Annotated in this window: 54 protein-coding genes and 1 tRNA gene (1 of these 55 running past the window's edge); 12 read left to right on the top strand and 43 right to left on the bottom strand. The window is 40.4% G+C overall.

Translation table 11 applies throughout. The annotated features are described in order from the left end of the window. The 14 genes from typA to moaC form a co-directional block, all read right to left on the bottom strand. On the bottom strand, positions 1 to 248 hold the 5' portion of the coding sequence (typA, locus tag Q0376_RS03040; RefSeq protein ID WP_298703941.1) for a translational GTPase TypA. 1,564 nt of this gene lie to the left of the window's left edge; only the first 248 of its 1,812 coding nucleotides appear in the window; it begins with the start codon at positions 246 to 248; its stop codon lies off the left edge, out of view. A gap of 331 nt (positions 249 to 579) precedes the next feature. Next, on the bottom strand, positions 580 to 1,023 hold the full coding sequence (locus Q0376_RS03035) for a cupin domain-containing protein (protein WP_298703939.1): 444 nt from the start codon (positions 1,021 to 1,023) through the stop codon (positions 580 to 582). 52 nt (positions 1,024 to 1,075) lie between these two features. Then, positions 1,076 to 1,381 (bottom strand): heavy-metal-associated domain-containing protein, encoded by a 306-nt coding sequence (locus tag Q0376_RS03030; protein WP_298703936.1) that lies wholly within the window; start codon positions 1,379 to 1,381, stop codon positions 1,076 to 1,078. 73 nt (positions 1,382 to 1,454) lie between these two features. Continuing rightward, the gene (gene tatA, locus Q0376_RS03025) at positions 1,455 to 1,694 is read right to left on the bottom strand and encodes a twin-arginine translocase TatA/TatE family subunit (RefSeq protein ID WP_298703934.1); all 240 of its coding nucleotides are present in this window, start codon (positions 1,692 to 1,694) and stop codon (positions 1,455 to 1,457) included. Positions 1,695 to 1,919: 225 nt separating this feature from the next. Then, a complete protein-coding gene (gene pgl, locus Q0376_RS03020) occupies positions 1,920 to 2,669 on the bottom strand; it encodes a 6-phosphogluconolactonase (protein ID WP_298703932.1) in 750 nt (249 codons plus the stop codon). Continuing rightward, entirely contained in the window at positions 2,654 to 4,183 is a 1,530-nt protein-coding gene (gene zwf / locus Q0376_RS03015; protein WP_298703930.1) for a glucose-6-phosphate dehydrogenase, read from the bottom strand. Before zwf ends, pgl begins: the two co-directional genes overlap by 16 nt. Before the next feature lie 240 nt (positions 4,184 to 4,423). Beyond that, positions 4,424 to 5,590: a multidrug effflux MFS transporter gene (locus Q0376_RS03010; protein WP_298703927.1), complete on the bottom strand. Its 1,167-nt coding sequence runs from the start codon at positions 5,588 to 5,590 to the stop codon at positions 4,424 to 4,426. Positions 5,591 to 5,808: 218 nt separating this feature from the next. Next, complete coding sequence (locus Q0376_RS03005) at positions 5,809 to 12,882, bottom strand: ESPR-type extended signal peptide-containing protein (protein WP_298703925.1); 7,074 nt, start codon at positions 12,880 to 12,882, stop codon at positions 5,809 to 5,811. An 888-nt stretch (positions 12,883 to 13,770) separates the two neighbouring features. Next, positions 13,771 to 14,163 (bottom strand): 30S ribosomal protein S9, encoded by a 393-nt coding sequence (rpsI, locus tag Q0376_RS03000; RefSeq protein ID WP_298703922.1) that lies wholly within the window; start codon positions 14,161 to 14,163, stop codon positions 13,771 to 13,773. 23 nt (positions 14,164 to 14,186) lie between these two features. Next, positions 14,187 to 14,627 (bottom strand): 50S ribosomal protein L13, encoded by a 441-nt coding sequence (gene rplM / locus Q0376_RS02995; protein WP_298703919.1) that lies wholly within the window; start codon positions 14,625 to 14,627, stop codon positions 14,187 to 14,189. 267 nt (positions 14,628 to 14,894) lie between these two features. Next, positions 14,895 to 15,830, bottom strand: a complete 936-nt coding sequence (gene murB, locus Q0376_RS02990; RefSeq protein ID WP_298703916.1) for a UDP-N-acetylmuramate dehydrogenase — start codon at positions 15,828 to 15,830, stop codon at positions 14,895 to 14,897. Beyond that, on the bottom strand, positions 15,817 to 16,170 hold the full coding sequence (locus Q0376_RS02985; protein ID WP_298703913.1) for a YlbF family regulator: 354 nt from the start codon (positions 16,168 to 16,170) through the stop codon (positions 15,817 to 15,819). The genes murB and Q0376_RS02985 overlap by 14 nt, the downstream gene beginning before the upstream one ends. Before the next feature lie 82 nt (positions 16,171 to 16,252). Next, positions 16,253 to 16,744, bottom strand: coding sequence for a tRNA (uridine(34)/cytosine(34)/5-carboxymethylaminomethyluridine(34)-2'-O)-methyltransferase TrmL (gene trmL, locus Q0376_RS02980; protein ID WP_298703910.1), 492 nt, complete (start codon positions 16,742 to 16,744; stop codon positions 16,253 to 16,255). A 172-nt stretch (positions 16,745 to 16,916) separates the two neighbouring features. Further along, positions 16,917 to 17,396 carry a cyclic pyranopterin monophosphate synthase MoaC gene (gene moaC, locus Q0376_RS02975; protein WP_298703907.1) on the bottom strand — a complete coding sequence of 160 codons (480 nt, stop codon included), beginning with the start codon at positions 17,394 to 17,396 and terminating at the stop codon, positions 16,917 to 16,919. Between the two features lie 112 nt (positions 17,397 to 17,508). Between moaC and Q0376_RS02970 the strand changes: the two genes are divergently transcribed. After that, positions 17,509 to 18,180, top strand: a complete 672-nt coding sequence (locus Q0376_RS02970; protein ID WP_298703904.1) for a metal-dependent hydrolase — start codon at positions 17,509 to 17,511, stop codon at positions 18,178 to 18,180. A gap of 188 nt (positions 18,181 to 18,368) precedes the next feature. Here Q0376_RS02970 and Q0376_RS02965 read toward each other — a convergent pair whose 3' ends face one another. The 12 genes from Q0376_RS02965 to Q0376_RS02910 form a co-directional block, all read right to left on the bottom strand. Next, positions 18,369 to 18,734, bottom strand: a complete 366-nt coding sequence (locus Q0376_RS02965; RefSeq protein ID WP_298703901.1) for a helix-turn-helix domain-containing protein — start codon at positions 18,732 to 18,734, stop codon at positions 18,369 to 18,371. Positions 18,735 to 18,868: 134 nt separating this feature from the next. Next, positions 18,869 to 20,149: a phosphoribosylamine--glycine ligase gene (gene purD / locus Q0376_RS02960; RefSeq protein ID WP_298703899.1), complete on the bottom strand. Its 1,281-nt coding sequence runs from the start codon at positions 20,147 to 20,149 to the stop codon at positions 18,869 to 18,871. 74 nt (positions 20,150 to 20,223) lie between these two features. After that, complete coding sequence (gene purH, locus Q0376_RS02955; RefSeq protein ID WP_298703896.1) at positions 20,224 to 21,753, bottom strand: bifunctional phosphoribosylaminoimidazolecarboxamide formyltransferase/IMP cyclohydrolase; 1,530 nt, start codon at positions 21,751 to 21,753, stop codon at positions 20,224 to 20,226. Positions 21,754 to 21,819: 66 nt separating this feature from the next. Next, the gene (purN, locus tag Q0376_RS02950) at positions 21,820 to 22,431 is read right to left on the bottom strand and encodes a phosphoribosylglycinamide formyltransferase (RefSeq protein WP_298703989.1); all 612 of its coding nucleotides are present in this window, start codon (positions 22,429 to 22,431) and stop codon (positions 21,820 to 21,822) included. After that, positions 22,421 to 23,485, bottom strand: coding sequence for a phosphoribosylformylglycinamidine cyclo-ligase (gene purM, locus Q0376_RS02945; RefSeq protein ID WP_298703893.1), 1,065 nt, complete (start codon positions 23,483 to 23,485; stop codon positions 22,421 to 22,423). Before purM ends, purN begins: the two co-directional genes overlap by 11 nt. Then, positions 23,472 to 24,893, bottom strand: a complete 1,422-nt coding sequence (gene purF, locus Q0376_RS02940; protein ID WP_298703889.1) for an amidophosphoribosyltransferase — start codon at positions 24,891 to 24,893, stop codon at positions 23,472 to 23,474. Before purF ends, purM begins: the two co-directional genes overlap by 14 nt. 12 nt (positions 24,894 to 24,905) lie before the next feature. Continuing rightward, positions 24,906 to 25,610: a phosphoribosylaminoimidazolesuccinocarboxamide synthase gene (gene purC, locus Q0376_RS02935; RefSeq protein ID WP_298703886.1), complete on the bottom strand. Its 705-nt coding sequence runs from the start codon at positions 25,608 to 25,610 to the stop codon at positions 24,906 to 24,908. 34 nt (positions 25,611 to 25,644) lie between these two features. After that, on the bottom strand, positions 25,645 to 26,136 hold the full coding sequence (purE, locus tag Q0376_RS02930; protein ID WP_298703883.1) for a 5-(carboxyamino)imidazole ribonucleotide mutase: 492 nt from the start codon (positions 26,134 to 26,136) through the stop codon (positions 25,645 to 25,647). 189 nt (positions 26,137 to 26,325) lie between these two features. Further along, positions 26,326 to 27,006, bottom strand: coding sequence for a hypothetical protein (locus Q0376_RS02925; protein ID WP_298703880.1), 681 nt, complete (start codon positions 27,004 to 27,006; stop codon positions 26,326 to 26,328). Positions 27,007 to 27,054: 48 nt separating this feature from the next. Beyond that, entirely contained in the window at positions 27,055 to 27,561 is a 507-nt protein-coding gene (locus Q0376_RS02920; protein WP_298703878.1) for a YbjN domain-containing protein, read from the bottom strand. 232 nt (positions 27,562 to 27,793) lie between these two features. After that, positions 27,794 to 28,369 (bottom strand): xanthine phosphoribosyltransferase, encoded by a 576-nt coding sequence (locus Q0376_RS02915; RefSeq protein ID WP_298703875.1) that lies wholly within the window; start codon positions 28,367 to 28,369, stop codon positions 27,794 to 27,796. A 54-nt stretch (positions 28,370 to 28,423) separates the two neighbouring features. Further along, a complete protein-coding gene (locus Q0376_RS02910; RefSeq protein WP_298703872.1) occupies positions 28,424 to 29,305 on the bottom strand; it encodes a LysR family transcriptional regulator in 882 nt (293 codons plus the stop codon). A 400-nt stretch (positions 29,306 to 29,705) separates the two neighbouring features. On the opposite strand from Q0376_RS02910, the gene Q0376_RS02905 reads away from it, so the two are divergent. Beyond that, positions 29,706 to 33,446 carry a phosphoribosylformylglycinamidine synthase gene (locus tag Q0376_RS02905; protein WP_298703868.1) on the top strand — a complete coding sequence of 1,247 codons (3,741 nt, stop codon included), beginning with the start codon at positions 29,706 to 29,708 and terminating at the stop codon, positions 33,444 to 33,446. A gap of 166 nt (positions 33,447 to 33,612) precedes the next feature. Further along, positions 33,613 to 34,851: an FprA family A-type flavoprotein gene (locus Q0376_RS02900; RefSeq protein WP_298703865.1), complete on the top strand. Its 1,239-nt coding sequence runs from the start codon at positions 33,613 to 33,615 to the stop codon at positions 34,849 to 34,851. Between the two features lie 157 nt (positions 34,852 to 35,008). Here Q0376_RS02900 and Q0376_RS02895 read toward each other — a convergent pair whose 3' ends face one another. Continuing rightward, on the bottom strand, positions 35,009 to 35,344 hold the full coding sequence (locus Q0376_RS02895) for a zinc ribbon domain-containing protein YjdM (RefSeq protein WP_298703862.1): 336 nt from the start codon (positions 35,342 to 35,344) through the stop codon (positions 35,009 to 35,011). A 293-nt stretch (positions 35,345 to 35,637) separates the two neighbouring features. On the opposite strand from Q0376_RS02895, the gene rbsK reads away from it, so the two are divergent. The 7 genes from rbsK (at position 35,638) to Q0376_RS02860 (ending at position 42,498) form a co-directional block, all read left to right on the top strand. Continuing rightward, positions 35,638 to 36,528 (top strand): ribokinase, encoded by an 891-nt coding sequence (gene rbsK / locus Q0376_RS02890; protein ID WP_298703859.1) that lies wholly within the window; start codon positions 35,638 to 35,640, stop codon positions 36,526 to 36,528. Positions 36,529 to 36,530: 2 nt separating this feature from the next. Beyond that, complete coding sequence (gene rbsD / locus Q0376_RS02885; RefSeq protein WP_298703856.1) at positions 36,531 to 36,944, top strand: D-ribose pyranase; 414 nt, start codon at positions 36,531 to 36,533, stop codon at positions 36,942 to 36,944. Between the two features lie 34 nt (positions 36,945 to 36,978). Further along, on the top strand, positions 36,979 to 38,460 hold the full coding sequence (locus Q0376_RS02880; RefSeq protein WP_298703853.1) for a sugar ABC transporter ATP-binding protein: 1,482 nt from the start codon (positions 36,979 to 36,981) through the stop codon (positions 38,458 to 38,460). Further along, the gene (gene rbsC / locus Q0376_RS02875; RefSeq protein ID WP_298703851.1) at positions 38,460 to 39,398 is read left to right on the top strand and encodes an ABC transporter permease subunit; all 939 of its coding nucleotides are present in this window, start codon (positions 38,460 to 38,462) and stop codon (positions 39,396 to 39,398) included. The genes Q0376_RS02880 and rbsC overlap by 1 nt, the downstream gene beginning before the upstream one ends. A 9-nt stretch (positions 39,399 to 39,407) precedes the next feature. Continuing rightward, a complete protein-coding gene (rbsB, locus tag Q0376_RS02870; RefSeq protein ID WP_298703849.1) occupies positions 39,408 to 40,319 on the top strand; it encodes a ribose ABC transporter substrate-binding protein RbsB in 912 nt (303 codons plus the stop codon). A 486-nt stretch (positions 40,320 to 40,805) separates the two neighbouring features. Continuing rightward, positions 40,806 to 41,318 carry an Lrp/AsnC family transcriptional regulator gene (locus Q0376_RS02865; RefSeq protein WP_298703846.1) on the top strand — a complete coding sequence of 171 codons (513 nt, stop codon included), beginning with the start codon at positions 40,806 to 40,808 and terminating at the stop codon, positions 41,316 to 41,318. Continuing rightward, positions 41,311 to 42,498: an aminotransferase class I/II-fold pyridoxal phosphate-dependent enzyme gene (locus Q0376_RS02860; RefSeq protein ID WP_298703844.1), complete on the top strand. Its 1,188-nt coding sequence runs from the start codon at positions 41,311 to 41,313 to the stop codon at positions 42,496 to 42,498. Before Q0376_RS02865 ends, Q0376_RS02860 begins: the two co-directional genes overlap by 8 nt. Positions 42,499 to 42,882: 384 nt before the next feature. On the opposite strand, the gene Q0376_RS02855 is transcribed toward Q0376_RS02860, so the two are convergent. The 14 genes from Q0376_RS02855 to Q0376_RS02790 all read right to left on the bottom strand — a co-directional run bounded on the left by Q0376_RS02855 (position 42,883) and on the right by Q0376_RS02790 (position 55,338). Further along, a complete protein-coding gene (locus tag Q0376_RS02855) occupies positions 42,883 to 44,448 on the bottom strand; it encodes a nitrite/sulfite reductase (protein WP_298703842.1) in 1,566 nt (521 codons plus the stop codon). 295 nt (positions 44,449 to 44,743) lie between these two features. Beyond that, the gene (locus Q0376_RS02850) at positions 44,744 to 45,484 is read right to left on the bottom strand and encodes a hypothetical protein (protein WP_298703839.1); all 741 of its coding nucleotides are present in this window, start codon (positions 45,482 to 45,484) and stop codon (positions 44,744 to 44,746) included. A 12-nt stretch (positions 45,485 to 45,496) separates the two neighbouring features. Further along, positions 45,497 to 46,504 carry a flotillin-like protein FloA gene (gene floA, locus Q0376_RS02845; RefSeq protein WP_298703837.1) on the bottom strand — a complete coding sequence of 336 codons (1,008 nt, stop codon included), beginning with the start codon at positions 46,502 to 46,504 and terminating at the stop codon, positions 45,497 to 45,499. 117 nt (positions 46,505 to 46,621) lie between these two features. Next, a complete protein-coding gene (locus Q0376_RS02840; RefSeq protein WP_298703835.1) occupies positions 46,622 to 47,089 on the bottom strand; it encodes an NfeD family protein in 468 nt (155 codons plus the stop codon). A gap of 104 nt (positions 47,090 to 47,193) precedes the next feature. Further along, positions 47,194 to 47,583 (bottom strand): zinc ribbon domain-containing protein, encoded by a 390-nt coding sequence (locus Q0376_RS02835; RefSeq protein WP_298703833.1) that lies wholly within the window; start codon positions 47,581 to 47,583, stop codon positions 47,194 to 47,196. A gap of 85 nt (positions 47,584 to 47,668) precedes the next feature. Further along, complete coding sequence (locus Q0376_RS02830; RefSeq protein ID WP_298703831.1) at positions 47,669 to 49,228, bottom strand: AAA family ATPase; 1,560 nt, start codon at positions 49,226 to 49,228, stop codon at positions 47,669 to 47,671. Between the two features lie 24 nt (positions 49,229 to 49,252). Next, positions 49,253 to 49,696 carry a hypothetical protein gene (locus tag Q0376_RS02825; protein WP_298703829.1) on the bottom strand — a complete coding sequence of 148 codons (444 nt, stop codon included), beginning with the start codon at positions 49,694 to 49,696 and terminating at the stop codon, positions 49,253 to 49,255. Continuing rightward, complete coding sequence (locus Q0376_RS02820; RefSeq protein WP_298703827.1) at positions 49,693 to 49,941, bottom strand: hypothetical protein; 249 nt, start codon at positions 49,939 to 49,941, stop codon at positions 49,693 to 49,695. Before Q0376_RS02820 ends, Q0376_RS02825 begins: the two co-directional genes overlap by 4 nt. A 74-nt stretch (positions 49,942 to 50,015) precedes the next feature. Then, positions 50,016 to 51,695, bottom strand: coding sequence for a hypothetical protein (locus Q0376_RS02815; RefSeq protein WP_298703825.1), 1,680 nt, complete (start codon positions 51,693 to 51,695; stop codon positions 50,016 to 50,018). Between the two features lie 28 nt (positions 51,696 to 51,723). Further along, on the bottom strand, positions 51,724 to 52,242 hold the full coding sequence (locus Q0376_RS02810; protein ID WP_298703824.1) for a hypothetical protein: 519 nt from the start codon (positions 52,240 to 52,242) through the stop codon (positions 51,724 to 51,726). 160 nt (positions 52,243 to 52,402) lie between these two features. Beyond that, positions 52,403 to 52,927: a hypothetical protein gene (locus Q0376_RS02805; RefSeq protein WP_298703822.1), complete on the bottom strand. Its 525-nt coding sequence runs from the start codon at positions 52,925 to 52,927 to the stop codon at positions 52,403 to 52,405. 155 nt (positions 52,928 to 53,082) lie between these two features. Further along, a tRNA-Ser gene (locus Q0376_RS02800) sits at positions 53,083 to 53,173 on the bottom strand. A 190-nt stretch (positions 53,174 to 53,363) separates the two neighbouring features. After that, on the bottom strand, positions 53,364 to 54,290 hold the full coding sequence (locus Q0376_RS02795) for a hypothetical protein (protein WP_298703820.1): 927 nt from the start codon (positions 54,288 to 54,290) through the stop codon (positions 53,364 to 53,366). A 298-nt stretch (positions 54,291 to 54,588) separates the two neighbouring features. Further along, complete coding sequence (locus Q0376_RS02790) at positions 54,589 to 55,338, bottom strand: helix-turn-helix domain-containing protein (RefSeq protein WP_298703818.1); 750 nt, start codon at positions 55,336 to 55,338, stop codon at positions 54,589 to 54,591. Between the two features lie 247 nt (positions 55,339 to 55,585). Between Q0376_RS02790 and Q0376_RS02785 the strand changes: the two genes are divergently transcribed. Together Q0376_RS02785 and Q0376_RS02780 are read left to right on the top strand one after the other, a co-directional pair. Beyond that, complete coding sequence (locus Q0376_RS02785; protein ID WP_298703816.1) at positions 55,586 to 56,221, top strand: site-2 protease family protein; 636 nt, start codon at positions 55,586 to 55,588, stop codon at positions 56,219 to 56,221. A 189-nt stretch (positions 56,222 to 56,410) separates the two neighbouring features. Continuing rightward, a complete protein-coding gene (locus Q0376_RS02780) occupies positions 56,411 to 56,875 on the top strand; it encodes a low molecular weight protein-tyrosine-phosphatase (protein ID WP_298703814.1) in 465 nt (154 codons plus the stop codon). 185 nt (positions 56,876 to 57,060) lie between these two features. On the opposite strand, the gene Q0376_RS02775 is transcribed toward Q0376_RS02780, so the two are convergent. After that, a complete protein-coding gene (locus Q0376_RS02775) occupies positions 57,061 to 57,336 on the bottom strand; it encodes a GNAT family N-acetyltransferase (protein ID WP_298703812.1) in 276 nt (91 codons plus the stop codon). Positions 57,337 to 57,365: 29 nt separating this feature from the next. Continuing rightward, positions 57,366 to 57,572, bottom strand: coding sequence for a (4Fe-4S)-binding protein (locus Q0376_RS02770; protein ID WP_298703810.1), 207 nt, complete (start codon positions 57,570 to 57,572; stop codon positions 57,366 to 57,368). Positions 57,573 to 57,671: the final 99 nt, after the last annotated feature.

The raw sequence follows: 57,671 nt of genomic DNA, 5'->3' as shown, positions 1-57,671 counted from the left end.
CCAAAGTCAGCATGGCCTGGAGTGTCAACGATATTGATTTTTACGTCGTTATGCATAACAGCCGTATTTTTAGACAAAATAGTAATCCCGCGTTCACGTTCCAAGTCATTGGAATCCATTACGCGTTCTGCCACTTTTTCATTTGCTCTGAAAATATGGCTTTGTTTTAATAGTGCGTCCACCAAAGTTGTTTTACCATGGTCAACGTGTGCAATAATTGCAACATTACGAATATTTTCGCGAATCATGTAAGCCTCCCATATAGCTACTATTTATACATTTTTATGAATACCCGAAATCAAAGGATTTACGGACTATCTTCATTCTCAAAGACAATAGTTAATTATAGCATAAAAACTATATATCGTCTATAGAAAGCCCTCATTTTATCTCGCCACTCATCCTAACTTCTTTCTTAACGCTCTTCCTAACTTTATCCCTAATTGTCTCCTTACCGTTTCCCAGAATTTGCGTCTCAAGCTTCGCCTTAGCCCCCTTAGTTCGCGTCTCTGTTCTAGGGCCACATCGCCTCAGTTAATACGTAAAAACACTGTACGTAAGAGCTTACCAACTCTTCCTTTAACAGCTTTCTAAAAACTCTTTAACCACAGGGTTGGTCTTCAATTCTTCAATCTGCGCCGCATCAGGAATTTTAACCTCATCTCGATCAATATTAACTAAGCACAAAAAGCCTAGATAATCCCCTTTATTAGCGCGGAACTGATGAATCGTGTGGCTTGGAATTTCTATGAAATCCCCTACCTTTACATCTGTCACTGTAGTACCTAACAAGCATTGACCCTGTCCTCTAAAAATCATGACCATATGAGTGTGTTCATGATGCTCTAGCGTAGAGTACCCGCCTGGTTTCACCTCAAAATAGCGAAATTGGCAAGGAATATCAAAGGAACCATTGAATAGAACCTGCCGTGTCACATCCTTAAATGGACTTCCATCTTGTTTATATACCAAAGTATCTACACCCTCCCAGGTGTATTCTTTATCATTAAATTGCTTAATCATCTGTGCCCCCTTATAAATAAAGCCCGCTGCAACGCAACGGGCTTAGTTCATTTTATTTAAATAGACGTTTCAACGTACCTACGAAACCACCATGAGTATGAGCAGCGTCAGATACAGAAGCAACATCAAAACCAGTTGCATCAATAGCCGCTGTAATCGCTTCAGCGGTTACTTTACTAGCGTCATAAGAAATCGTTACATCTTTAGTCTTTAAATCTACATCAGCAGACATAACACCGGGCAATCCAAGCACGGCTGTTTTTACTGTATTTTCACAATTACTGCACATCATACCTGGTACATTAAACACTTGTTGATGTGCATGGCCTGTACTGCCGCAACCACAATCTTTACACATATAATAACCTCCTCAAAAATAGCTCCAAAGGCCCCTCACAAAGTACTGTGGGGGCCTCCTTATAAGCAATTGATTATTCAACCTCTTTATGCTTTTTCTCGTTTACTTCGCCCGCTTCCACATCAATGGTTTCCGTCTTGGCAACATCAGATACTTTTGCATCAGATTTCTTTTTATCAGAACTTACTGCATCTTTAAATTCATTGATGCCCTTGCCGATGGCTTTACCTACTTCTGGTAGCTTTCCTGGGCCAAATACAACTAGTGCTATGATTAACACTAAAATTAATTCCTGCGTGCCGAAATTAAACATATGCTTCACCTCGTTCAGCTACTAAATAACTACAACCATCATCTGTTACTCTTACAGTGTACCACGAATGGAAGCACTATGGCTATAGAATCATAATAGCGAATTCTCAATTCAAATATATTATTTTATCAAAGGGGGTATGTGCACATTAGCGAAGGGGTATATATACAGCAGGCCAAACCTATATCCCCTTTAACAAAGGGATGTATAATTTTGCTTTTATACTTACCCTTTTTTCGCTGCTGTATCAACAAACCACTCTACTTCCTCTTGAGATAACACCGCGCCAGGCAATACATGACCAATTCGTTCCTGCCAAGATTCATCAGCATAATCAAGACGTTGCCGAAGCACGCGAGATAATGCACTAGCCTTAGAGTCCCCCACTACAGTAAACCATACTTTTTTGGCTGAAGCTAAAAATGGGAATGTCATGGTCACGCGCTTCCAAACCTTGCCATCTGTTACAGGCGCAATCTTGCGGTCATCTACATGAAGGGCTTGAGATTTTGAAAACAAAGACGCTGTATGGCCATCATCACCTAGGCCCAATAAAACTAAATCAAGGGTGTCTTTTTCACAAGCACGAAGCACCATATCCACTTCTTTTTCATACGCATCAGCAGCTTCTTCCACTGTACCGTCATTAGTTGGCACTGGGTAAAAATGACAACTTGAACCAATATTGCCAAAAAGTCGTTCCTTAGCTCGACCAAAATTATTATCTGGATCAGTATGCGGTACAAAACGCTCATCTACCCAAAGGAAAAAGATATTTTCCCAATCTAGCTGTGTGCGATATTCGTCAGTATTAAGAAGTTCAAACAAGGTATTCGGAGTCGTGCCACCAGAAATAGCCACTACACAGGACCCAGTTGTTTTAATACAATCATCAGTAAATGCAATAAATGCTTTGGCTACTTCTTCGGCCACCTGCTTTGGTGTGTCAAATACATGAATTAAATCTTGCGCCATGCCAAAGTGCCTCCTTCTAAAATCTCATTTGCTTCCTTAGGACCTTCACTAAAGGCTGGATAGAAACAAAGTGGTACATTATCAAGATTAGCTTCCCACGCATTTAATAAAGGCATGAAAAGCTTCCAAGACGCTTCTACTGTATCATTACGTACGAACAAGGTTTGATCCCCTAATAGGGCATCTAAAATCAAACGTTCATATGCATCCGGAATATCTACACCTTGCATGAAGTCACTGTAGGAGAAATCCATTTCCAATGTATTAACGCAAAGTTTTGAACCTGGAGACTTCACTTCAATGGAAAGGCCCATCCCTTCATGAGGCTGCATGCGTAGCAACAATACATTTTGATTAAAGTCCTTCGGACGAATTGGCTTAAATATGGAATGTGGAATTGGTTTAAACGTAATCGCAATTTCACTCGATTTCTTAGGTAAGCGCTTACCCGTACGCATATAGAATGGTACGCCACGCCAACGCCAATTATCAATAAACAATTTTAATGCCACATAGGTTTCTGTTTGAGACCGAGGTGCTACGCCCTCTTCTTTTCGATACCCTACAACTGGATTCTCTGGGTCAACAGATTCCACGTATTGTCCCCGTACAGCCATATGACCTAAATCTTGGCCATCTAACGGACGGATTGAGGAAATTAATTTTGCAATTTCATCACGATACGCATCAGCTTCAAATACGGCTGGTGGTTCCATAGCAATCAAAGATAGCATTTGAACCATATGATTTTGGAACATATCGCGAAGCGCACCGGCCTTGTCATAATAACCAGCTCGCTTTTCTACACCCAACTCTTCCGCTACCGTGATTTCTACTTTTTCAATGTATGTGTGATTCCATAAAGGTTCGAAAATCGCATTAGCAAAACGAAGCATTAAGATATTTTGTACGGTTTCTTTACCTAGATAATGGTCAATACGATAGGTCTGAGACTCTTGAATATATTGTTTTAATGCATGGTCAAGAGCCACGGCACTTTCTAAATCATGGCCAAATGGTTTCTCAATAATAACCCGTTTCCACCCATCTGTTTCGTCTAGTAAGCCTTCGTCATGTAATCCTTTTACGATGGGTTCAAAAAGAGCTGGTGGCATAGCTAAATAAAACAAGGCATTATGCTCTGTCTTATGCGCACCTGTTACGCGTTCTAATTCTTCATCGAGTCTTGCAAATGTATCAGACTCCGTGTATTGCCCAGATACATAGGAAAAACGCTCTATAAATGAATCATCTAAGGTGCCTTCTCCTTTTAAAGACTCACGCACTTCTGCTTGAAATTCTTCATTAGACATAGCCGTCCGGGCTACGCCAATAACGGCAAATTGCGCTGGTAATAAATTGCGTTTATACAATGCAAAAATAGCAGGTAATAATTTACGCTTAGTCAAATCACCAGAAGCGCCAAAGATAACTATGGCACCAGGTCCTGGTGCTGTATCGATGCAAAGTTGCTCACGGCAATTATATGAAACTGTCATTGGTCCTGCACTCATTCTTTATAATCTCCCATACTTCTCAACAAGTATCTAATAGCTCAAATACAATGATTAGATACTGTATGTTAAAACACATAAAACACATGCTAAAACAACAGCATATGTTGCACAATAATATAACTTTATCATAGCATACTAGACGCTTAATGTCATCAAAAAAGCACGGCTCAAAAGACCCGCGCTTTTATATACACATTAGATTTAGCTTTCTTACTTTACACTATAATCACCATGCCCCTATGCTTTTATATAGTAGTGCATACTCACAAGTGAACCCACATGTTCTAACACAATTATAATAGCTAAGGGCCACATCGTTTGACTTCCACCTAGACCCACTAAAGGAGCGGCCAGCGCCCCTGCTAAAAATGATATAACCCCAAGCAAGCCTGACGCGCTTCCTGAAAGCCCCTTTTGTGAATTGACCCCACCGGAAAAGCTAATTGGCAAAGTAATACCGCAAGTGGCGACTAAAAGCATCAACAGCAACATAATCACCCCTGGGGAAGCAGGTCGTACCATCTCCACTACGACGATTAATAAGCCTACTACAAGGCCACCTATATTCCCATACCAAAGTACCGTTTCTTCGCCCACAGATTTACAAAGACGTCCAAAAATTTGCGAAGATATAGCTAAACACCCCGAGCATATGCCAAAGAAGATACTAAACTCCGTAGGGGTTAAAGTATAAATTTCTTCCATGATGAAAGGCGAGCTACTAATATAAGCAAACAATCCCATGGACGCAAAGCCTTGCACTAGCAAATAGCCTCGATACTCGTGTATATTCCACAAAGCTCGCATCCCTTCTAGCGACGCTTTTAGCCCCCCAGTCACACGATCCTCTAAGGCCAATGTTTCAGGCAATGTTACTAATACCCACAGAGCCCCCACTACACCTAAGATTCCTAGTAACAAAAAAATGCTCTCCCAATTAAAAGCATGTAAAATCAAACCGCCTACTACTGGCCCCGCAATCGGCACAATGGATGATACTAATACAAGCAACGCAATAAAACGAGTTAGTTCATTACCTCTATATTGATCACAAACAATCGCTCTAGCAAGTACAATACAACCAGCCCCGACAACCCCCTGTATAAAGCGCCAAGCCAAAAACATGACTAACGAAGTAGCTGTCGCACAGAGAAAAGAAGCTATACCAAAACCAGCAAAAGCTATTATCGCCGGCTTGCGTCTACCTATTTCATCACTCCAGGGCCCCATGATAATCTGCCCTAAGGCAAGGCCTAAAAAGCAAGCTGTCAAACTTAACTGCACACCTGATGCCGACGTATTTAAATCCGCTGCAATTTCAGGGAGTCCCGGTATATAAATATCACTGCTCAATGGCCCAATAGCAGCCATGAAGCTTAATAAACATATGACGATTATGTTCATAATATTACCTCCTAATTAGACATATCCTTAGTATAACAAGGGGGCATGTATCCGTATAATACCAAAAGCAGCCTCATAGTATAACAAAATTGTTATACTAGAGACTGCTTTTAGAGGTTTAAAATTTTCTACTTAGTTTCACTTCGCACCATTCATTACAAGAATTTACCACGACTTATTTCATGCCATTTATTTAAAAACAACATATAGTAAGCTAATTATTTTGTACCATTCATAGATTGACGCATTTCCTGTACAAGCTGTTTAAGTTCTTCTACATCATTTGTCAATTGAGCATTCCGTGATTGTAAGTCAGAAACAGTTTGTTGTAATTCTTTAACCTGTGTAGATTTTCCTTGGTTTACAGAAAAATCGCCAGCACCAATACGGAAGGTCGCCCCCATATTGGCCATTGTTTTACCTCCTTCACCATAGGATACACCTAAAGTATATTGCTGATCATTATTCGGCGTGTACGCATATCCTAATGCTACGGCTTGTTTATTTTCATAAACACCTACACCAGCCATAATCTGACCTTTCTCACCGCCCATATAAGGAAGTGGATTGAGTGCTGCTAAAGCAGCTGTCATGGAGCCCACATTATTACTGTGATTTTTAGCATCACTACGAACTTGTTCTAACTGACCAATATTAGCCGCATCAGTTGGTAAAATCCCATTGCCTACATTTTGAATGCGATTTCCCTTAGCATCAATAACTGGCGCAATAGTATTACCATTGGCGTCTTTAGTCTCCGGTGTAACTGTAAGCGCACCTGGTATATTAATACCATCTTTAAAATCGATTGGTGCCCCATCTTTACCACCTAAACCATTTTTATCAATCGTTACGTAAATATTGCCCTCTTTATCTTGCAGGCTAATACCATTAGCGTCAACGGTAGTTTTATTGCCGTCTTTATCTGTAATAGCTACGCCATCTGGATTCATAGACGCCGTATTACCCTCTTTATCTACAGAGGATACCCCTTCAGGGTTCACAGAGGTAGTGTTGCCATCTTCATCTACAGCCAATACTCCGTCAGAGTTCACAGAGGTAGTATTCCCCTCTTTATCTACAACAAATACTCCACTAGGATTCACAGATGCACTACTTCCATTCCCATCCTTAGTCACTACACCATCAGCTCTAACATTGGTTTCATTACCTTTATTATCCTTAACAGTAGTGCCCTCTGCACTGTTCGATATACTATTACCATTACCATCTGAAATCGTATTATGAGTAGCACTTGAAGTATTCGTATTTCCTTTATTATCGGCTATTGTACTGTCTTTTGGTGTCAACGTATTGCTATTACCATTCGTATCAGTAAGAGTTAACCCATTGCCACCATAATTTGCACTATTGCCATCATCGCCTTTAATAGTCAAGCCATCCTTGCCATCAAGCGTAACTGTATCACCAAGTTTTAAACTGCCATCAGCAGTAAGATCGATATTCTTGGCTAATTTAATTTCCAAGCTATTAGAACCATCAGCCACTACACCAATATTCTTATCTGTTACATTATCAGTATCAGAAATACCACCTTTAATAGTAAGTTTAGTACTTAATGGACGATGCACATCAGCGCCTGTATCTCCACCAAAATCAAGACCAGATACGGCAATAGCTTGCAAATCTTGTAGAGTCGATAATTTATTAAGCTCTCTACCTGTGCTACCTAATAAACCACCTTGTCCATTATTTCCACCAATAGCCTGTTTAGCAGTTTCACTAGAAATCGCTGGACTTCTATCAACCCCATCTGCTGACCTCGGCGCTGTAGCAAGACCTAAGCCACTTTCACCTGCATTAGAAGATAAAGATGTATTGCCCTGAGCTGTGCTATCTGCTGGCTTAGCTCCTTCATTCACTTTACCATCAGTCACATCAGACGGATTATAATATTTGCCATCCACTTCTGTTAACCTTGTGCCATCTGCTGCAATTGGATTTCCTTTGTCATCAACCTTGTACACTTTGTCATCAATAGTTATGACTTTATCGCCATCCTTATCAACAGTTTCCATGCCTCCAGCAGCACTAAACTTTCTCTCTAATTCTTTAAATTGATTAAAGTTAACTGCATCACCGGATTTTTCGGCAGCACCAACATTTTGAAGACGGTTGCCACCATTATCAAGACCATCTTTAGTTAAGGATACATTGCCTTTCCCTTCTTCTTTAGGATCAATAGTAATACCATTGCCATTAACTGTCGTTTGGTTACCAGCTGCATCAGTAGCTACAACAGAACCATTCGTAGTTAAGCCACCAGCATTTACACTAGACTCTTTATCGCCATCTTTAGACGTCAAGCCCTTAGATGTTACAGTTGCCTCTTTTCCATCAGCCCCTTTAGCCGTAAGTGCGTCAGCGGTCAAGGAATTGCTAATCGTTTTGCCATCAACTGTTTTTTCAACAGTCACACCATCAGCGGTAGACGTATTCGTTTTACCATTTTCACCAACTAATTTAATTTCAGTGGCAGTGGATGTATTTGTATTACCTTTGCCGTCATCTAATTTATTTTCTGTAGCTGTAGACGTATTCGTATTGCCATTCTGATCTTTGATTTCAGACTTCGTCGCCGTAGTACTATTAGAATTGCCAACTTTGTCGCTTACAGTAACACCTTTAGCATTGATAATATTGGAATTGTCATCTTTGTCCGTTAATGTAGATCCGGCAGCATTGGTTACAGTTTTATTGCCTGTAACATCTGTTAGTGTAGAGCCTGCTGCGCTGGTTACAGTTGTGTTGCCTGCTTTGTCAGTTAAGTTTGTTCCTTCTGGACCATATACTGCTGTATTACCATCTTTTTTAATAGTAAGTCCTGTATTAGGAGTTAAGCTTACTGCTTCACCAAGGTTCAAGCTACCCTCGGAGCCAAGGTCAATCTGCTTAGCCAGTTTTACTGTTAACCCCTCTGTTTCACTAGCTACTACACCGATATTATTGTCAGTTAACTTATCTAGGTCAGAAATACCACCTTTAATAGCCAAGGTATCGCTAAGTGGACGATGTACAGTTACATTTTCAGTATCTCCAACAAAGTTTAACCCAGCCTGTGCTACAGCTTGTAAATCACCAATGGTAGCTAATTTACCAAGTTCATTACCAGCTGCTTGCAAAAGACCGCCAGTTTTACTACCATCTTCACCAGCTTTGCCACCAACTAATGCATTTGCACCATTTTCACCATCATTAGTAATGGCTTTCGCCTCATCACCCACTTGGAGGCCTAAGCCACTATTTGGTGTATTCGTTGCTGCAGAAATTGGAGTTTTTGTAGTATCAATTGGCTGTACTTCATTGCCCTCTTTGTCAACAGTTTTGCCATCTTTAAGTTCTGTGCCAGTTGGATAGTATTGGTCGCCAATTTTAACAACTTCATTACCTGCATTATCCACTAACTTAGACGGGGAATTAGTGCCCATATTGCTTACTTTATTTTCTAACGATTTTAACTGTGAATAATTAACTGCGTCAGTATCATTTTCACCGGCTTTTAAACCAGTAATAGCATCACCTTTCATATCCATACCAGTAGCCGATAAAACAGCTCCGTCAGTAATTGTTACTTGTGCTGTAGAAATCCCATTTGTATCAACTGTTGTACTGCCTGTTGTTACTTTAGCAGCACTTACTCCACTTGTATCAATAGTCGTATTGCCTGCCGTTACTTTCGCCGTACTTATGCCATTCGTATCAAGTGATGTATTACCAGCGGTTACTTTATTAGTTGCGACGCCATCCTTATCAATTGTCGTCCCCCCTGCTGTTACACTACCGGCATCCCCCAATTTAATATCTTTATTTAATTTGATTAACAAGCCATCTTTAGTATCGTTGGTAATCACACCAATATTACCATCCGTTAGGGTAGCATTATTTGCTACGCCACCTTGAAGAGTTAATTTATTGCTCAACGCACGATGCACATCTTCACCACTATCGCCAGCGAAGTCTAAGCCAGCTTGTGCTACTGCTTGAAGATCTTTAATCGTAGCTACATTGTTTAAATCTGTGCCATTTTTGCCTAATAAACCATCCTTACCATTAGCACCGCCTACTACAGTCTTAGCTTCCGCTGCACTAATAGCTGGTGTAGCACCATCGGCACCAGGTTTACCATTCCCTGCTGTGCCATCAATACCACTAGCTACATTGCCAATTTGACGGGTTGTATCATCACCTACAGTCACTTTAATATCTTCAGGTTTTACATCTTGCTTAGTGGCAGGTTTGCCAGTTTCATCTACTGGATTGCCATCTTTATCTAGTGTCGTTCCTTCTGGATAGAAGGTATCGCCAATTTTAACAACTTTATCACCATCCTTCGTTACATACGTAACAGAAGATCCATTAGCTGTATTTTCTAAATTATTAATCTGTTTTTTGAAGGAATCAGATAAGTCAACAGTAATAGCCTTGTTTGTTGCATCTACAGTAGTCATAATACGAGCATTATTATCAGCGCCCACAATATCAACTTTAGTATTATTTTTATCTAAAGTAATTGGTGTAGAATTAGCGCCCGCACCAATTTGTAAAGATTGAATGGAATTAGTAGCACTATTTTTTACTGTATTCCATTCATTTTTCACTGTACCCAAGTCTTGCTGAACTGTCCCTAAATCAGTTTGGATTGTTGTAACGGTAGAAGTTAAACCACCTACTTTAGAAGTTAAGTCAGTTACAGACGTCTGAATACCAGGCACTGCTGCAATACTGCTTTCAGCAGCCTCTATTAAACCTACAGTAATAGAGTTGCCAGATACAGCTGTAGACACGCTCTTTAGTCCTACAATATCTAAACGATTATTATCCTTTGTTAGCGCAACACCACTTGCCTTATGATTAGTATCAGTGCCAACAGTAATTGTTTGAACGGCCGTATTGGCTACCTTCTTAGCTGCATCGGCAGTACCTTGAGCTTTATCTGCTGCTCCTTGCGCCGTGCTTGCTGCTGTACTAGCTGCATCAGCTGTATTCTTAGCCGTATTTGCTATGCTATTAGCCGCTGTGGCAGTGCTATTCGCTTTATCTGCTACAGTTTTTGCATCACTAGCCGTACTATTTGCCTGTGTCGCTACATTATTAGCTCGTTCTGCTGTAGTTTTTGCTTCACCCGCTGTACTATTAGCCTGTACCGCTGTACTATTGGCTTTATCTGCTACAGATTTTGCATCGCTAGCCGTACTATTTGCCTTTTCTGCCGTAGACTTTGCTGCCTTGGCCGCATCTAATGCCTCTTGCGCCTTTGTATTATTAGCAGTTAATGCAGTGCCTGTAGAATTAGCTGTGCTTAAAGCAGTGCTTGCGGCAGTACTTATACTAGCCACAGAACTCAATGCTGTTTTAGCTGTACTCGATAAATCAAATACTACCTGATTTCCAGCAATACTCGTAACAATATCTTTATTATCATTGGCGCCAACAAAATCAGCACGAGAATTCGTTTTATTTAATTTAAATCCACCTGTTTTGCCATCTTTATTAGCTCCAATAGTGAATTCCTGTACAGCCCCTGCCGCATTACTTACAGCCGTACTAATATTATTCATCGTTGTATTAAGCCCTGATACAGCAGATGATACAGTACCCACTGTAGTGGATAAACTGCCTACTGTACTGTCAATGCGGGTCACCGCTGTACTAATACTTGGCACTGCTTTAATAGCGCTCTCAGCGGAGGAGGTTAAGCCAATATTAATTGCATTCGTTCCCGATACAGCAGTAGTTACACTGCCTACACCTACAAGATTTAATCGACTATTAGTATTATTCAATGCTACCGTACCGGAATTAGCAGAAGTACCAACATTGATTGTTTGAACGGCTGTATTTGCTTTTGTTAATTCCGTATTTGCATTTGTATTAGCTGTGTTAGCTGTTTGCAACGCAGTATTTGCATTAGTGTTAGCTGTATTAGCGGCTTGTTTTGCATCGCTCGCATCCTTCTTAGCTGCATTAGCATTGGTAACCGCTGTATCAGCCGTTGTCTTAGCTTGTGTAGCTGTGTTGCTTGCTGTGGCCGCGACTGTTGAAGCAGCCTCCGCTTTACTTGTTGCCCCTGCCGCCGCGGTACTTGCAGCCTCAGCTGTAATCTTTACATTAGCCGCTGCCGTACTGGCTGCATTAGCGGTAGTCTGTGCAGTACTGGCATTTGTGACTGCCGTATTAGCCGTGCGCTGAGCTGTTGCTACATCAGTTTTTGCTTGATTGGCTACTGCGGCAGTACTCGCTAAATTAGTTTTAATTGTTGGCACATCAGCAATAGCCGTCTTTGCCGTTTGTGACAAATCCACTGTATACGCAATAGTACCATTAGTATTCGTTGTGTCATTAACACCAAGAGTTAAATTATTGCTACCTACAGCCACATTCGTTTTAGTGATATTATTAGCTACTGCATACAACTGAGATCCATTAATGGCATCTGTACTTGTCGCCGATACTGCACCAGGTGCCACATTAATAATCTGCCGTTGTACTGTATTATTCCCTACAGATACAACGGCTCCTGGTTTAGATGTAATGGAGCCCGCAAAACTATAGGTAGTCCCTTTAATTGCCACATTACTTACTTGCACCGCATCTTTCGTTGTATGAGACGCCGTCCCTAAAGCAACAGAGCCCACTTTATCTGCTGTGGCTCCCATGCCGAGTGCCGTTGCTACATTTTCAGAAGCTTGACTTAATGCCCCTAAAGCTACCGCACCATGGCCAGATCCAATGGAACGTACCCCTACAAAAACAGCACCATCTCCATTACCATAAGTAGGATTAGTATTATAATTTGTATAGTTTCCTTTGCCTGCTACCCAATTATTATAGCCGAATTGATTATAATCCGTGGCACCCGCAAAGGTATCTAAATCATCGCCACCAATACCGATAGTACCATAACCACCTACACGTACATTACCGCCTATGGCAATACTTTGATTACCAGCGGCACGAGTGAAGTTATTATTCAAAGTTGCATCAGATCCACCAATAGCAATGGCTTGATTCGCCGTTGCCTTCGCACTATCACCTAAAGCCACTGCTTGCGTGCCTTTAGCCTCTGCATTTGGACCATGTTGCGTTGCCGCCTGCACAGGGTGCTCCGTTCCTACACTCCCTAACACAGCCATAAGAGCTAAACTTACACCAAGTTTAACAATATTTTTGTTTTTGTTCACACTACTCTTCGTGTGCCCCTTAGCAAATTCAGATGCTACTATGTAGCAATGTTTAGTACGACTCCATACAATCTTATAAATCTTATTCATGTAACACCTCTACTTACTCTTCTACTCTTTTCTGTTTTTACTTTACCTAATAACTCCTCTTACGTTTTAATTAGTTTTCCCAAAAAGAAATGTTACATCCCTATAATGATAATTTTCACTATTCTTTCATTTTAACTCTAGCGTAACTAGATTATCTATTTCATTAACACTATAAATTTATTCATTATATGGTTGATTTAATAATGTATATAATCCCTTAACTTTATATAAATCCCATTTCTTAAGCTTCCAGTCGATAAACTTATTAATTTAGTAATTATTTTGATAAGTATAACATCAACATTCAAATTCACAATTCTGATTATACTATATCAGTATAGTTTTCATCAACAATCGTTTCATCATATGTTCATTACATTTTTAATTTTTATAGTAAAACTATTCATTTTTCCTAATAACTATATATTTTACCTATGATTAATAATTTATTTTTCAATCTGTTAAATAAATATATCTAAAAGTAGAACAAAGCTTATACTCTCAGCATTATTTTCACCAATTCGATAATTTCCTTCATCTAGTTTTAATAATAATTAATGTTATATATATTATAAATGCTTCTTAAATTGTTTATATTTCGCTTCAATTTAACCTATTATCATAGCTATACCAAATTCGCAATCATACAAAGTCAGTCTTACCTGTCCCCAAAAATTAAATACTAATATCACCAAAATAAGACCAATCTACTACTAGAAAAAAGTTTAAGAAAATAAAACCGGAACTAAATAAATATAGAATTAAATAAACAACGCCTCCTACTTTTGTAGGAGGCGTTGTTCGACTTATAAGCGACTACTATACAAAAACACATAAAAAAAGAAACCCCACAAACGCGAGGTTTGTAGGGTTTGCCATTTGTAAATATTAACGTTTCGAGAACTGAGACGCCTTACGAGCTTTCTTAAGACCGTATTTTTTACGTTCTTTCATACGTGGGTCACGAGTTAAGAAACCAGCTTTTTTAAGGGATTGACGAAGTTCGCTGTCAACACCTAATAAAGCACGAGAGATGCCGTGACGAATCGCACCAGCTTGACCAGATGGGCCGCCACCAGTTACGTCAGCGATAACATCATATTGTTCCACAGTGCCTGTTAACACTAATGGTTGTTTAATAATTAATTCCAAAGTTTTACGACCAAAGTAATCGTTAAAATCACGTTTATTGATTGTAACTTTGCCTGTGCCCGGTACCAGACGAACTCTGGCAACGGAAGATTTTCTACGACCTGTACCGTAGTACTGAGCTACTGCCATGTATATGTTCCTCCTCCCGGTGATTACCGAATATCAAATTCCAAAACTTCAGGTTTTTGAGCTGCATGTGGATGCTCAGAACCAGCATAAACATTAAGTTTACGGTAGATTTGAGCGCCTAGCTTGTTTTTAGGAAGCATACCACGAACTGCCATTTCAACAAGGCGTTCTGGATGTTTTTCTAACATGCTACCAGCAGTTACGAATGTAGAGCCACCTGGGTAACCAGAATGACGGAAATACGTTTTTTGTAATAATTTTTTACCAGTTAAACGAACTTTTTCAGCGTTGATAACGATAACATGGTCACCAGTATCAACATGTGGTGTAAAAGTTGGTTTATTTTTGCCCCGAAGAACTTTAGCTACTTCGGCAGCAAGGCGTCCTAAAGTTTTACCTTCAGCGTCAACAACATACCATTTCCGTTCAACAGTGTTCGGATTGGCCATATATGTAGTTTTCATGCTGCTAATTCCTCCTCATAACGACTACTTTACCAAAAAGCATCATGCTCTCCTTCCGGGGCTAATGGAATAAGATACTAATGCTTACCGAAATATTATACTCAACTTACCCTATGTATGTCAAGCTATTTCTTTAACTATTTTCAATATACTACTGCATACTATTACGTATGCTATTACATATGTTATTACGCGTATCTTTACACACGCTTTTACGCATACCTTATGTATATCTTTGTAAAAACTTTTTGCTTTTATTTTTTATTTTTACTTCTCAGTACCACTACGCCCAATAATGCGCACTTCTGGCTCTAATATAACGCCATGGGCTTGTTCGACGCGCTGTTGCACTTCACGAATCACTGTAAGTACATCACTGGCTGTAGCCGTGCCTTTATTCACCACAAAGCCGGCATGCTTTTTCGACACTTCCGCATCACCGCAGGAAAGTCCTTTTAGGCCAGTTTCTTCAATTAAAGTCCCTGCATAATGGCCCGTAGGGCGTTTAAATGTGGACCCCGCACTAGCATACTCTAGGGGTTGCTTACTCATGCGCCGTTCTGTCAAATCATTCATAGTGTCTAAAATAGCTTGTGCCTCACCAGGTTGCAAAGTCATTTCCACTTCCGCTACAATTTCATGACTTTCATGGAAGCGACTATGACGATAAGCAAAGGCCAATTCCTCCAAGGTATATTCATTAATACGCCCATCTAAACTCACGGCACGCACCTTAGACACGATTTGACTCATTTCCCCGCCATAAGCGCCAGCATTCATAAAGACAGCGCCCCCTAATGTACCAGGGATACCAATGGCAAATTCTAAGCCCGTAAGGCTATTTTTATAAGCAAACTCAGACACATCTTTTAACATAAAGCCTGCACTAATAAGCAAAGACTGGCCTTCACATTGTAGTCGTTCCTTCAAATGACAAAGAGACACTACCACGCCTTGAATGCCCCCATCAAGGACGAGCACATTCGAGCCACTACCTAAAATCGTTAAGGGTACGTCTGCTTTAGCAATTCGCTGCATAGTTTCACTTAACTCATCTAGTGTGCGTGGCATAATGAATAAATCTGCTGGCCCACCAATTTTAAAGGTTGTATGATCCTTTAATGGCTCATTCCAAAATAGCTCATCATTGCCAAGCAGCTGACTTAGCTCTTCATGTAATACTTCTAGCTTATTTTTTAGCATTTTCAAGTATTTTCATTCCTTCTGTAATAGGTTCACTGATGATGCGATAAATATCATTGGACACTTGGCTCCAACGCACATGAGCTTGCAAATATTTTTGTGCACTTGGATTGGCCTGAATCATAGGCATAATTTCTTCTTGTTTCTTGGCAAATTCTTCAGCTTCTGGTGCTTCCGCCATTTTAGCATATTCCCATTGCATTTGTTGCACTAAAAAGCGTTCCACTAGGCCTTTAGCTACACCATTAGCTTCCACCTCTTTAGTTGCTTCCATTAACTCTTTGTACTCATCGCTTTCGCGCATCGCTTTTTGTAAATCATACGCCTTATCGTAATTCATAATGCTCCACCTTTCTTAACTACTATAACTACAAAATGTATCAGTTTAATATTTAATAGCAAACTTATTAAATGGCCCCTACTTATGCCTTACTAGTAGGCACGCCAGCACCTAAATTTTTCAAATCCGGGAAATCAAGTTGACGCATTGCTTCATACGCAATAATCGCCACTGAATTAGACAAATTAAGTGATCGTGCTTCTTCAATCATAGGAATACGAATGCAAGTATCCATATTTTTAGCAATTAGGTCTTCTGGCAAGCCCTTTGTTTCTTTACCAAATACTAGCATATCGCCAATTTCATACTTCATCTCTGTATAGGTATGCTTTGCTTTAGTAGTGGCATAGAAATATCTACGGTCAGGATATTTATCATATACTTCCTGCAAATTTTCATGTACTTGCACATCCACTAAATGCCAATAATCAAGACCAGCACGTTTTACATATTTATCATCAATAGAAAAACCTAAAGGCTTTACTAAATGTAATGTCATATGATTGGCTGCACAAAGTCGTGCGATATTACCAGTATTACCTGGAATCTCTGGTTCTACTAATACGATTTCCATTAACAAACCTTCTTTTTTCAAAAATATCTAACATCTTATTTTACCTAATTATGCGTGAGCCTTCAAGCAAAAGTTCGCTTAATCTTTAAGTAAAGCTCCTCCTAAACCTGTAAGTTACACGGCACCTAAGCGTTAAGCTACATTGCCCCTTAGCTATCCCATTTAACTAGGCCTAGTCTTCACTACGCTTGAAATGTCCACTTTTGCCACCCATCTTCTCTACTAAATAGACTGGTCCCATGACCATCTGTTTATCAATGGCTTTGCACATATCATAAACTGTTAACAGCCCTACTTGAACTGCTGTAAGGGCCTCCATCTCAACGCCGGTGCGCCCCTTTGTCTTTACAGTTGCCTCAATTCTAACAGCACGGCGAATTTGATCTAATTCGCAAATAACATTCACATTGGTCAACGCTAAGGGATGGCAAAGAGGAATTAAATTAGACGTCTGCTTAGCCCCCATAATAGCAGCTAATTGAGCGACGCCCAAAACATCGCCTTTTTTTACCATACCAAGCTCAATTCGTTGATATATATCATCGCTAATAGAAATAAAACCTTCTGCTACAGCTACGCGTTCCGTAATATCCTTTGCGCCCACATCTACCATGCGCGCATTGCCTTGTTCATCAAAATGTGTTAACTCCATACGAGCATCCTTTCTCACTATATCAAGCGTACCTCATCATATCTAACAGTTTAGATTTATGTTATACTTATGCATATAAGTACATTATACATTACATAAAGGAGGGTTTTCCATGCGTGTTAATTTTACCTATTATGGCCATTCCACATTTATGCTATCCCATGGCGATGTAGCCATTGTTTTTGATCCTTTTTTTAATGGTAATACGTGGAATATAGCGGAGCCTAAAGACATTAAATGTCAGTATATTTTTATCAGCCACGGCCATAGCGACCACTATGGCGATGCCGATGAAATAGGCAAAGCTAATAATGCCCTCGTAATTTCCACCGCTGAAGTAGCTCATAAAGCCAGCGAAGCAGGCCTTCGCAATTATGCCATGCACCTAGGAGGCAAGCACGACTTTGAGTTCGGCTCCGTCCGCCTAACCCCTGCCTTCCACGGCGCTGGTATTCCTGGGGGCCATGCGGCTGGTTGTATTGTTGAATTCTATGGCAAACGAATCTATTTTGCTGGCGATACAGCCTTTTTTAGTGATATGAAATACTTAAATCGCTTTGGTCAAATTGACTATGCCTTACTTCCTATTGGCGATAATTTTACAATGGGTGTAGAGGATGCTCTGCTCGCCGCCTCCTTAGTGAAAGCGAGTACAACCATTCCAATTCATTACAAAACATGGCCTGTTATTGACAAAGATCCTCATGAATTTGTCAATGCCTTGCAAAGCCAATACAAACAGGCAGGCCTCGTAGTTGCTCCAGGCACAACTATCGAACTATAACTGCAGTAAAGAGTTAAAACCCTAGCAACTACCCTGCACATAAAAAAACAAAAAAGCACCTCTCTTAGAAATATAAACCAATGTAATCTCATTACATAGTTTCTAGGAGAAGTGCTTTTATTTTGTTGTATTAAGCTTATATCCTTGCTTCTTGTCAGCCCCAACGTAGTAAGATACGTTACGACCGATTAACTTTCACGCTCATCATCAGAGATAGGTTCAAGCTTTTCAAAAAAAGTTTGTAATATTTTTTTTAGCTGCTGTCTTTGCGAAGGCTTCAATACATAGGTATTCGTATTAAATGCTACTTCTTTATTTTTAATAGCTGCCCATAAATCAATAACTGGAGATATAGTTGAATCCACTTCTGCCAGCTCATCCAAAGAAACACCATAATACAAAGCTAACTGCTTAAGCGTCTCTAAATCAGGTTCACGATAGCCTGTTTCATAGTTTGACAACGCAGCATTGCTAATACCAATACTAGCTGCTACTTCTAACTGACTTTTTCCCGTCCTCATACGAGCTCGTTTAAGATTTTTGTATAACGCCATATTTACCGCCCCACTCCATTGGCCATAATTATATATTGTTAAGAGATGGACTCTTACTTGATTATACCGTGAATTTGAAAAACAGTTAAGTAAAATATTGCGTATTTACAAATTTTTTTTATAATTTTAAGTATTTATTTACCGTTGAGATGCTTAAATGCTTTTTGCCCAATATCGGTTCTATACTGGCAGCCATCAAATTGAATCGTTTGTACACGAGTATAGGCTGTATCCAAAGCCTCTTGTAAAGAAGAACCTAAGCCTACCACACCTAGGACGCGACCACCAGCAGTTTCAAAATGACCGTTTTGGTAGGCCGTGCCAGAGTGAAAGACTACTGACGTGGCATCGTGAGACACTACATCACCAGTAATCACATCGCCCTTATGAGATGTTTCAGGATAGCCTTTAGATGCCAATATAACACAAGCTGCATGGCCTTTACGCCATACTACATCCGAAGGATTAAGTTCACCCTTGGCACAAGCAAGCATAACTTGCCCTAAATCGCCATCAAATAAAGGCAATACAACTTGAGTTTCTGGATCGCCAAAGCGCGCGTTAAACTCCACCACTTTAGGCCCGTCCTCAGTAATCATAAGACCTGCATACAAGCACCCTATATAAGGCAAGCCTTCTTGTTTCATAGCTTCAATCATAGGATCTAATATCCTTTGTTTCGCTTCCTCTAACAGAGCTTCCGTCATAACAGGCGCTGGTGCATAAGTCCCCATACCACCTGTATTAGGCCCTTTGTCGCCATCAAAAATACGCTTATGATCTTGCGAAGAAATCATAGGCACCACTGTATTGCCATCCGCAAAGGCTAGTAAAGACGCTTCTTCCCCGGCCATGAATTCTTCAATAACCACCGTATGTCCCGCATCACCAAAGCGATTACCTGCTAGCATATCATCAATAGCCGCATACGCTTCTTCTTTAGTCATAGCTACCACAACGCCTTTGCCAGCCGCTAGCCCATCAGCTTTGACTACAATAGGCGCGCCCACTTCATCAACAAAGGCCTTCGCTGGTGCCACCTCAGCAAATACGCCATAAGCCGCTGTAGGAATATTATATTTTTTCATTAAATCTTTGGCGAATACTTTTGAACCTTCCAGCTGCGCAGCCCCTTTACTAGGGCCAAATACAGGAATCCCTGCCGCCCTAAGCACATCACTAAGACCTGCCACCAAAGGTGCCTCTGGACCAATTACAACTAAATCTACGGCATGATTTTTACAATATTCTACAACAGCATCACTGTCTTGCCAATCGATAGGTTCGCACATAGCGACCTCTTCCATAGCCTTACTACCTGGTAGGGCATATACAGTCTCCACGCTAGGACTTTCTTTTAATCGCCACGCCAAAGCGTGTTCACGGCCACCACTGCCAATTACGCAAACCTTCATATATCCTCCGACACATTATCTTATAGTAATCAATTACACCTTAAGTACACTACGCCTCAACAAGCGCCTAGGTATTAATGTTTGAAATGACGCACATGAGTAAATACCATGGCAATTCCCGCTTTATCTGCTTCCACAATGGATTCTTCATCGCGAATCGAACCACCTGGTTGAATAATCGCTGCAATACCATGAGCAGCTGCCGTAGCAACGGTGTCGCCAAATGGGAAGAACGCATCAGATGCTAAAACAGCACCTTTAGCTTTTTCGCCAGCTTGTTCAAGGGCAATATTAGCAGAACCTACACGATTCATTTGACCTGCGCCAACCCCTAAAGTCGAATTACTATCAGCAATTAAAATGGCATTCGATTTTACATGTTTTACCATTTTCCAAGCAAAGCGAAGGGCCTTCCATTGTTCTTCTGTAGGCTGAGCTTTAGTCACTACTGTATAGCTTGCTTCATCTTCTACTAAATCGTCTTCAGTTTGCACTAACAAGCCACCAGATACTTTCTTCACTACTACTTGACCAGCCATTGGACGTTCAAGTTCAATAAGACGAATATTTTTCTTTGCTTCTAAAATAGCTAAGGCTTTTGTAGAGAACTTAGGTGCCATAATTACTTCTAAGAAAATTTTACTCATTTCCGTAGCTGTAGCTTCATCCACTTCGCGATTTAACGCTACAATGCCACCAAAGGCAGATACGGAATCAGCTTCATAGGCCTTTACATAGGCATCATGAAGATCAGTGCCAATAGCAGCGCCACATGGATTTGTATGCTTAATAATGCAAGCAGCTGGCTCTTCAAATTCCCACACCATATTCCACGCCGCTTCCATATCTACAATATTATTATAGGATAATTCTTTGCCATGAAGTTGTTTCATAGCGCCCATGCCAGTAGCAGCACCAATGTCTTTATAAAAGGCTGCTTTTTGATGCGGATTTTCACCATAGCGAAGGTCGCTTACTTTTTCATAAGCCTGTAAATATTCCGGAGGGAATGGTGTTTGTTCTAATTGCTCGCTAAAGTAATTAGCAATGGCTGTGTCATACGCTGCTGTGTGCGCAAAAGCTTCCTTAGCTAAAGCAAAGCGAAGGTCTTGTCCTAAATCACCATCAGCTTTAAGGCGTTCAATCACTTCACCATAGCGTTCTGGATTAACTACAATGCCTACAAATTTGTTGTTTTTTGCAGCTGAACGCACCATAGTAGGGCCACCTATATCAATGTTCTCAATAGCTTCAGCTAATTCTACATTAGGCTTAGCAATGGTTTCACGGAAAGGATATAGGTTAACAACTACCAAGTCAAGAGGCTCCATATTATGTTCTTTCATAGCTGCCACATGATTTTCATTGGTGCGAACGGCCAAAATACCGCCATGCACCATAGGATGTAATGTTTTAACACGACCATCCATCATTTCTGGGAAATGAGTCAATTCTTCCACTTGATGAACGGCAACCCCCGCTTCATGAATCGCTTTAAACGTACCACCAGTGGAGTAAATAGTTACCTCTAAAGCAGCTAATTCTTTAGCAAATTCTACAATCCCCGTTTTATCCGACACGCTGATAAGTGCATTTTTAATCATAATTTCCTCCTAGGTCCAATATATGGATTATCTGATTATGTAAAAGACAAAAGGACTGCCCGAAGGCTAGTCCTTTATGTGTACAATATGGTCCTTGATCACTAGTTTGTCATCACAAAAAAGGGCTAGGGCCTTTTTATAAGTTTTATGTTCTTCTGGTAAAATACGCGCTGCTAATGTATCTTCTGTATCATCTGCGTATACAGGTACTACAGCCTGCATAATAATAGGGCCAGAGTCCATCCCCGTATCAACGAAATGGACCGTACAACCACTAACTTTTACCCCTGCTTTAACAGCCTGTCCCTGTGCATGAAGGCCTGGGAACGAAGGCAATAAGGCGGGATGAATATTTAAAATTCTATTTTCATAAGGGCCAATAAAGGTGGGCCCTAAGAGACGCATATAGCCAGCTAATACAATAGCATCTGGCTCATAAGGGGCAATCGCCCCTAGCATGGCCTGCTCAAATTCATCCTTTGAACCATAGGCTTTGCGTTCTACTACATGAGCCGGCACGCCCCACTCAGCAGCACGCTCTAAGACCTTAGCATCCTTTTGATCGGTTATAACCACTACTACGCGGCCATTGATTTCACCTGCTTGCATTGCCTCATATAAAGCAGCAGCATTAGAGCCACGGCCACTAGCAAAAATAGCAAGCTTCTTAGTCAACAAAGTCACGACCTTCCATAATTACGCGTTCACCTTGCGCTTCTTCAATACGACCAATTTCATAGAAAGGTTCATTATGTTTAGTTAAATTAGCTTTTACGGCCTCCACATTATCAGGGCCAACAACTAAAATCATGCCAATGCCCATATTAAATGTACGGTACATTTCCTTAGTATCCACATGGCCCCATTCTTGAAGCTTTTTAAATACAGGCAACACTGGCCAAGCATCTGCATTGACACGCGCTGATGTATTGTCTGGTAAAATGCGAGGAATATTATCATAAAAACCGCCACCGGTTACATGCACCATACCTTTTACAAGACCTTTGCGAGTCAATGGCAATACAGCTTTAGGATATAAGCGAGTAGGCGTTAATAATTCTTCTCCTAAGGTTTTACCAAATTCAGGCACTTCATCACCAAGGTTCATGCCCTTATGGTCAAACACAATTTTACGAACCAAGGAGAAGCCATTGGAGTGAACACCACTAGATGGTAGACCAATTAAAATGTCCCCTGCAGCAATATCAGCACCAGTGAGTAAGCGTGGCTTATCCACAATGCCCACAGCAAATCCGGCAATATCATAATCATCTTCCGCGTAGAATCCAGCCATTTCAGCCGTTTCCCCACCGATTAACGCGCAGCCAGACTCTTCACAGGCCCGAGCTACACCGGCTACAATAGTAGCGATTTGCTCCGGTACTACTTTACCTACCGCAATGTAATCAAGGAAAAATAAAGGCGTAGCACCTTGTACAAGAATATCATTGACACTCATGGCTACACAGTCTTGACCAATTGTATCGTGTTTATCCATCATAATAGCAAGGCGCAATTTAGTGCCTACCCCATCAGTACCAGACACGAGCATAGGCTCTTTCATATCAAAACCAGCTAAGGAGAATAGACCACCAAAGCCACCTATATCACCTACTACACCTTCTGTGTAAGTGCGTTTAACGGCGTCTTTCATCAACTCAACAGCTTTATTACCTGCATCAATATCAACTCCGGCGTCGCGATAGGTGATACCTTGTTTATTCGAGCACATATTTGCCTCCCTCATCTTGTTCATCTGGAACAGTTACTGCATAATCACCATTGAAGCAAGCAAAGCAAAGGTCGGCTTCTGACACACCACTCACTGCTCTACATAGTCCTTCACGGCTTAAATAATGTAGCTTATCAGCTTGAATATATTCACGAATCTCATCTACCGTGTGGGTCGCTGCGATCAATTCCTTGCGCACTGAGGTATCAATGCCATAATGGCAAGGATATTCAATGGCTGGCGAGCTTACACACATATATACTTCTTTAGCGCCTGCTTCTTTTAACATGCGCACAATAATACCACTAGTCGTTCCTCTTACGATGGAATCATCAATAAGCACAATGCGCTTACCTTTTACTACATCAGTTACAGCATTTAATTTCATGCGTACAGCCAATTCACGCTGTGCCTGATCTGGCTTTATAAATGTACGGCCCATGTAGCGATTTTTAATTAGCCCTTCCCCAAAAGGAATGCCGGACTCACGGGCATAGCCTAAGGCAGCTGTAGTACCTGAATCGGGAATGGACATAACTAAGTCCGCCTCATATTTTGTTTCACGCGCTAACTCACGGCCCATATTCAAACGCGCTTGATATACACTTTGACCGTCAATTTCACTATCAGAACGAGCAAAATAAATATATTCAAATACGCAGAGTGCTTTATTAATTTCGTCTTTAGATTCCACAAATAAACGGCTTCGCACGCCTGAATCATCAATAATAACCATTTCACCAGGCTCAATATGGCGAATAAACTCTGCCTTGATAGCATCTAAGGCACAAGTCTCAGAAGAGAGTACATAGCCATGTTCTGTTTTGCCTAAGCATAGAGGGCGGAACCCATTGGCATCGCGCACCCCAATGAGTTTGTCATTGGTGCTAATCACGAGGGAGAAGGCCCCATTAATGCGACGCACCGCCTCAATGATGCGGTCTTCTGTATTTTCTGCTTTAGAGCGGGCAATGAGATTCACAATAACTTCGGAATCCATCGTGGTCTGGAAAATAGACCCTGCATCTTCAAGCTCCCGGCGAATATCAAGGGCATTCGTTAAATTCCCATTATGTGCTACCGCCATATCGCCCCCTTGATAATGAATCACAAGAGGTTGGATATTTTTTGGATTATTAGAACCTGTTGTAGAATAGCGCACATGGCCTGCTGAGATAAAACCATTAGACTTTGGCAAATCTTTAATAGCTTCAGTCAATAAGCCCATGCCCTTCACAACTTCAATTGTATTGCCATCACTAGTTGCAATACCCGCGCTTTCCTGACCGCGATGTTGCAAAGCGAAAAGGCCCCAATATGTATAATTGCCTACATTTAAATGACGATCGTATATACCGAATACGCCACATTCTTCATGCCACTTGTCAAAAATAGAGTCGTAATGCATTATAATCTCCTATTATGCACGTTCACCAGTTAATCGGAACAACATTTCCTTATAAGCATCTTCTACATTGCCAAGATCGCGACGGAAACGGTCCTTATCAAGTTTTTCATTAGTTTTGCTATCCCAGAAACGGCAAGTATCAGGAGAAATTTCATCGCCAAGTAATACTTCACCATTGTGAAGACCAAATTCTAATTTAAAGTCTACAAGAGTTACATTCTTTTCAGCTAAGAATTGTTTAAGCACTTCATTTACTTTCATAGCGTATTTACGGATAAGATCTAATTGTTCTTTAGTAGCCCAATCAAGTGCTAAGATTTGATCTTCATTAACAAATGGGTCGCCCAAATCATCATCTTTATAGCAGAATTCTAAAATAGGTTGTTTGCAAAGAGTCCCTTCTTCAATGCCAAGGCGTTTTGATAAAGAACCAGCTACAATATTGCGAACAATAACTTCTAAAGGTAAAATCTGGAGTTTCTTAACTAATTGGTCACGATCATTGAGGCGTTTAATAAAATGGTTTGGCACACCTTCTTTAGTAAGAAGTTCAAAGAAGAACGCGGAAATCTTATTGTTTAATACACCCTTATCATGAATAGTGCCTTTTTTCTCTCCATTAAATGCTGTGGCATCGTCTTTATAATGCACTAAATATTCATCTTTGTTTTCAGTTTCAAATACTTGTTTAGCTTTTCCTTCATACAACATGTTCATGATTCGTTCCTCCTGTAAAAAATAAATAGTATTGTTATGCCTTTAATTCGGCCTGTAATTTTTCGTTTTTAGCCAATACAGCCTTTGCCATATCGTCCCGATATGCCTTGTATTTAGCTTGTAATTCAGCATTTTGAGCGGCCCCAATTTGAATGGCAAATAAGGCAGCATTTTTGGCTCCATCCACAGCCATAGTTGCTACAGGCATGCCAGATGGCATCTGAACGATGGCAAGGAGTGCATCAATGCCTTTTAAAGCCGTCGCATTCAAAGGAACACCAATAACTGGCAATACTGTAAAGCTAGCAATAACGCCTGGCAAATGTGCCGCTGCTCCAGCTCCTGCAATAAAGGCGATAGCACCTTCTGCTTCTAAGCGTGTAACAAAGGATTTTACTGCTTCAGGCGTACGATGTGCAGAGGCAATGACCATTTCAAAATCAATACCGAATTCTTTTAAAACATCTGCGGCTTTCTTCATTACTGATAAATCAGAATCGCTGCCCATTACAATGCCAACTTTCATTTCATTTCCTCCTATACATTGCTTACCAAATGCTATGGTTTTGAATCTGTAGTATATGTTAAATTCTAACAAACGCCCCCTTATTAGTCAATATAATATTCGAATATTTATTTATTCAATATTATTAATGTTCGATACATATCGAACATTAATAAAAATGACTCCTCGAAAAATAAGGAGTCATTTGTGTCACAACAAGCCCTTCTCCTGTTCGGATTCGGTGTTCTGTGCTGTATTCTTTTGTACATCATTAGCCATTTCAGGCGAACTAAGTCTAGCAGGTTGATTAGTAGCATTACTTGCTACCTCATGGCCAGACATAGACGGTCTAGGACCTTCATGAATCGTATCCAATTCATCATGCTCATGATGATGCCCTTGGAACGGCTCAGGCAGACGGTCTATGTTCATAGCCGCTTGCAAGGAAGGCACTGCCGCATCAATATACTCAATAATTGAATTCATAAGTCCATATAGAAGTTGTGGCACAAATTCTTCAGAACGACTCATATATACACAGTCTAAATAGAAAGTTTGGTCACTATCTTCTACATAAAATTTAAACTTCTTATATTGTCTATTCGCTGCATTGGCAAATTCCATCAGTGCTACTCGATTGTTCTCTGTAACAATGCCGCCACCAACAACCACGCGAATTACCGTATAAATAGACGAATCTAATATAACATATAAAGGCATTGTTCCCAAAGCTGTATCCAAGTACGAACGATACAATACGGTTCCTTCTTCATCGCCAATGGCCTTTACATCAAAACAGGAAATCTCTTCCTCTCTTAGAAATCGATCAAATAGGCTTCGCTTTTTATTTGTTTGACTCATTGTTACCTCGCTCAATTTGCCCCAATTCATTTCGCCTACCGTCCAAGATTGGCTCTGCCATCTCTAGGCGCAGCGAAATTAGTTTTCTGTTGCTTTTTCTTTCTTTACACGTAAATTAGTTCTACCTTTTTTAGCTGGTTTAGCCTTAGGTGTACCGAGTACATTATCGATAATTTCAGCGTAAAACTCTTTAATATGTGGTTCCACTACTTCAATCAACAAAGCCATAAGTAAGCCTGGTTCAAATTCTTCACCAGCTGGGAAGCTTACATCTAAGTATACAAAACCATCTTCAGGGCTTACATAGTATTTGAAAATCTTAAAACGACTATTTAATTCATTTAAATACGTAGCCACTTCATCACGACGATCCGCTGGTACTGGCGCATTAGTTACAACTAAACGAGCAAAGTTAAATACTGTGTCATCAAGTACGATAAAAGTAGGAATTTGTTGTTCTCCTACAGCAAAAAAGCCACGATATACAACAGAATTCACTTGATCTTGCACTTCTTCTTTTGTAAACCAGCTTTCTACATTACGCTCTTTTAAAAAGGCATCAAATTTTTCAATTTTTTTATTCATTATTAAAACACCCCATTATAAACACAGGCCTAAATTAAGCCAAACACTATAACTATATACTAAAATTAGTATATATGTTGCGTTACTTTTACGATAGCTACATAAGCTTTCATCTTGCGATGATTCCCGTATAGCACCATCTACTCTTTATTATATAATGTGAGGAATATTTTAGCAATTTTTAAAATATATGTAATCACAAAAACAAAAAAGGAGGCAAAGCCTCCTTCTTTTAGTCTTCTAAGAACACGCATTTATTATCTTCAAATTTTTTGATACGTACTAAAGATTCTACATTGTAACCAGCTCGTTCTAAACGTTCACGACCTGGTTGGAATGATTTTTCAATAACAATGGCAATCCCTTCCACCGTGTCGCCAGCACTTTCTACAAGTTTCACTAAACCCATAGCGGCTTCACCACTAGCCAAAAAGTCGTCAATAATGAGAACTTTTTCGCCTTCTGGCAAAAATTTCTTAGAAATTGTTACATCATAATTTTCTTCTTTTGTATAAGAATATACTACAGAATGATACACATCATCGGTCATGAGAATAGATTTTTTCTTACGTGCAAACACAAGTGGCACATCCATTTCAATGGCTACTTGTAATGCCACAGCAATCCCTGATGCTTCAATGGTAACAATGCGTTGAATGCCTTTGTCTTTAAAGCGATTAGCAATTTCTTTACCAATAGATACAAATAGCTTTGGATCAATTTGGTGATTTAAAAAGCTATCCACCTTCAATACACGATTATTCAATACAATGCCTTCTTCTCTAATTCGTTGCTTCAAGAGTTCCATCTCAGCGTCTCCTCCATGACTTACTATACGATACTAATTGATTATAATACCTTATCACTTTCTAAGCAGAAGGTCAATAAATTTCGCTGCACCTTGTGAAACTGGCATCAATCGAGACCGTACTAATGCGATTTTACGTGGCGGTACGGTAATATCTGTTTTAATTTCTACCACACGACCTTCTTTTATTTTTTGTTTAACTAAAATATCTGGTACAAGTGAAATCCCCATATTAATTTCCACTAAGTCCATCAACACGTCAAGACTACCAAGTTCAAAAGCTGGCTTTTTGCATGCATTATTTGTTAGTTGATCAAAAAATGACCGACTCGCAGCACCTTGAGTAAGCAATAATAAAGGCTCTTGCAAGAGGCGATTTAAATCAATAACCCCCATCCCCTTATAGAAAGGACCGCCCACAAAAATATCCTGTACAGTTTGAAGTTCAATCACTTCAAGCTGTGGATTAGACTCTAGTCCTTCATAAGTGTTAACGATTGCGATTTGCGCTTCTCGATTTTCTACCATCTCCACGCATTGAGGAGACGGACGATTCGTAATCTGAAGGCCTGTTTCATGATCTTGATCTTGCCACTTTTTAAAATACGGTAAAAGTAAATGACGACACATAGTATCAGTAGCAGCTAATTTTAAACTTTCCTGCTCATGTGTCATGCGTTCTTGTAGTTGTGTAACACCATTATCTAAAATAGAAAATGCTTTAGCTACCGTATCAAATAACTCCTTACCTTCTGGAGTAAACGATACGGATTTGGTTGTGCGCTCAAACAAAGTAATGTCCAATTCCTTTTCTAATTGTTTGATACTTTGGCTTATAGCCGATTGAGATACACCAAGGTCTTTTGCGGCCTTCGAAAAGGACAGGTGTAACCCCACACCTAGAAACGTTCGATACAAATCTGTTGAAATACTCATACTACTATACTCCTTTTTAACAACTACACCCCCGATTATTACAATTTTATAATAATCGCCCCTTATCAATTATTAGTAATACTTAATTACTTCTAATTAATTTTATCTTTACTAATAAGTCTAAACCGTATATACTAGAATTGTCAATAAGGGCAAGCCCTAAAAGTATAGTCGGTAAGCTTGTTTACGCGTCTAACAACACTATTTTTCAAGTGTATTTTGTAGTGTTAATGGAGCATACAACATAGATTGTATTAGAAGAGTGTCTCCATATACATATTACATAGGACAGAATAAACAAAAGATAAAGTCTTAATTTATTATAGCTATATTATACTATATTTGGGGTTTACACAATAGTTAGTACATTCATGGCAAAAAATGTAAGAGGAGGCTCACTATGTCAATTTACCGCATTTTTGTTCGCAAACGATCTGCTTTTGCTCAAGAAGCACAAGCTATGTTACATACCATTCGTGAAGAACTCAGTATCCCTGCTCACAGTGTAACTATTTATGAACGCTATGATATTGAAGGCGTAAGTGCCTCTGATTTAGAGCAAGCAAAACAACTGATTTTTTCCGAACCACCTGTAGATGAGCTCTTTGAAACCTTACCGGTAAACGAGCATACTCATGTAATCGCTACTGAATATGTGCCTGGTCAATATGATCAACGGGCCGATTCAGCGGAGCAATGTTTAGCTATGTTAACCTTAAAATCAGGCGCCACTGTTCGCACAGCACGCGTATTTTGCATTGAAGGTGCACTATCTGAAGAACAATTTAATAAAATTAAACATTATTATATAAATCCTGTAGACTCTCGCGAGGCATCACTTGATTTACCTACTAGTTTACAACTTGAAGTGGAACCTGCAAAGCCTGTAGCCATTCTTGATGGATTTACATCTAAATCAGACGAAAATCTACAGGCCTTACGTCAAGAATTAGGCCTCGCTATGAGCCAAGAAGACATCCGCCTAATTCAAGGCTATTTTAAAGAAGAAGAACAGCGCGATCCAAGCATTACTGAAATTCGCGTACTCGACACCTATTGGTCCGACCATTGCCGCCATACAACCTTTATGACGGAATTAACAGATATTACGATTGACAAAGATCCTCTCACCGCTCCTATTGAAGCAGCCTTAGCTGAATACATGCAAGGGCGTCAAGAAATTTATACAGCCAAAACCAAAGCCCGCACTTTAATGGATATGGCCACGTTAGCAGTAAAAGAATTAAAAGCTCAAGGCAAATTACAAGAAATTGATGAGTCCGATGAAATCAATGCTTGTACCATTATCGTACCGGTAGATGTAAATGGCGAAACAGAGGAATGGTTATTACTCTTTAAAAATGAAACCCATAACCACCCTACTGAAATTGAGCCCTATGGTGGCGCTGCGACTTGCTTAGGCGGCTGTATTCGCGACCCTTTAAGTGGCCGTGCCTATGTATACCAAGCAATGCGTGTTACCGGCTCTGGTGACCCACGTACAGCCTTAGAAGATACCTTAGAAGGTAAATTACCTCAAGCACAAATCACCAAGGGGGCCGCTCGTGGCTATAGCTCCTATGGCAATCAGATTGGTCTTGCTACCGGTGAAGTTAAAGAATATTATCATCCAGGCTATGTAGCCAAACGCATGGAAATCGGTGCCGTTGTAGGGGCTGCACCTCGCACCAATGTACGCCGCGAAGAACCAACACCTGGTGACATTGTAGTCCTTCTAGGCGGTAAAACCGGCCGTGATGGCTGTGGTGGTGCTACGGGCTCCTCTAAAGAACACGACTTAACCTCCCTTGCCTCTTGCGGTGCCGAAGTACAAAAAGGTAATCCTTTAACAGAGCGCAAAATTCAGCGTTTATTCCGCCGTGCCGAAGTAACTAAGCTCATCAAGCGTTGTAATGACTTTGGTGCTGGTGGCGTTTCGGTTGCCATCGGTGAGTTAACAGATGGTCTACTCATCAATTTAGATAAAGTACCTAAGAAATACGAAGGTCTTGACGGTACTGAACTAGCTATTTCCGAATCACAAGAACGTATGGCTTGCGTCATCGAAGCCAAAGATTGGGCGCAGTTTGAAGCCTTTTGTAGCGAAGAAAATCTAGAAGCTACTATTGTAGCCGATGTAACAGATTCCAATCGCCTCACCATGACTTGGCAAGGTCAAAACATTGTTGATATTTCCCGTGACTTCTTAAATACTAATGGGGCTAAACAAAGCCAAAACGCCCATGTAGTAGCACCAAAATCTACATATTTCACAGCACCTGCTGTACATGATGTGAAAGCTCATTGGCTAGACACAATGTCTGACTTAGCGGTTACTTCACAGCAGGGCCTAAGCGAACGTTTCGACAGCACCATCGGTGCCGGCACAGTTCTCATGCCATTTAGTGGTCTCTACCAAAAAACACCGGTACAAGGCATGGTCGCTAAATTACCAGTTCTTTATGGCGAAACTAAAACAGCCAGCATCATGACGCATGGTTTTGATCCTTTTGTATCTACTTGGAGTCCATTCCATGGTGCACAATTGGCCGTTTTATTATCTGTTGCCAAAATCGTTGCCCTTGGTGGTGATCGCCGCACGGCCTATTTAACCCTTCAAGAGTACTTTGAGCGCTTAAATCAAGTGCCAGAAGCTTGGGGTAAACCTGTAGCAGCATTACTTGGTGCTTATACAGCACAAAAAGAACTTGAAATCGGTGCTATCGGTGGTAAAGACTCTATGTCCGGTACCTTTATGGACTTAACTGTACCGCCAACCTTAGTTTCCTTTGCCATTACAACAGCTTCTGTAGATGATGTAATATCCCCAGACTTAAAAGAAGCCGGCCATGTATTACTTCATGTAGGTGTACCACGCCAAGAAGATAATACACCAAATTGGGCCCTCTTCAAAGAACAGGCCGATACACTTCACAAATATAGCAAAGCAGGCCGTATCAGCGCTGCCTATGTGGTAGAAGCTGGTGGCATTGCTGCGGCGCTTACTAAAATGGCCCTTGGCAATCGTCTAGGGGTAAATCTAAATGATGTAGTAGAAAATCATCTGTTTGCCCCTCATATGGGCTCTTGGATTGTGGAAACAGATGCCCAAACAGCCGCTGAATGGACAAAGGCTACCAAATATACTGTAGAAATTGGTACCATTGTGAAAGAGCCAACTATTAGCATCAAAGATGTAACTCTTTCCTTAAGTGAACTTCAAGACGCCTATGAGGCTACCCTTAACCCAATCTTCCCACTTCACGCCGCTTCTGGCACCGGTGAAGCTGTAGCCTATATTCACGATCAAAAAATGGCACCACGAGTGCATACTGGTATAGCCAAACCTAAGATTGTAATTCCAGCCTTCCCTGGCACTAACTGTGAATACGATTCAGCACGTGCCTTCTTACGGGCTGGTGGGGACCCTGAAATTGTGCTCATTCGCAATCGCACAGTGAGTGAGCTAGAGGAATCCATTAAAGATATGAAGCGCGCCTTAGATGAATCGCAAATCGTCTTCTTCCCTGGCGGTTTCAGTGCTGGTGACGAACCAGATGGCAGTGGTAAATTTATGGCCACCTTGTTCCGCAATCCATATTTAACAGAAGCCCTCAACGAATTACTCTATACCCGTGATGGCTTAGCCTTAGGCATTTGTAATGGCTTCCAAGCCCTAATCAAATTAGGTCTTTTACCATATGGTAAAGTAGCACCACTTGATGAAACAAGCCCAACATTAACCTATAATACAATTGGCCGCCATTTATCAGGCATGGTGCGCACTAAGGTTATCTCTACTAAATCACCTTGGATGAGCCTTTCTAAAGCTGGTGAGATTTACACTATTCCGATTTCTCATGGTGAAGGACGTTTTATTGCCTCCCCTGAGCAAATTGTAGAATTTAACCGTCAAGGTCAAATCGCCACTCAATATGTTGATATGGATGGGGTAGCAACCTATGATGCGCGCTACAATCCAAACCAATCCGTTGCTGCTGTAGAAGGTCTCTTCAGTCCTGATGGCCGAGTATTTGGTAAAATGGGGCATATTGAACGCGTAGGCTATGGCATTGCCAAAAATATTCCTGGCGAAAAAATTATGCCTGTCTTTGAATCTGGTGTAGCCTATTTTAAATAACAATTCAAAAATTGCATAAGAAATAGAAAAAACGGCATAGTATATGCCGTTTTTTTATATGAAATTGGTTGCACTCCCTGGTGATACCTAGTATCATAGTATATGGTGAATAAGTTTAGAGACATAACCAGCTCTTGTTATTCTTAACTTGAAAGGATGTAAACATATGCATTGCGCACAAAAAATGACAGATAATATTTATTGGATAGGCAGTAATGACTGGGATACAGAGCGTTTTGAAAACCTCTTCCCTATTCCATTAGGGGTTAGTTATAACTCATATTTTATTGATGATGAAAAAACTTGTATTGTTGACTCCGTTGATGATAGCATTCGTCAAGAATTCTTTGACAATGTAGAACATTTGCTTAATGGTCGTCAACTCGATTATGTCATCGTCAACCATATGGAACCTGATCATTGCTCCACTTTAGTAGAATTAATCGATCGTTATCCTAATGTGCGACTTGTTGGTAACCGTACTACCTTCCGTTTATTCGAACAATTTTATGGTCGCCCTTGCCCTGATAATTACTACGAAGTAAAAGAAGGGGATAGCATTAGTTTAGGTAAACATACCTTACATTCCTACACCATGCCAATGGTTCACTGGCCAGAAGTAACTTGTACATTTGAATCCACTACAGGTATTTTATTCTCCGCCGATGCGTTCGGTACCTTTGGTACTGTTAATGGCAGCATCTTTGCGGACCAAATTGATTTCGAACGTGTCTATGAAGATGAAGCACGTCGTTATTATACTAATATTGTTGGTAAATATGGTGTACAAGTACAAAATGCAATCAAAAAAGCGCTTCCTTTAGGCATCAAAATGATTGCCCCACTTCATGGTCCTATTTGGCGTACTCCTGAAAGTATTAAATACATGATTGAGAAATACATGCATTGGAGTACCTATTCAGCAGAAAAGAAAGGCGTTGTTATTGCCTTTGGTTCCATGTATGGCAACACAGCTGAAATGGCTCAACAATTAGCTAAATTATTGTCCCTTCGCGGCATTAATGATATTAAAATCTATGATGTATCTAAAACAAATCCATCCTATATCATCGCAGATGCTTGGAAATACAGCCATCTAGTTTGTATGGCCCCAACCTACAACTTGGCCTTATACCTCACTATGGAAAACTTGCTTTATGAATTAAAAGCACTTAACTTCCACAATCATAAGGTATCCATCGTAGGTAACCATTCCTGGGCATCGGCTGCCATGAAACGTATGGTAGAATATTTCACAAATGAATTCAAAGACATGGAAATCGTTGGTACACCACTTGATATTCGTGGTGCCTTACATCCACAACAATTACCATTATTTGAAAAACTAGCTGATGATATTGCCGCTTCCATTGAAGCCACTGAAATTAAAACATTCAGCTTATAATTAGACTGCTCTTAGGTAAACACCAAAGAACTATAAAGAAATACAACATCTAAAACTAATAATGCGTGGTAAAGATATTCCTCTCTTTACCACGCATTTTGTTGTAGTTATATAAGACTTACCGCAGCACAGTTTGTCCTATACCTCTATTTTATCTTTATAATTTCTTAACAAATTCAGATTTTAATGCCATAGCGCCAAAACCATCGATTTTGCAATCAATATTGTGATCTCCATCCACAAGGCGAATGTTCTTCACACGGGTGCCCTGTTTTAATACAGAGGCGCCTTTTACTTTTAAATCTTTAATAATGGTAACAGAATCGCCATCTTGCAGTACATTGCCATTCGCATCACGCACAACGAGCCCTGCTTCAGCTGCTTCTACATCAGCGGCAGTCCATTCATGCGCACACATAGGACAAATCAACATATGTCCATCTTCATACGTATAACCTTCACCACAATTTGGACAGTTAGGTAATGTTGCCATTTAATTCCTCCTCATTTTCTATAAAGTATAAATTGACTCTCTTATTGTATCAGAAAAAGTGCAAAATTAAAATATAGAGATATAAAAAGTGTATGGCTATAAAATTAAATAAATCTATTATTTTATCACTATATACATGTATTTTACGTAAATATTGCCTAAAAATCTAATTCATCTTGAAAAGAATTAAATTTATATTCAATAAATTATTAAATAAAGATTTAAACTATCTTTTAAATTAAAGATTTCTAGTGTATACTAATATAATGCAAAGAAGGTTGAAGGAGGTTACCATGAATAATATTGTAGTTATCGGTAGCTGTAATATAGATATTACTGTGCTAGCCGACAAGCGTCCTGCAGCAGGCGAAACCATTCTAGGGCAAAGCCTACATGTATCACCTGGTGGCAAAGGAGCCAATCAGGCCGTAGCGGCTGCTAAATTAGGCGCAAATGTTACCATGGTTGGCTATATTGGGGATGACCCATATGGTCAAATGATTTTAGATAATTTACACCAACATCATATTAATACAGATTATATAGTTACCTTGCCAGACGAAACCAGTGGCACCGCCCACATTACCTTAGCTGAAGGTGACAATAGTATTATCGTCATTCAAGGGGCTAACGCGCGCGTTGATGAAACAGTTGTAGATAAAGCTTGGGACGCTATTATGAAAGCAGACCTTGTTATGTTACAAAATGAAATTCCCCTTTCTACGATTACCTATATAACAAAAAAATGTGCCGCCGCTGGCATTAAAGTATTATTAAATCCAGCACCAGCAGCACAATTAGATAGGGATGCATTAGAAAATGCTACGTATGTAACGCCAAATGAACACGAACTCTCGGCCCTCTATCCTGGTCAGGAAATTAAAGATACTATGCTCGCTCATGCTGGTAAAATCATCGTTACCCTTGGCAGCGAAGGCGTTGGCTATGCTGAAGACGGCGAACTGCGCCGCGTTCCTAGTTTCAAAGTAGAACCAGTAGATACAACAGGTGCTGGCGATACCTTTAATGGCGCCTTTGCCACCGCTATTGTAAATAATAAAAGTTTAGCGGAAGCCATTCATTATGGTAATGCTGCGGCGGCCCTTTCTATTTTAAAATTAGGCGCCCAAGAAGGAATGCCTACAGCCTTGGAAGTTACTTCATTTTTAGAATCGAGGAAATAAATATGCAAAAAGGTGGTATTTTAAATAGCCATATAGCCAAAGTATTAGCCGACCTTGGCCATACTGATACGATCTGCATCGGTGATTGTGGCTTACCTATTCCAGCTAGAGTACAAAAAATTGACCTTGCCTTAGAATTTGGCACACCTAGCTTTGAACAAGTTGTGCGCCTCTTACAGCAACATATGCAAGTAGAATCAATTCATATTGCCAGTCCCATGGAAGAAATGAATCCTAAAAATCATGCCGTCTTAGAAGAACTCTATCCTAAAGCACGCTATGGATGGAAAGAAACGAGCCATGAAGAGTTTAAATTAGCCTCGGCTCACTGTAAATGCATTATCCGCACCGGTGAAACTACACCTTATGCGAATGTAATTTTACAGGCTGATTGTATCTTTAATGAAGAAAAATAATGGACTTATACTGTACTAGAACTAGGAGTTTCAAATGGAAATACAAATGTCCGGTATTGCCAAAGCCTTTGGCACGAATCAGGTATTAAAAGATGTAAACCTGACGCTCAAATCCGGTGAAGTTCACGCCTTAATGGGCGAAAATGGGGCCGGTAAATCCACCCTCATGAACATTTTAACGGGCCTTCATAAAGCTGATGGTGGCCGTATTTTAGTGGATGGACAAGAGACTACATATCACAGTCCTCGCGAAGCCGAAACCCATGGCATTGCCTTCATCCATCAAGAATTAAATATTTGGCCTAATCTCACATTGTTAGAGAATTTATACTTAATGCAGCCAAAGAAAAATGGTCTTGGTATGCTCGATAAGAAGACTATGCTAAAAGAAGCAAACGCAAAATGTGAAGAACTTCAAATCGAGTTACCCCTTACAAAAGATGCCAGCGAATGTTCTGTAGGCCAAGAGCAGATGACTGAAATCTTACGCGTCCTCATGCTCAATGCCAAGGTGGTTATTATGGACGAACCATCAGCGGCTCTTACAGAACGTGAAACAGCTACCCTATTCCGCATGATGCGTCAACTTAAATCGCAGGGCGTAGCCATTGTATATATTTCTCATCGCATGGAAGAAGTATTTAGCGAATGTGATGTTATCACGGTTATGCGCGATGGTCACACTATTAGTACCAAACCTGTAGGGGACACCTCTGTAGATGAAGTGGTGCGTCACATGGTGGGTCGCTCCATTGATGAATTTTACCCAGATCGCGCTAATGAACCTGGCGAGACAATTTTAACAGTAAAAGATTTAAAGCCAAAAAATTTTGGTCATACAATCTCCTTCGATTTACGCAAAGGCGAAATTCTCGGCGTAGCAGGCTTAATGGGGGCTGGCCGTACAGAAATTATGCGCGCCATTTTTGGTGTTGATGGTCATGATGGCGGTCAAATTACCCTAGAAGGAAAGCCACTTCATTTTAAAAAGCCAGAAGATGCTATCAAAGCAGGCATTGCCTTCATCACAGAAGACCGCAAAGGTGAAGGCCTCATATTGGACTTCTCTATCGGGTCTAATATTACCTTACCTAATTTAAATCAAGTCTGCCCTAGCCATGTGCTCAACAAGAGTAAACTCGTAGAATTTGCTGATACTTTGTCTAAAAAATTAGGCGTAAAAACCCAATCAGTGCATTTACCCGCATCATCCCTATCAGGTGGTAATCAACAAAAAGTAGTTATTGCTAAATGGATTGGCCTCGGCCCGTCCATCATCATTATGGACGAACCAACGCGAGGCATTGATATTGGGGCCAAACGCGATATTTATGATCTTATGAATGAATTAACTAGCCAAGGAGTGTCCATCATTATGGTCTCCTCTGAGCTCCCTGAAGTGCTCGGCATGAGTGATCGTATTATGGTCATTCACGAAGGCGCTGTAGCCGGTATTTTACCACGTGCTGAAGCAACTCCAGAAAGTATCATGACACTGGCAACAGGAGGAGAATAATGAACAACAGTAGTATTACAAGTCTATTAAAAAAATTAGGACCACTCATCGGCCTTATTATCTTATTTATTATTATTGCAAGTCTTAATGACAGCTTCTTAGAATTTTCAAATCTACGCAATCTCTTGCGTCAAGTATCCATCAATGCCATTATTGCCTTTGGCATGACCTTTGTTATTTTAACTAGCGGCATCGATTTATCCGTTGGATCTATCTTGGCCCTATCCAGTGCTATGATGGCTAATTTCATCGTCAATGGCATGAATCCTGAAGTGGCCATTCTAGTGGCTGCTGGTATTGGTATCGTCCTAGGTGGTATCAATGGTATTGTAATAGCCTATGGTAAGGTGGCTCCTTTTATCGCAACTCTAGCGACTATGACAGTGTATCGCGGAGCTACCCTCGTCTTCACCAATGGTAATCCTATTAGTGGTCTTACCACAGACCCTATGTTTCATGCCTTTGGTCAAGGCGATATCGCCGGACTTCCTATTCCTGCGATTACTATGTTCCTATCCTTTTTAATCCTTTGGTTCGTACTTCAAAAAACCTCCCTTGGTCGTCAAACCTATGCTATTGGGGGCAGTGAAAAAGTAAGTTACATTGCAGGGATTAAAATCAATCGCGTAAAAATCTTTGCCTATGCGTTAACAGGTATGCTCAGTGCCATTGCAGGGGCCATTATTACATCTCGTCTCAACTCAGCACAGCCTACTGCTGGTATGGGATATGAATTAGACGCTATCGCCGCAGTTGTACTAGGTGGCACAAGCCTTGCTGGCGGCCGTGGTCACATAGTAGGTACCTTAATCGGTGCCCTCATTATTGGTACACTCAATAATGGTTTAAATATTCTTGATGTTTCCAGTTTCTATCAACAAATTGTTAAGGGTATTGTTATTCTACTTGCAGTCCTCGGGGACCGCAAAAAAGCGTAGGAGGTTTGTATGAAAAAATTATTAACAGTCATTGCCATTGTTGTATTAGCCATTGGCGTGCTTGCTGGCTGTGGATCTAATTCCTCAAATAATGCAGGCGGTGACAAAAAACAAGGCACAATTGGTTTCTCCGTGTCTACTTTGAATAATCCATTCTTCGTATCTTTAAAAGATGGCGTGGAAAAACAAGCGAATGCCTTAGGTCTTAAAGTAAAGATTGTTGATGCTCAAAATGACCCTGCTAAACAGGCTAATGACATTGCAGACTTACTTGAAAGTGGCGTAACTGTTCTTATCGTCAACCCAGTTGACTCTGCTGCTATTTCCACATCTGTGGAAGCAGCTAATGCCAAAAATATTCCTGTAATTACGGTTGACCGCTCTAGCGATAAAGGTAAAGTAGCAGCTCACATTGCCTCTGACAATGTAAAAGGTGGCGAAATGGCTGCTCAACTTATTGCAGACAAACTTGGCAATGGCTCTAAAGTAGCTGAAATTGAAGGTATCCCTGGCGCGTCCGCTACACGTGAACGTGGTCAAGGCTTCCATAATGTAGCTGACAAATCCTTAGTTGTAGGTGCTAAACAAAGTGCTGATTTCGACCGTACTAAGGGCTTAAATGTAGCAAGTAATATGTTACAAGCTAATCCTGATGTAAAAGCTATTTTTGCTCATAATGATGAAATGGCACTCGGTGCTATTCAAGCTGCTAAATCAGCTGGTAAAGACGTATTCATCGTTGGTTTTGATGGCACTGAAGACGCTCAAAAAGCTGTTCAAGATGGCACACTCGCTGCAACAATTGCACAACAACCTGAATTAATGGGTACTATTGCAGTTGACACAGCATCCAAAATCATCAAAGGGGAACAAGTGGATAGCAAAATCCCTGTAGACCTTAAAGTTGTTACTAAAAAGTAATGTACTCAAAGTAATACATTAACAATTGTATAGAAACGTATATAGCCTAAGAGCTGTACTGAAAAGTAGATGTATCTACTATTTCGGCACAGCTCTTTTTGTATCTCCTACAAACGTCTCCACTGTCATATGTGCTAAACGTCTAATATCATATATGCTAAAGCCATATGTGCTAAACGCCACATATTCTTATATACCTAACAGCATATGACTTATATACCTAACAGCACATGACTTATATGCCTAACACTACATGCACTTATATGCCCTACGCTACATGTGCTTATATGCCCTACCCTACAACAGCCGTTACCAGCACAATGTTTTCATCTATCACTTATAGGCATTTTGCATATTTCTCCTCCAGTGATACAATAAAACGTATAGCAAGCACTCGTTTCATTGGCCTGTGCACAAATATATAAAATATAAAATTGCTATACGTCTGGAGCCCTTGCGCCCCTCTATGTGAAAGGAGATTCTCTTATGAGTAATGAAATTCTAACAATCACTGATAAAAAACTTCTCGATTTACTCGCCGCGGACGCCAAATTAACGCACAGTCAATTGGCGGCCATGTTAAACATTGAGGAAGCAGAAGTGGCGGAGCGCATCGCCTTTTTAGAAGAAGAAGGGATTATTAAGGGCTACCAAGCCGTAATCGACTGGGAAGGAGCCGATGCTAATAAAGCAACTGCGCTCATTCAATTACAAGTTACCCCTGAACCTGATCGGGGCTTTGATAAATTAGCTCATCGCATTATGCAATTTGAAGAAGTTGAAGGCGTATTTCTTATGTCTGGTGGCTATGATTTAACAGTTATCGTACGCGGCGAAAGCATGCGTGACATTGCCCTCTTTGTAGCCCGCCGTCTCTCCACCCTTGAAGGGGTCCGCGGTACTGGTACACACTTTATCTTAAGCCGCTACAAAGATCGCGGGATTATTTACCAAGACGATGTGATTAAGGAAATAAGGAGCAATGTTTTCTATGATTAATTATAATGACCTATTAAATCATAATGTTACCAATCTAAAACCGTCTGGTATTCGCCGCTTCTTTGATATTGCTAGCGAAATGGATGAAGTCATTTCACTGAGTATTGGCGAACCAGATTTTCAAACTCCTTGGCATGTACGCGAAGCAGGCATCGATGTATTAGAAAAAGGCCGCACTTGGTATTCTCCCAATCGTGGTTTTCTCGAACTACGTGAAGAAATACAACATTGGTTTGAGCGTAAATATAATCTATCCTATGAGCCACAAACAGATATTCTCGTAACAGTAGGGGGCTCTGAAGCCATCGACTTAGCTTTACGCGCCATTATAAATCCAGGAGACGAAGTACTCATTCCAGTGCCAAGTTTTGTGTGCTACATTCCCCTCACTGAAGTAGCTAAAGGGATGCCTATTCCTGTGCAAACACAGGCTAAAAATAACTTCCGCCTCACCGCCGAAGATATTCGCGCCCATATTACTGACAAAACGAAGCTCATCATTTTACCATTTCCTAATAATCCTACTGGTTCTGTTATGCGCCGTGAACATTTAGAAGAGATTGCTCAAGTCATTGAAGAGCATAATCTCCTCGTCCTATCCGATGAAATCTATAGTGAGCTCACCTATGGTGATACACCTCATACTTCCATCGCCAACATCGCGGGCATGAAGGAACGCACCATACTTATCAATGGGTTCTCCAAAACCTATGCCATGACAGGGTGGCGTTTAGGTATCGCCTTAGGACCTAAGGAAATTATTACGCAAATGACCAAACTTCACCAATATGGCATTATGAGTGCCCCTACGATTGCGCAAAATGCAGCCATTGAAGCCCTTCGTAATGGTGACAAAGATATTGTATATATGCGTGATCAATACGATATTCGCCGCCGTTTCTTGGTGGATGCATTCAATCAAATGGGACTCACTTGCTTCAATCCTGAAGGGGCCTTTTATGTATTTCCTAATATTACCTCTACAGGCCTTGATTCAGAAACATTCTGTGAAAAATTACTCTATGCTAAACATGTAGCCGTTGTCCCTGGCAATGCCTTTGGCGACTGCGGTGAAGGCTTCGTTCGCGTAGCCTATGCCAACTCATTAGCTAATATTAAAGAGGCTGTGAAACGCATTGGCGAATTTTTAGAAGAGTTAAAAGCCGGCACTGTAAACTAAAAAATGAAAACTAAAAACTAAAAACTAAAATTTTGAAACATTTCAAACAAAGAAGGTTCAAAATTAAAATAGTAAAAATAAAACCGCTTATGCCACTCTGAGCCACTAACTCAGAGTCACATAAGCGGTTATTCTTATTCTAACGTTACTTTTATTCTGCTGTTATTTCATTCTATCGTTACTTTTGTTCTGTTGTTATTTTATTCTACCATTACTTTTATTTTAATGTAAACGTTGCGTCCACAGCTCACGCGCTACGCGCCTTAACACATAGCCCGAAAAGATTAACGGCCCAACGGATAAAAGCTAAACGAAGCTAAACGAATACATATTAAATGAATAACATGTTAAACGAAAAGGAGCTAAAAATATTATCTACAAAGCTTAAATATATTTAGCAGCTAACGCTCTAAAGTCTTCTTCATGAGCTTCAATCCAAGTATCAAAGTCCACATTGGCTGCATTTAATGTATTAGCTAATTCAGCAATAAATTTAGGAATATCTACTACAGTAACAAGGCCTAAAAGTTCACCAAATTTTACATTATCGAGGGCTTCACTACCACCGAAGAATAAATTAAAAGCTGGTTGTGGCTTTTTATCTACTAATTTAACAGCCCCATGGAAACCAAGGCGTCCAATTTGATGCGTCCCACAAGAAGATGGACAACCTGAAATATGCATTTTAGGTAAATACTTAGTATCAATACCTTCTGCTTCTAGATGTTTTACAATATCTTGGAATAATCCTTGAGAGTTTTGGAACCCTACTTGGCAACGGCTCGCACCGATACAAGACACGGACATTAAAAAGTCTGTAGGCATATGATCTGGTGTCAATTCAACGACTTTCTTTGCTTCCTCCGCTGTTAAATTGATAAAGTATACGCTTTCATCACTTGTGAGGCGACCTTCTACAGCATCTAAAGAGCCCGTGTAGCGGAGCAATGTCTGGAATGCTTCGCGATCAGGATTACCACCTAATGGATGGTATAGCACAGCATACAAACCTTTTTGGGATTGTCCTACCACGCGGCCACCAAATTGATCTAATTCATCAGCACTGAATTCCTGAGGTCCCACTTTAGTAATGTTCACTGTTGGCACTTCAAACGATAAATCTTCTACACGACGCGTGAAAGTCAAAAATTTATTAAACACTTCACGGAATTTATCTTCCCCCATAGCCTCTACCATGTAGCGCGTACGATTCTTGCTACGTGCATGATAATCAGCATTTTCAATGAAAGTGCGTACCATAGCTTTAATATAATATAAAATATCTTTAGGATTTACGCCCTCTGCCAACACAATGCCTTTACGTGTATTACCACCCATACCGCCGCCAGCATATACTGTAAACGTGCCATCAGCTTGTGCGCGAAATGCAAGGTCCTTAATAGTCGCATGTGTCGCTGTTTCTAAGCCATTGGTCATAGTGATTTTCAATTTACGAGGCATTTTAAAATCTGGCACCAAGGTCAGCACATATTCACTGGCCACTTGTACATAAGGGGTAATATCAAATGGTTCCCCAGGCGTTACGCCACGAAGTGGACTAGCGGAAATATTACGTGGATGGTCCCCACCACCGCCACGAGAATAAATGCCTACCTTATGGCATGCTTTAAATAAGTCGATTACAGTGCGTCCTTGTAGGCCATGGAATTGAATAGATTGGCCTGTTGTAAAATGTACCTGTGGAATCTCATATGTATCAAATGCGTCAGCTAAGAAGTTCATTTGTTCTTTTGTAATGCGACCTGCCGGCAAGCGCAAACGGTACATAGCTGTTTTGGCACCTCTCTCGGCATATGTGCCAAAAGGACCTGACAAACCTTTATAATCACCAACAGAAATTTCTTTATTAAAGAATTGTTCACTCGTCTTGGCAAATACATCAATATCTTTTAGGAGGCGAGCTTTCACCTCTTCAGTTAAAAATCCCATACTTACATCCCTCTCAATCTCTTAGTATACATAGGATTATTCATAATTTCTACGCTGTGTTAATCGTAACATGATAAAAAACTACAGTCAATACAGGGTATGTCTCCATCCTATCATTATTGTAGGATTTAAGTAAATAGTATAATAAACCATTTCAAACTAATCTGTATTTTAATAGTTCATTACATAAAACAAAAAAGACTGCCCTATTTTATGTTAATTACTGCCCACCAATAAAAGTGAAACATTACATTTGGTAACAGCTCAACATAATAATATTACAGTCTTTTTTTATTTATCGATGTTGCCGTTGCAACGCTTTTGGTTTTTCTAAAATCATGGACCATCTTATACCGGCTTTTAAACCGCCAGGTGGCAATGTGCCTCGCCCATGTGAGCCTGGTATATGCATATAACGACTATGGGTCCTTTTTTGCCTATACTCATCGCCGAGAGACTCTGGTTGAGCTCGTTTCGCTGCGTTCCTACGCTGAGCTTGTTGTTCCACATAAAGCTGAGCCTCAGACTTTTCATACTCTCTAGACCTTTCCGTCGAAGTCGTGAAAACATCTCTGCGAGAAGACTCCGATTTGTCTCTCCCCGAATACGCCCCTTCTGAATAGTTTCTACCTCCTGAAACCCAATCCGAATCGTCTCTATCTGAAGAGGCTCTAACGGAGGAAGGCCTGTCCATAGACTCCCGACGGGGTTGTTCTTTTTGTTCAATGCGAATGCCATATTGGCGTTCCATTTCTTCCCAAGTATACGCCGCTTTTTTCCGCTTCATATGACCTAGAACGTCTCGAGTCTCATGATGTTCCATCTCTTGACTATGAGTGGGCGATTGCCGTTCTACCTCCGTGGACCTTCTACTGTTTCGAGGAAGTTCAAATTCCTCATTACCAGATTCCGATTGTTGGTCCACTTCATAGTCTTCAGGCCTAGTTTCACCGTCCCCATAACGGCGCTTTTTCTTTTTACTATTGAGAATCACATTGCCAATGATAAACAAAATGACAAGAAGACCAATATCCATCTATCGTCCTCCTTATTTTTGACTCGTGCCAGATTCTCCCGATAAGTCGGTCATTTCATCGCCAGCAATAGTTTCACGCATTTTAGTATCTGCCATAATATTGTTCATATTATAGTAGTCCATAACACCCATATGACCTTCTCGAAGAGCTTGGGACAAGGCCTGTGGTACTTCTGCCTGTGCTTCCACAACCTTAGCTTGCATTTCCTGCGTATAAGCGCGCATTTCTTGCTCTTTGGCTACTGCCATGGCACGACGTTCTTCTGCTTTTGCTTGCGCAATTTTCTTATCGGCTTCAGCCTGATCCGTCATAAGTTGGGCCCCAATATTTCGTCCTACGTCCACATCAGCAATGTCAATGGAAAGAATTTCAAAGGCCGAACCGGCATCAAGACCTTTATTAAGTACTGTACGAGAAATGTGATCTGGATTTTCTAATACATCTGTATGTTGCTCCGAGGAACCTACAGTAGTAACAATGCCTTCGCCAACGCGGGCAATAATAGTTGCTTCCCCAGCACCGCCGACTAAGCGGTCAATATTGGCTCGCACTGTTACACGGGCGCGAACTTTAAGTTCTATACCATTTTGGGCCACCGCTGAAATAACCGGTGTTTCAATTACTTTTGGATTAACACTCATCTGTACCGCTTCTAATACATCACGGCCAGCTAAGTCAATAGCTGCAGCGCGTTCAAAAGTCAATGGGATGGAGGCCCGTTCTGCTGCAATTAAAGCATCTACAACGCGGTTTACATCCCCACCAGCTAAATAGTGAGCTTCTAATTGATTTACATTCACCGTGAGCCCCGCCTTATTGGCCTTAACTAAAGGCAATACAATTTGAGCTGGTGCTACACGCCGAAGTCGCATCCCTACAAGGGTAAAGATGCCCACATTAACCCCAGCAGCTAAGGCGGATACCCATAGCCCTAAGGGAACAAAATGCAAGAAAATCGAAATGAATACAACTAAGCCAACAATGACAAATACAAAGCTATAATTCATTAACTCTGCCATAAAACGCTCCTTTTCTACAATACTGCTACATTATGTCTAACATGCTTCTACAAGCTTTCTACAATCAACCAAGAAAGGTCCATATACTCGGCCTAGCTGTACCATACCTAGGAACCCCTAGGAGTGTATGGGCCGCACTACCACACGTCCCCCCGTAGTGGCAATGACTTTCACCATGGTCCCTACTTCTAAAAACTCACCATCAGTCACTACATCGACAGGTTCATCATCAATAATCACTTTGCCAGAAGGGCGAAGCACGGTTTGAACAACCCCTTCTTTGCCCAACAAATCATGGCGATCATCATTACCTGTATACCCCTTCTCAGTAGTGGATTCTAAAGTAAGGGTAAGTTTTTTACCTAGACGACTATCAGGGAATTGTTTAAGTACCCAAATGGTGAGGAATAATGCCACCACCGCAACAATGGTTACAATGACGGCGGCCATAACATCAGCCCCTAAAGCATAGTAGAGAGAGCCTAACAAGGACATCATGCCAATTAAACCAAATACACCAAATCCTGGCACCATAAATTCAATTCCAAGAAAGATTAGGCCTCCAATAAAAAGCCCTACAATCATTTGTAACCCCCTTTCTACAGACTATTACTTCTTCATTATACTGTATTCTAATGAGAAAATAGTATGTGAATCCATTTTTATGCATGCAAAATTAGTATAGATTATCATTTTCCGGATAATATATCCCAAAATGAACGTTTTCTATATGTAAAATTATTCTTTGTAGATGGAAACTCATCAACACCTACCGCACCAGGCTGACCTGCACCATATGCATTGGCATTATTTTGATCTGGAGGCAATGCTGCCATCGGCATGTCTCCAACTTGTTGGCCATTACCGGTTGGTGGCATCCCCCCATCTGCTGCCATAGGAGGCACACCTTGACCTCCCGGTGGCACCATTGCTGATGGTGGCACAGTAGGTACTGAACCAGTCCCATCAGCTGTTGCTATACCACTTGGCACGGCACCTACATTATCAGTAGCCGTCCCACAAGTCGTACAAAACTTTGCATCATCCGCAAGCTGCGAACCGCATTTCATACAAAACATATATATCCTCCTTTTACTATAGCCCTTATATTACTATAGCCCTAATACAACCCCAATATAGCTCATATGTGTAGCGATCTTTTAATTACACAAGGACTTTACGAACAAGCTTGTTACTATCTACTTCACGACCACCAATGGGGACGCCAGAAGCTGGTACAGCCCGTTCTCGGCCCCAATCGCGAATGGCTTCAATTTTTTCTGGACTTGTTTTTGAAAGTGGCACTACATTCGTAAGGGATGTAAGAATCAATTCTTCGGTGAGCTCTAGCCCTTCATTAGCAATCAAACGATAGGCAATATCACGAATTGAGGATTCTAAATCGGCTCCAGTAAAACCATTCGTAATATCTACCATTTGTTTCATGAGCTCATCCCCGACTTCAGATTTGAGATACTTACGTAAATACAAGGTCAATATTTCTTTTCGTTCTTCTTCTGTAGGCAAATCAACAAAGAATAGTTCATCAAAGCGTCCACGCCGCAATAGTTCCGATGGGAGCATGGATACATCATTGGCTGTGGCAGCAACAAAAACTAATTTCTTACATTCTTGCATCCAGAATAAGAATTGACCTACCAAGCGATTCGTAACTCCAGAGGAGTCAGAGCCTGCACCAGATAAACCTTTTTCAATCTCATCAATCCAGAGCACGCAAGGTGCCACCTGTTCTGCCGTAGTAAAAGCAGCCTTTAATTGTTGCTCACTTTGCCCCACATATTGGCCCTGTACTGTAGCAAAATCTAATCGGTATAAAGGCAATTGCCAACTCGCTGCCACCGCCTCAGCAGTCAAAGATTTCCCACAACCAGGAACCCCTACTAAGAGAATGCCACGGGGTGGTTGTAAACCGCGGCGCTTTAATTCTTCACGTTTTTCAGGATTTTGCAGTTTTTTCTTATCATTGAGCCAATTTTTCAAGCTTTCTAAACCACCAATGTCTAAAATATCGGCTGACACATCGATTTTTTCCAAGCCATTAATGGTCGATACAAGTTTATTTTTCATAAACTTAAGCTCTGTTAAATCAGCTTTAGTAATGCTTCGCTTAGCAATTAAAGAAGCGATTATGTTTTGCGCTTCCATTTGACTCACACCGGCCAAAGTGCTGGCAGCATCTTTCATATCTGACTCGTCCCATTCAATTTGAATGTCTCTAGAGTATTGCGTCACATTATCTTTGATAATTTGGTACATCTCCTCTTCATTGGGGAACTCCAATTCAACACTCATGCCAAGGCGCTGTAATTGAGGCCACACAGTGCTTGAGGTGATGACGATAATCACAGCACCATGAAGTTCTGCTAGCGATACTACATCAAAGAAATATCTAGCTAATAAGCTATCATTTTCAATATCTGGGGCTTCCGTTAATACAAAGGTTAGATTCTCTCGTTGTCGAATTTGTTCACTAATAAAATCCAATGCCCCCATCACCGTGCGGTCTTCATTAATTGTTTTATTAGTCAACAATTCACTCATGCCTTTCGACATGGTGTGCACATAAAATGGTAAATTTAAATCTCGTGCTACTTCCTTTAATATATCAGTAGCCCGTGCTCGTTCAATGGTATTAAACGCAATAAACGGGATACGCGCTATGGAATAACGCGTTAGTGTTTCAATACATTTTATTTTATCCATACTATCTCCTCAGCCCTATCTAGCCTATCCATTAACTTTATTGCTGCGCACCAAATGAGCTAAAACACCACTACGATCACGACTTTGAGCTGATGATTCTAAGGATTGTTGTGTGTTATCTGCCACCTCTTGAACATCCTGTACTAATTGAGTTTGATATTCTTCAGGGAGCACGGGAATCCTGACGAGCTTCTTCAAAAAGGTAAACTCTTTTTTCATGCCTAATAAAGCTTGGCTATAGCTATACTCATCTGTGGCAAACTGCATAATGCGGTCAAAGCTTGCTTCATTGCGTTTCATGCGATACTCTACCAAAGCAAAAATCCGTTTTATAAAACGTGCTGCCACCTCCTGACTAAGGGGTAAAGTACCCGTCTTAGCAGGCGTTAATAATTGCACATCACAAGGTGCATTTTCTAATTCATCAAAATATGCCATCCACTCAGCATACACCCTTAGCTGTCTCATCGTTTGCGTATCCTCCGCACAGCCACTAATGGTGGCACTATATCCCACTCAGGTAAACTTGAGGCAAACTCTTCAGAAGTTACCCCTGTATCCCTTTTACTTCTAATTGGTTTAATCATCGATGGTCTGGATGATTCTTTTTTTATACTCCCTTGCTGAGCAGCTTGCGCCCCACCTACTGGATTAGTATCCTGTATCGTTGTAATAGAAGACCCCTGATCTCCTATGGATTTAATTTGACTCATATATAGCCCCTTTATTAATTACTCATACGCTTTAATCAAATCGCTGGTTTCATGCTCTATATGTAAACTTTACTTCATCGTATAACCTGACGCACCGCATCATTACTGTTCATAATAAAATGCTTCGTTGATAATCCGTCTAAAAACTCAATAACGGCTTCCGCATTTTTATCTTCCATATTAAATTCACGCTGATAATCTACAAACTCTGCTAAGGTCCCTTGTAAATATCCTTCTAAATTAACTTGATAGTCACGATAACGAGCACAAAGTTCTTCACGCTTTGTATTAATGCCGCCCACAGTACCATATACGCAAAGAGCTAAAATGGCTGTACCAATAAAGAGCCAAGGTGCTCCAAAACCTAATAAAATCGAAACCACCGTTAAGGCAATTAGAACATAGGTGCCTAGCCCTACTTTAAGAGTACTATACTCGTTAACAAAGGCCGTATCAATGGCATTGTGTAAGGATTCTAAGAGCTCTAACTCATTGTACCCATCTGTAGTAATACCAGTCCAACCATCAATAGAGAGCTCATATTCATAAGGCATTTGCATGCGATACATGGCCGTTAAGTCTTCATAACTTTCTTTAATCCAATCCTTGGACATGGCAATGGCTAATTTTTGTGTGGAAGGATACACGCTTTTATCACGGCGCTGCATAGCTACATCAGTTAAATGTTGTGAAAAATCAACCGGTTGCTCATACTCATTCGCCTTTTCCTTGATTTTATCTTCTAAGCCCTTTATATGACCTTTATGCTTAATAATCAATTCGTTCTTCTTAATTTCGCGTCGCAATGGCAATTCTTCTTTGTCAAAATTCGTCACTAAATCAGTGAGCAAATAATCAACCTGTTCTTCTACCTGAGCAGCATTATTTTGCTCTTTATTAATAATCTGCTCAAAATACACCTTAATCTCCTTATGAGTGCGAGCCCATTCAAGGGCGGCTTTCATATCAGGCCAATTCGTCACATAGGAACTGAGAAAACGTGTTTCCCCATCATCGATTTGAACTTTTCGCTCTTCTAAGGCTTCACTCCACTGCTCTTTTTGCTGTTCCGTAAAATCAGGCTGGTTCTCTAATTCCTTCATCCAGCTCATAATAGTTTCTTCACATAAGCCCTTTAAGTCAGGCCCAAATAAACCACTGGAAAAGGCTTCTAGGATAATAATCATTTTGCTTTCCATATGCAATGGATTTTGCATACTAAAATAGCGCTCCAACCACTGTAAACAGGATTCATAGCGCCCAGCACGACGAGTGATTAAAGCAAAAAGCAAAGAGGTTTTTTCATCATCACGACGCAAGGCCTCTTTTAATGCTTTATCCGCCAATTCACGATTATCACTAATCCATGCAGCCAACGCAATCAAACAAGGAGCTAACCAATATTTAGGCGCATTGAGCATCAAAGTTTCCGTACAATGCAATATAGTTTCTTTGCGCACTACATTAATATCTACGGCCTGTAAAATCCCTGTTGTGTAGCGCCGAACTTCATCATAATGACCAAATTCTTTTTCTAATTGTTGCTGTAACTGAATAATTTCTGTATGAGCTAATTGTAAGGCTTTAGCGGCCTGATCTTCTTCCACATAGGCCCAAAAGGCTTCAGTTAACTCATCTAATTTCTGCTCAACTCGTGCCACATCCCCTTGCACTTCATACACATCACCATGTACAGCATTGATTTCATGTGACAAATTACTTAATGATTTTTCAATAATGGCTAAATTGGCCAAAGATATAATACGTTAATCTGACATCCCCTTACTCCTTTAGATTAATAACTGTAACGCTCCCATCACGGCGCACCGGCCGTAATGTGTCATTATATACTTCAATAAATGCATATTCACTGCGCATAGCCAAGCCTCTAGCACGCTCTAATACGCCTGGCATAGGCTCCCCTCGTTTATAATGATAAATAATGCCCCCTGATTGCAAGTCTAAGGTATGCACCTCATAGGGCTCACCTAAATAGCATTTGGCCACCAAGCCAAGGGGAAATACATCAAGGGTCAGTTCAGGAAATTCCTTCTTTATGGCCGCCACAACTTCATCGATATAAGCCTGTGATAATTGCTGTTGTCCTGCATCTAATTTCCCCAATAACTCCACATAGGCTTCACTGCGCTTTTGTCTCAATCGTTGGCGCACATCAGCCTCTCTTAATAGGCCCTGTGATGAGGCTTTTTTCTGTAATTGTAAGTCCTGAAATGACTGCATTTGATTGGTTCTCTCTTTAAGTTGCGGACCACCCATTCTATGCAATAATGGTTTTGGCATCTCACACGCTCCCTCTATAATTAACCACAACCAATTTATACCTTATATTTTAATTCGTTAAAGACACTATAAAATCCTTCTATACGGTCTAAAAACATGGATAGGGTTTCACTAGTTTAACCTTAACAAAAAACTCGGACAGCTGTGTGTCCGAGTAAAATTATGTGTCCTCTTTATTGAATCTAATTTCTTTAGCTTTTTTATTTTCTTTAGCGTCTTTATTTTCTTTAGCGTCTTTATTTTCTTTTACTTCTTTGTTTCCTTTAGTCTCCCTATACGTTTTATTCTCCCTCTCTACATGATGCTCTTTTTTCAATCCTTCTGTGCGAGCAATAATCTCATCAAGCTTTTTTATAGTTTCGTTTTTTAATGCTTCATCGTCAAAATCAACATCCCCTACACTATCAAAGAGGGCATCAAAATAATTTTTCATGACATTAAGTGCTTCTGGGCTTGTGAACTCCGTAGTAACGCCAAAGGTTTCCTTCATCTTTTCATAAACAGATAAAATATTCTTTCCCGAAGCCCCTAAAACTGCATCGATACCATGAGTGGCTACATCTTGGCGAATCTCTTCCAATATGTCCTGACGAAACGTTTTTGTTGGAGCTTTCATGCTTGACTCCCTAACTTTTCTAGCTTCTAGCGCAGCCTTGCCTTTTGAAAAATCAAATACCTCTGCCATGTTATCAATATCGCCCCTTTATATGAAACACTATCAGTGTCTTCGCCATATACTCTAACTACAAGTTTATTTCATCTGTATAGTAAATTTAAACCTACCATTTGTCAATAGAAGTATAAAAAAAGCACTGCCTGAAAACTCAGACAGTGCTAATATGGCGGAGAGAGAGGGATTTGAACCCTCGGTACGGTATAACCGCACACATGATTTCCAATCATGCTCCTTAAGCCGCTCGGACACCTCTCCATAAGTGTATAACGTACTTTACTATTATAACGAAGAAATTTTTCTTTGTCAACATCAATTTTTAAACACTTATGAAGTTCTATCCCTATTCACGTATTCACTTATTTTTAACGACTTATTTACTTATTGGCAGCAACCTATTCCCCCATTATTACGGTATAAGTCATATACGGTAGTAAATAATCACTAATTACATTAAGCCTTCTAAATTAGGCAAGCCCGTAGGCACCGGACCTACAAGTAATAAGCATACAGCAGCCAAGATTGCTACAGCAATAGCGGTGTAGGAAAAACTGCCCTGCTTGCTATATTCATATACGCCAAAGGCACGTGTTCCTAACGCTGCCCCCACCGCAGCCATAAGCGATGGCATGGCAAAAATATTATGAATAGAATACATCGCTACCGCCCCAAAAAGCGCCGCTATAACAGCAATTAAAGGAAATAAGCTGTCCATAGCTGATCGTGGACTCCGGCGCAAGCCTTTAATATAAGAGGTAAATTCTAAACCAAAAGCCCCTAAGAATAAGGAAGCAAAACACCAAAGTTGGGACCACATACCGCGCCAAGCACTTCGATGTGCCCCAGCATACCAGGCAATGGCTGTAATGACTAATATCATGAGTCCTACAAGGCCATAAAAATATTGACTTGGTAACCATGGCAATAGAACTACGCCCAAAACAGCCCAAATAGTGGCCATAACAGCAAAGCCCATAACTGTGCTAAACTTAGGGCGTTCGCGGTCATCAATTTTACCATATACAACGGCGCCTAATTCTAGGATAAAGCAAAGAATAAAAAAGGCTACTGACACAGGCGGTGCAATAAAGGCCAAGATCAATGATACAATTAAAGGCAACACCAATCGCCAGCCCTTAAAAAAGGACAAGTTTTTCATGTCTAAGCGCATATCCTGTGTTTCTAAGGTGAAATTATTATACACCACAAAGGTAAGCATAAATGCCACCACTTCTAGTGGCGTAGCCCCCCAATAAAGCAAAGTAGGGACTAATAAAAAAGACATTGCCACACCCGTAAACCGGGACACGATGGCTACCACAAGACCGGCTCCTAAATACGGCAATGTGGCCAGTAATACATCAAGTATTTCCATGTAACGCTCCATTCCACACATATAATATGTGTTATAAAATTTATATACCATTCATTATAAACTAGTATCTTTAATTCAGTCTATCCTTTGATACAATCTATAGTTTATTTAACCTATGTAATGGCCTATTTAGGTTTTATATTCCTATCACTTCAGAATGAACCGTCACAGTAATGATCTATTTATGTTTTATACGCCTATCATTCAGAATGAACCGTCACAGAAATCATCAATAGCCACAAGTTACCTCTTCAAAAAGGTTGCTTAGTCATATCCCTTACGAGCAATCATACAGCTCCTATGAACGCTTCTTCCATTTTATTAACCGCGCCCGCACAGCTGTATAAGAACAACCTAGGCTTTCTGCAATTTGCATAGGGCTTTCGCCCTGACTGTAACGACTATACACCTCAAAGGCATTAATGCTTAAATTATGACCCCGCAATTTTATGCCATGTTCCTTTAAGCGTTCCCCAATAGTTCCCGCCTTAACATGATAAATATCCTCTAACTCAGTGGTCGATAATTTATGAACTTCATATAAATAAGCCAACTCGTCTACATTCACAGCAATCCGCTTATTACTGTAGCGAATAGGAACCTTTAAACGACGCAATGTGGCTAATATAATCCAACGACTCACATGCAAAATACGCCCAATATAAGTAGCACTTTGACCATTCTTATACATTTGCACAATTCGCTGTTCTACCGCCTTAGATAAAGGTGTTAGTACAGGCGACTTGACTTCTTTTAACACACCTAAGGCTCTAAGACGATTCGCCATCGTTGTATGGGAACAATTAAAACGCTTGGCTAATTGCTTCACACCCACCCCTTGTTCGTAGAGGCTAATTGCTTCCTCTAAGGGCAATTCAATACGACGACTTCGAATGGGAATACCGTATTCATGTAATCTCCGAATTACTGTATCTTGACTGCATTTTAGCTTTTTAGCGATTTGCCAGGACGACAGCTTTTCCTCTACATACAATTGAACTAATAATTGATGTGGAATTACGATGCGTTGCGCTGCTCTTGCCTTCATCTATATCCTCCTCGTAATACAATAAGTAAGAATACGAATTCGTTACCCACATTATAGTAAGCCCCTCTTGATTAATGCAACCTTTTAAATCGTATCAATGATACGATTTATTTCTTTCACCCCGCACTAGGACTAATGATACGAATATAAACGTAAAATTTTGCCTATATCGAAATTTTACGGTATACTATAACGGTATAGAATATCAATAAAAATCAATCCATATATTTAAAATAAGGAGTGTCTAATGGACAATTATTATATTATGTCAATGATTGCTGCCTTACCGGCCATCATTGTAGCTATGTCAGTACATGAGTATGCCCATGCCCAGGTGGCCAGTTGGCTAGGTGATGATACGCCTGAACGCTACGGCCGTCTCACCATGAATCCCTTTGCGCATGTTAGCTGGCTTGGCTTTCTTATGATTTTATTACTGCAATTCGGTTGGGCTAAACCAGTTATTGTTAATCCAGCCAATTTTAAAAATAAAAAATTAGGCGATGTGTTAGTATCTATCGCTGGACCTATGGCCAATCTAATTGTGGCCTTTATTGCGGCTATAGCATTAGTATTAGCCTATTACTATAATTGGGAATTATCCGATGGTCTCGTACGCGTATTGCGCTCCATGTTATTACTTAATATTAACTTTGCTGTATTTAATTTATTGCCTATTCCACCACTTGATGGGGCCCATATTGTATCGGCCTTCCTATCACCGTCTTGGCAAATGAAATATTGGCAATGGCAGCGCTTTAGCTTTATCATTTTAATCTTATTAATCTACTCCCCATTGTTGAGTATGATTTTAATCCCCGCTAGTAATTTCATTATGAAAGGCTTTAGTGGCATGGCAGGGCTCATTTTATATTTCTTATAAAATAAGTGCTAGAACAAGAAAATTACGGCCACTAAAAATTTACTACCACCAAAATTACGTCTACGCCCAATTACCTATACACAAATTACCGTCACAGAGAAATTATTGTTAGCACCAATAGTTACTACGAAAAACGGTGTCCACCATTTTTAATATATCCCTCAGAATGACTCGTCAAAGGAGGCCCTTATGATAAAAGTTATGTTTGTATGCCATGGCAATATTTGCCGTTCCACTATGGCTGAATTTTATTTTAAGCATATCGTAAAAGAATCCGGCCTTGCACATGCCTTTGAAATCAGTTCCACCGCTACAAGCCGTGAAGAAATTGGTAATGACACCCATCCAGGTACAAAGCGCAAACTCAAAGAGATGAACATTCCCTTTGGACCACGTAAAGCGCGTCAAATCACAAAAGAAGATTATGTGCACTTTGACTACATCATTATTATGGACGAAAATAATAAACGTAATTTAGAACGTGTCATCGGTCCAGACAAGGATCATAAAGTATATAAAATGCTCAGCTTTGTCAATGAATCTCGCGATGTAAAGGACCCATGGTATACCGGTAATTTTGAAGAAACCTATGAGGATATTAGCGTAAGTTGCAACGCCTTGCTTAAACAAATTCGAAAAGACTATTCTTTATAAATAAAAACTGCAAGCATTCGTGTATGTATGAACGAACTCTGTATATATGATTATCTAAAGAGTCCGCCAGTTTACATGAGGCTTGCAGTTTTTTATTATTCTTGTTCTTTTTTTATTATTCTTGTTCGTTTTTTACTACACCTATGGCTACTGTAATATATACAACTGCCAAGTATACTTTTGAATTATAAGGCTACATCAGCATATTCAGGGCGTTTTTCAAATTCACGCTTAGCAAATGGACAAAGAGGTAAAATTTTCACACCAGCTACTCTTGCTTGTGCTACAATTTCAGCCACTAATTTACCAGCAATTCCCTGTCCGCCATACCCCTCATCTACCAAAGTATGGTCAATAATCCATATAGCCTCCGATTTTGAATACGTGCTTTCACCTATATTTTTATCCTTATCATAGGCTGCGGCGCGACTATTTTCTGGTTCATATTTAATTTGAATCATACATAACTCCTCTTCGTTACAACAATCTCTTATTTTTCTTTATAACTAAGTGCTCCAGAAGGACATTGGTCAATTACGTGCTTAATATCTGCTTCACTACCATTTTCTAACATAATCCAAGGCTTCCGTTTTACATCAAATACAGCGGGTAATCCTTTTACACATTTGCCCGCATGCTTACGAATACTCGGCTGCCACGTGACAATTACATGTTCTGTTTCATACTGCTTTTCCATACTATCCCCTACTTCTTTATAGCCCACCCATGGTAGGCCATGAAATACTCAAGCTACTTATTTCTACTAAGTTACTTATTTCACTAAGCTACTTATTTC

Source organism: uncultured Veillonella sp. (assembly GCF_937981445.1).
Taxonomy (GTDB): Bacteria; Bacillota; Negativicutes; order Veillonellales; family Veillonellaceae; genus Veillonella_A.
The sequence above is the reverse complement of the archived record's forward strand: the minus strand, read 5'-3'. Positions and strand labels throughout refer to the sequence as shown.

Bases quoted from the DNA above. Each gene is read 5' to 3' on its own strand.
- Q0376_RS03035 (WP_298703939.1), bottom strand. From the start codon at position 1,023: ATGATTAAGCAATTTAATGATAAAGAATACACCTGGGAGGGTGTAGAT.
- Q0376_RS02900 (WP_298703865.1), top strand. From the start codon at position 33,613: ATGCATTGCGCACAAAAAATGACAGATAATATTTATTGGATAGGCAGT.
- purE (WP_298703883.1), bottom strand. From the start codon at position 26,136: ATGAAAGTTGGCATTGTAATGGGCAGCGATTCTGATTTATCAGTAATG.
- Q0376_RS02855 (WP_298703842.1), bottom strand. From the start codon at position 44,448: ATGGGATTTTTAACTGAAGAGGTGAAAGCTCGCCTCCTAAAAGATATT.
- Q0376_RS02770 (WP_298703810.1), bottom strand. From the start codon at position 57,572: ATGGAAAAGCAGTATGAAACAGAACATGTAATTGTCACGTGGCAGCCG.
- Q0376_RS02915 (WP_298703875.1), bottom strand. From the start codon at position 28,369: ATGGAACTCTTGAAGCAACGAATTAGAGAAGAAGGCATTGTATTGAAT.
- Q0376_RS02775 (WP_298703812.1), bottom strand. From the start codon at position 57,336: ATGATTCAAATTAAATATGAACCAGAAAATAGTCGCGCCGCAGCCTAT.
- Q0376_RS02985 (WP_298703913.1), bottom strand. From the start codon at position 16,170: ATGAATTACGATAAGGCGTATGATTTACAAAAAGCGATGCGCGAAAGC.
- Q0376_RS02880 (WP_298703853.1), top strand. From the start codon at position 36,979: ATGGAAATACAAATGTCCGGTATTGCCAAAGCCTTTGGCACGAATCAG.
- Q0376_RS02795 (WP_298703820.1), bottom strand. From the start codon at position 54,290: ATGGAAATACTTGATGTATTACTGGCCACATTGCCGTATTTAGGAGCC.
- Q0376_RS02825 (WP_298703829.1), bottom strand. From the start codon at position 49,696: ATGAGACAGCTAAGGGTGTATGCTGAGTGGATGGCATATTTTGATGAA.
- rpsI (WP_298703922.1), bottom strand. From the start codon at position 14,163: ATGGCAGTAGCTCAGTACTACGGTACAGGTCGTAGAAAATCTTCCGTT.
- Q0376_RS02785 (WP_298703816.1), top strand. From the start codon at position 55,586: ATGGACAATTATTATATTATGTCAATGATTGCTGCCTTACCGGCCATC.
- tatA (WP_298703934.1), bottom strand. From the start codon at position 1,694: ATGTTTAATTTCGGCACGCAGGAATTAATTTTAGTGTTAATCATAGCA.
- Q0376_RS02860 (WP_298703844.1), top strand. From the start codon at position 41,311: ATGATTAATTATAATGACCTATTAAATCATAATGTTACCAATCTAAAA.
- purD (WP_298703899.1), bottom strand. From the start codon at position 20,149: ATGAAGGTTTGCGTAATTGGCAGTGGTGGCCGTGAACACGCTTTGGCG.
- rbsK (WP_298703859.1), top strand. From the start codon at position 35,638: ATGAATAATATTGTAGTTATCGGTAGCTGTAATATAGATATTACTGTG.
- Q0376_RS03005 (WP_298703925.1), bottom strand. From the start codon at position 12,882: ATGAATAAGATTTATAAGATTGTATGGAGTCGTACTAAACATTGCTAC.
- Q0376_RS02970 (WP_298703904.1), top strand. From the start codon at position 17,509: ATGCGTGTTAATTTTACCTATTATGGCCATTCCACATTTATGCTATCC.
- Q0376_RS02830 (WP_298703831.1), bottom strand. From the start codon at position 49,228: ATGGATAAAATAAAATGTATTGAAACACTAACGCGTTATTCCATAGCG.
- Q0376_RS02810 (WP_298703824.1), bottom strand. From the start codon at position 52,242: ATGCCAAAACCATTATTGCATAGAATGGGTGGTCCGCAACTTAAAGAG.
- Q0376_RS02920 (WP_298703878.1), bottom strand. From the start codon at position 27,561: ATGAATAAAAAAATTGAAAAATTTGATGCCTTTTTAAAAGAGCGTAAT.
- Q0376_RS02840 (WP_298703835.1), bottom strand. From the start codon at position 47,089: ATGATTGTAGGGCTTTTTATTGGAGGCCTAATCTTTCTTGGAATTGAA.
- Q0376_RS02820 (WP_298703827.1), bottom strand. From the start codon at position 49,941: ATGAGTCAAATTAAATCCATAGGAGATCAGGGGTCTTCTATTACAACG.
- Q0376_RS02895 (WP_298703862.1), bottom strand. From the start codon at position 35,344: ATGGCAACATTACCTAACTGTCCAAATTGTGGTGAAGGTTATACGTAT.
- Q0376_RS03030 (WP_298703936.1), bottom strand. From the start codon at position 1,381: ATGTGTAAAGATTGTGGTTGCGGCAGTACAGGCCATGCACATCAACAA.
- Q0376_RS02780 (WP_298703814.1), top strand. From the start codon at position 56,411: ATGATAAAAGTTATGTTTGTATGCCATGGCAATATTTGCCGTTCCACT.
- Q0376_RS02835 (WP_298703833.1), bottom strand. From the start codon at position 47,583: ATGTTTTGTATGAAATGCGGTTCGCAGCTTGCGGATGATGCAAAGTTT.
- purH (WP_298703896.1), bottom strand. From the start codon at position 21,753: ATGATTAAAAATGCACTTATCAGCGTGTCGGATAAAACGGGGATTGTA.
- Q0376_RS02905 (WP_298703868.1), top strand. From the start codon at position 29,706: ATGTCAATTTACCGCATTTTTGTTCGCAAACGATCTGCTTTTGCTCAA.
- rplM (WP_298703919.1), bottom strand. From the start codon at position 14,627: ATGAAAACTACATATATGGCCAATCCGAACACTGTTGAACGGAAATGG.
- Q0376_RS02865 (WP_298703846.1), top strand. From the start codon at position 40,806: ATGAGTAATGAAATTCTAACAATCACTGATAAAAAACTTCTCGATTTA.
- Q0376_RS02790 (WP_298703818.1), bottom strand. From the start codon at position 55,338: ATGAAGGCAAGAGCAGCGCAACGCATCGTAATTCCACATCAATTATTA.
- Q0376_RS02805 (WP_298703822.1), bottom strand. From the start codon at position 52,927: ATGGCAGAGGTATTTGATTTTTCAAAAGGCAAGGCTGCGCTAGAAGCT.
- Q0376_RS02925 (WP_298703880.1), bottom strand. From the start codon at position 27,006: ATGAATTGGGGCAAATTGAGCGAGGTAACAATGAGTCAAACAAATAAA.
- Q0376_RS03010 (WP_298703927.1), bottom strand. From the start codon at position 5,590: ATGAACATAATCGTCATATGTTTATTAAGCTTCATGGCTGCTATTGGG.
- Q0376_RS02965 (WP_298703901.1), bottom strand. From the start codon at position 18,734: ATGGCGTTATACAAAAATCTTAAACGAGCTCGTATGAGGACGGGAAAA.
- rbsC (WP_298703851.1), top strand. From the start codon at position 38,460: ATGAACAACAGTAGTATTACAAGTCTATTAAAAAAATTAGGACCACTC.
- pgl (WP_298703932.1), bottom strand. From the start codon at position 2,669: ATGGCGCAAGATTTAATTCATGTATTTGACACACCAAAGCAGGTGGCC.
- floA (WP_298703837.1), bottom strand. From the start codon at position 46,504: ATGGCAGAGTTAATGAATTATAGCTTTGTATTTGTCATTGTTGGCTTA.
- trmL (WP_298703910.1), bottom strand. From the start codon at position 16,744: ATGGAAATCGTATTAGTAGAACCAGAGATTCCAGGTAATACTGGTAAT.
- purC (WP_298703886.1), bottom strand. From the start codon at position 25,610: ATGAACATGTTGTATGAAGGAAAAGCTAAACAAGTATTTGAAACTGAA.
- Q0376_RS02850 (WP_298703839.1), bottom strand. From the start codon at position 45,484: ATGGATATTGGTCTTCTTGTCATTTTGTTTATCATTGGCAATGTGATT.
- purM (WP_298703893.1), bottom strand. From the start codon at position 23,485: ATGTGCTCGAATAAACAAGGTATCACCTATCGCGACGCCGGAGTTGAT.
- zwf (WP_298703930.1), bottom strand. From the start codon at position 4,183: ATGAGTGCAGGACCAATGACAGTTTCATATAATTGCCGTGAGCAACTT.
- moaC (WP_298703907.1), bottom strand. From the start codon at position 17,396: ATGGAGTTAACACATTTTGATGAACAAGGCAATGCGCGCATGGTAGAT.
- rbsB (WP_298703849.1), top strand. From the start codon at position 39,408: ATGAAAAAATTATTAACAGTCATTGCCATTGTTGTATTAGCCATTGGC.
- purF (WP_298703889.1), bottom strand. From the start codon at position 24,893: ATGCATTACGACTCTATTTTTGACAAGTGGCATGAAGAATGTGGCGTA.
- Q0376_RS02910 (WP_298703872.1), bottom strand. From the start codon at position 29,305: ATGAGTATTTCAACAGATTTGTATCGAACGTTTCTAGGTGTGGGGTTA.
- rbsD (WP_298703856.1), top strand. From the start codon at position 36,531: ATGCAAAAAGGTGGTATTTTAAATAGCCATATAGCCAAAGTATTAGCC.
- murB (WP_298703916.1), bottom strand. From the start codon at position 15,830: ATGCTAAAAAATAAGCTAGAAGTATTACATGAAGAGCTAAGTCAGCTG.